We start from the raw sequence: 52,677 nt of genomic DNA, 5'->3' as shown, positions 1-52,677 counted from the left end.
TCTCTTGATGGCGGACGAGTTCACACGTACGCGCTGATAGACCGATTAAGGGAGCAAGCCCCCATCACTCTGGTCTGCTGCGCCTTCGATGTTCCCACCTCCTGTTTTTACGATTATCTGGCTCGCAGGCGGACGATTAACCGTGAGCGCATGCAACAGCGCTGTGAGTTGCGCCGTTTGTTCAAAGAAAGCCGGAACTCAGCGGGCAGCCGCGCCTTGATGTCGATGATGCGGGAGTTGGGGTATCAGATTGGTCGATTCAAAGTACGTAACCTGATGAATGAAGCCGGTCTGGTATCCAAGCAACTGGGCGCTAATCGCTATCAGGTGGCACAGTCTGAACGACCGGACATACCCAATCTGCTGGCTCGCGAATTTGATGTCCAGCAACCCAATCAGGTGTGGTGGGGCGATATCACCTACGTCTGGGCCGGTGGTCGCTGGCATTACCTGGCAGCGGTGCTTGACCTGCACACTCGGCGGGTCGTGGGCTGGGCGATGTCTGATAAACCTGATGCAGAATTGGCAATCAAAGCCCTGGAGATGGCCTATCAGCAGCGGGGTTGCCCATCCGGTGTGCTATTTCACTCTGACCAGGGCAGCCAATATGGCAGTAGGGCATTTCGGCAACGAGTGTGGCGCTATCGCATGACCCAGAGTATGAGTCGGCGTGGCAACTGCTGGGATAACGCCCCGATGGAACGGTTGTTCAGAAGCAGTGGCTCCCGGCTATGGGATATATGAGCTTGCGGGAAGCAAAGCGGGATATCAGTTATTACCTGATGGATCACTACAACTGGCTGCGTCCACATCAACACAATAACGGGATACCGCCAGCAAAAGCCGAAGAACGGCCTAACCAAGTGTCCGGATTTAGTTGACCACTACATTAAAGACCTGTTTGTTACCCTTTCTGCCGCTCTGGCTGGCGTATTTGACTGCCGGGCAATTACTCTGCTGCTGGCCCACGATGCCGGGCCGATATAGGTGGGACGGTTATCTGCATAGCCACGGACTCAGTTGATTTCCTTTGACCACACCAACGATGACAACCGTGTGACATGGCGCAGAACTTGCGGAAATAAACGCGAAACCTGACCTGTTCGGTGCTTTATTTAAAGCTGTTGATCTCTGTTGCGCGTCTTGTTCAACCGACCCATCGTAGCGACCCAAGGATGGCTAGCCCCATGAAGGATGAACCCTTCTCTATCCAGTTACAGCATGAGCTGGATCACCTCAAAGCCATCTTCAACGAGACGGACGCCTACATGTTTACCAAGGATCTGGCGGGCCGTTACACCTATGCCAATCAGGCGGTGCTGGATCTCTTTGGCTGCACCCTCGCCGAGTTGCAGGGGCAGGATGATCGGGCCTTTTTTGATCTCGAATTCTCCGACACCATTCAACGCAACGACCGGTTGGTACTGGAGCAGCAAGTCGCCATCGCCCAGGAGGAGATCAACTACCTCAAATCCACCGGGGAAAAGCGCTGCTACTGGACCGTTAAAAAGCCCATCCATGACAAGGATGGCAACCTGATCGGCCTGTGCGGCATCTCCACCGATATCACCGAACACAAGCTGATTGAGGCCCGCATGGCGGAGCAGCATCAACTGCTGGAAATCATCCTCGCCAACGTGGATGCCCATATCTATATGAAGGACAGCCGGCACCGCTTTCTCTACGTCAACCAAAAGGTCGCCGATCTGCTGGGCCTTCCTGCCGAGCAGATCATCAACCGGCGCGATGATGAGGTGATCCCGGCTGCCAGCGCCTGCCAGCTGTGGCGACTGGACAACCGGGTATTCGAAACCGGCGAGCTGCAAGCCGGGGAAGAGATGCTGACCGATCCCGAGGGAAATCAACACTACTACTGGTCGGTCAAGGTCCCCTTTCTGCTGGGGGATGGCACTCCCACCCTGATCGGTATCTCCTCCGACATTACCGAACTGCACCAGCTCAAGGAGCAGCTGCACCAGCAGTCGGTGCGCGATGGCCTCACCGGTCTCTACAACCGCCGTTTCTTTTTCGAGATGTGCGAGAAGAACCTCAGTCTGGACATGCGCCACCACCTCACCTCGGTGCTGATGGTACTGGATGTGGATCAGTTCAAGTGCATTAACGATCGCTTCGGTCATCCCCTTGGGGATAGCGCGCTGGTGCATCTGGGCAGGGTGATGCAATCGGTGCTGCGCAGCGAAGATGTGCTGGCCCGCATCGGCGGTGACGAGTTTGCCATCTTGCTGCCCAACACCACCCTCTTGGCCGCCGCATCTCTGGCCGAGCGGCTGCGCCTGCAGGTGATGCAAAGCCCGCTGCCCCTGCCCGATGGGGATAAGCTGGTCATCACCATCAGCGCCGGACTGGTGGAAAATGGCGAAGGGGAGCTGATGGAGAGCCTCTACGCCCGCGCCGATCAGATGCTCTATCAAGCCAAACAGAGCGGCCGCAACTGCGTCGCCTGCAAGACCCCCTAGCCATACAATGGGAGGGCCAGCAGCCCTCCATGCTCCCTCGTTTCTCCCTTCTATGAAAGTCTGTGCTGGTTCCTTACGAACAGGCGGCTACCCCAGCTGTTTGCGCAGCACGAATTTTTGCACCTTGCCGGTCGAGGTCTTGGGCAACGGGGTGAAGATGATACGTTTGGGGGCCTTGAAGTGGGCCATCTGCTCCCGGCAAAAGGCGATCAACTCCGCCTGGGTGGTCTCTCGCCCCTCCTTCAGTTTCACGAAGGCGCAGGGCACCTCCCCCCACTTCTCATCGGGCATGGCGATCACCGCCGCTTCATCCACATCGGGATGACGATAGAGCACATCTTCCACCTCCAGACTGGAGATATTCTCCCCGCCGGAGATGATGATGTCCTTGGATCTGTCCTTGATCTCCACATAACCGTCCGGGTGCCATACCGCCAGATCGCCACTGCGAAACCACCCCTCCGCCATCGCATCGGCGCTGGCCGCCGGATTTTTCAGATACCCCTTCATCACCACATTACCGCGCAGCACTATCTCCCCCATGGTTTTGCCATCTTTGGCCACCGGTTCGCCACTGACCGGGTTGATAACCCGCATCTCCCCCTGCAGAGGCGACGCAACACCCTGGCGCGCCTTGAGGCGGGAGAGCGCCGTGGCATCCTGCCCTTGCCAACTTCTTTGCGGCTCGCACAACACGCAGGGGCCATAGGTTTCGGTCAGGCCATAGACGTGGGTCACGGCGATCCCCATCGCTTCCATACCGGCGATCACGGTGGCGGGCGGCGCAGCGCCAGCGGTCATCACCTTGATGGGGTGATCCAGCCCCCGCTTGAGCGCCGGATCGGCATTGTTGAGCATATTGAGCACGATGGGCGCCGCGCAAAAATGGCTCACCCTGTGCTCGTGCAGCGCCTCATAAATAGCGTCTGCCTGCACATGGCGCAGGCAGACGCTCACCCCGGCGGTGGCAGCTAGCGTCCAGGGGAAGCACCAGCCGTTGCAGTGAAACATCGGCAAGGTCCAGAGATAGACGGGATGTTTGGGCAGCTCCCAGGAGAGCACGTTGTTGATGGCGTTGAGGTGGGCGCCGCGATGGTGATAGACCACCCCCTTGGGGTTGCCGGTAGTGCCGGAGGTGTAGTTAAGGGAGATGGCCTGCCACTCATCTTGCGGCAACCAGCCGGGTTCATCACCGTTACCAGTGGCAATAAAGGCCTCATAGGTCAGTTCACTGACAAGCGCCCCCTCCCGGTAGAGGGGATCGTCGATGGCGATGACCAGCGGCTGGCTCTCCAGCAGATCCAGCGCCTTGCGCACCACAGGGCCAAACTCCCTGTCCACCAGCACCACCTTGCTCTGGGCATGCTGGAAGATAAAGGCCATCGACTCGGCATCGAGCCGGGTATTGATGGTGTTGAGCACGGCGCCGCTCATGGGCACCCCGAAGTGCGCTTCAAACATCGCCGGAATATTGGGCGCAACGATGGAGACGGTATCCCCCTCCCCGATGCCGCTAAGCCGCAAGGCCGAGGCCAACTGGCGGCAACGGCGGGCGGTCTCGCCCCAGCTCTGGCGCAGCGGGCCGTGGCTCAGCGCCGGATAGTCGGGATAGACCCGCTCCGCCCGCCCCAGAAAGCTGATGGGGGTCAGGGCCTCGAAATTGGCGGCGGTTTTGGCAAGGTCGCGCTCATAGATGTTCTGCACTGTCATCGGATTCCTTCCTCACATGTGGCACAAAACGGGCTGTTCCGGGATGATTCAGAGGCCAGGAAGCGACATGGGCATCCTGCCCGTCACTGGTCTCTTATGGGGATGACAGCCTAACAGTGAGCCTGCGGCGGCAGGTATTAGCAAAACGTCTTAGAGGAAGAGCGGAAAAGGTATTCGGTGCGAGTACGGGCAAGCGAATAGCCTCCGCCAATGGCGAAGGCTTTACCTCAATCATCGTTAGTGGCGTACCCGCCCCTGCTGGCGGAAGCAGTAGAGCTTGAGGCTGATGTCGGCGATATCGGCGGGAAGCTCCTCTCCCTGCTCGGCCAGGGGCCGGTAGAGGGATGAGAGCAGACGTTCGGCCTGCTGCACCGTGATGATGTTGGCCTGGATGGCCGGGGTGATCCAGCTGGGTAACATTGACATATCTCCCCCTCGTTGATCCGGTGATCTCGGGTGAACATCTTCATATCAGGTCTTACGCAGTTGTCTGCCGACCCGTTCACCCTCTGCTTCACCCAATCAAAGCAAAATGCTTGCCGTAATCTCTTATCGGCCAACATCCGATGGGGCTGGAGCCATTTATCAACCACTTGCGTGGCCATCTCAACAAACAGAGTGCCCGTTCAAGACCTCTCCCTTGACCTGCCCCCGTCCACGCCTTGTCACTCTGGCATGCTGCTCACCGCCCGCCTTGCAAATTGCGACTCGAATTGCTCCTTATCACACTTGCTAAGTTCACCACACGTCGGAAACCGGTCACTTTTAGTCCGTTGTCGCCAAAGCCAGACACTTTTCCATGGTGGCTATTTTTTGACCTTGCCAGCGCCTGTCGCAGGCCCATCCCCCTCGCCTTGTCCGGCCAACCAGTTATGACAAGATGGCGCCAGATTGGAACAGCCCGTATGGGTATGCAGGAGAACCATAAGATGAACAGATCCATGATGGCAGGTATCGGTATTGGCATCGCCTCGGCCCTGGCACTCTCGGCGGCGGCCAGCGGCTCCCTCTTTACACCCCAGCCCACCTTTGCCGAGGTGATCGCCAGCAAGCCGGTCACCGAGAGCATCAAGACTCCCCGACAGGAGTGTCGCAACGTCACCGTGACCCACCGCAAGCCGGTACAGGATGAACACAAGATCCTCGGTACCGTGGTGGGCGCAGCGCTGGGTGGGGTGGTTGGCCACCAGTTTGGCGGCGGCAGCGGCAAGAAGGTGGCCACCGCAGCCGGGGCTGTCGCGGGTGGTTATGCCGGTAATCAGGTGCAGGGCAATATGCAGGCGGGCGATACCTACACCACCACCGAGCAGCGCTGCAAAACCGTGCAGGATACGAGCGTCAACACCATTGGTTATGACGTGACCTATCGCCTGGCCGGTCAGGAGGGGGTGATCCGCATGAAGCAAGCCCCCGGCGCCACCATTCCGGTCAAGGAAGGCAAATTGGTGATCGACCAGCCAAAAGTGTGATTTCTCTTGGCGCTACTCAGCAGCAGGCCCGCCTCTTTCGAGGCGGGCCTGTGTTTTTGGGCGGCTTGATTTCCTTTTTTCAAACAACGGCACGCACCACTCACGGCTCCCGAACTATCACCCTTTGCAGCACTTCTTCACCGCCCGCACCACGTTCTGATACCCGGTGCAGCGGCAGAGGTTGCCCGACAGCCCGCGGCGGATCTCCGCCTCAGTCAGCGGACGGCGCTCGGTCTTGTCGAGCAATGCTGCGCTCGCCATCACGAGGCCCGGGGTGCAAAAACCGCACTGCACCGCCCCCTCGTCGATAAAGGCCTGCTGCACGTCGGAGAGCTCGTTACCTTTGCGTTCCCCCTCCACGGTACGAATGGATTTGCCATCGGCCCACACCGCCAGATAGAGGCAGCTGTCGATGGCAGTGCCATCCACCCGCACGGTACAGGCGCCGCACTCACCGACACTGCACCCCTCTTTCACACTGATCAGCCCCTGCCCGCGCAGGAAGTGGAGCAGCGACATGGTGGGCGGCACTGCATAGGAGTAAGGCTTGCCGTTGATCTCGCACTGGATCTCCACGGCGGGACAGCTTTGCGGTTGCATCATAGGATCTTCCCTCCGGCACGTTCGACTGCGCAGGCGACCACCCGCTGCGCCAGGGTTTTGATGAGGTGCAGGCGAAACTCCTTCTCCGCCCGCCAGGAGGATCGTGGCGCCACATCGGCCACCACCGCCTCGGCAATGGCGGCCAGTGTGGCGCGAGTCAGCGGTTGCCCCTCGGCCGCAGCTTCTGCGTGAGGCGTGCGCACCGGCGTTGGGGCCGCCACCCCATAGGCCAGCCGCAAATTCTTGAAGTGACCATCCTCAATCTGGCAGTAGGCGGCGCAGCCGATGGTGGCGATATCCATGGCATCGCGCATGGCGTATTTGAAGTAGTGGGAGCCCACCTGGGGGTGAGTATCCGGGGCGAAATGAAACGCCACCAGGATCTCCGCAGGTTGCAGCGCCACCTTGCCAGGGCCGGTATGAAAACCGGCGATGGGGATGCGGCGCGTACCATCGGGGCCCGCAATTTCAAGCTCGGCCTCCAGCGCGACGGTAGGCGCCGCCGAGTCGGCACTGGTGGCGCCGTTGCAGATGTTGCCGCCATAGGTGGCGACGTTGCGGATCTGCGGGCCGGCGATGGTAGCGGCCGCCTCGGCCAGCATCGGCAGGCGGCGCTGCACCAGTTCGTTTTCGATGAGCTCGGTAAAGGTGGTGCCAGAGCCGATGCGGATCGTCCCATCAGGCAACTCGCTTACCCCTTTGAGTTCGGGCAAGTCGTGAATATCGACGATATGGCGATAGGCGGCGTTGAGGTGATGCAGCTGGATCATCACATCGGTGCCACCGGCCAGCAGGCGTGCCTCGGGGTCAGCCTGACGCAGGACAACCGCCTCGGCCACGCTGTGCGCCTTGTAGTAACGGGCAATATCAAACATGGTGTTGCTCCTCCCCTGCTCCCTCGCCAATCAGACCCGCAGCGACAAACTCCCGGAACAGGGTCTTGGGGGTGATGGGCAGCTCGTTGATGGCGACGCCGGTCGCCATGCGAATGGCGTTACGGATGGCCGGGCCCGGCGAGATAATGGGTGGTTCACCCAGGGATTTGTGGCCATAGACCGACTGGGGCTCGTAGGTCTGCACGAAGTCGCATTCCAGCTCCGGCAAATCCAACATGGTGGGGAACTTGTAGTCGAGCAGGTTAGGGTTGCGCACCACGCCGGTCTTGGCGTCGATGATCATCTCCTCGAACAGGGACCAGCCGATCCCCATCCCCATGCCGCCATGCACCTGCCCCTCTGCCAGCTGCGGGTTGAGGATCTTGCCCGCATCGTGCAGGTTAATGATGCGATTGATGGTCACCTTGCAGAGATCGATATCGACGCTGAGATCGACAAAGGTGCAGCCGAAACTCGGCGGGTTGGTGGTGGTCTTGTGGGAGACCTCGGAGGTGATCTGACCGCCGATAGTGAGGTGGTAGTAGGCGTTGACCGACACTTCGGCGACGCTGATCAGTACCTTGTCCGGTGCGCCAGCCAGCACCACGTAGCCGTCGATCAGGGTGAGGGATCCTACATCCTGATGACAGAGCTGGGCCGCCAGCGACAAAATGCGGGCCCGCAGTTGCAGCGCCGCCTGATGGATGGCAGGCGCCGCCACATAGCTCTGGCGCGAGGCGAACGAGCCCGGATCATAGGCGGTAATGTCGGTATCCTGGGTCGAAATGACCCGGATCTGCTCAAACGGAATGCCCAACGTCTGGGCTGCCATCTGGGCAAAGACGGTATCCGATCCCTGCCCTATCTCGGTGGCGCCGATCTGCAGATTGACGGTGCCATCCTGATTGAGCAGCATGCGGGCGCCGGCAATTTCGACCCCCACCGGATAGGTGTTGGAGCCGTAGCTGAAACAGGCCACCCCGATGCCACGCCGCACCCGGCTTGCAGGATCCTGCCCCAGACACTCGGCCTTGAGCCGATCCCACTCGAACATCTCGCGACCACGCAGCAGGCAGTCGGGCAACCCGGCGCTGTAGATGGTCTTCTGGTTGACCTGATTGACATCCCCTTCCCGCGCCACGTTGGCGATCCGCACATCGAGCGGGTCTAGCCCGAGTTCGGCGCAGGCGTCATCCAGCATGCACTCGAGGGCAAAAATCACCTGCGGCGCGCCGTAACCGCGCATGGCACCGGCGGTGGGCAGGTTGCTGTAGAAGGTCTTGGCGTCATAACCGAAGGCGCTGCGCGGATAGAGGTAGCTGATCTTGTTGCCACCGGCGCTGGCGATGGAGTGGCCGTGAGAGGCATAGCCGCCGGTGTTGGAGAGCACGTCGAGCTGATAGCCCTTGAGGATGCCATCGCGGTTGAGGCCCATCTTGCCATCAATGGCAAAGCCGTGGCGGGTGCGGGAGGCAAAAAAGCACTCCTCCCGGCTCAGAGTCACCTTGACCGGCACGCCGCCGAGCTTGTAGCTCAAAAACGCCGCCATCGGCTCTTCCAGCACATCCTGCTTGTTGCCAAAACCGCCGCCCATATAGGGCTTGATCACCCGCACGCTGGACCAGGGCAGACCGAGGGATTTGGCCACCCGGCTGCGCACTATCTGGGGGATCTGGGTGCTGCTGACGACGATGATGTGGTCCGGTTGATCCATGTAGGCGTAGCAGGTCACTGTCTCCAGATGGCAGTGCTGCACCACAGGCGTCCGGTAGTGCGCCTGAAACTGCAGATCTGCCGCCGCAATGGCCTGCTCCGGGTCATTGGCGCGAAGCTGACTTTGGCGCAGCAGATTGCCGCTCGGGTGGATGGGATAGGCATCGTCGGCCAGCGCACTTTCGGCATCCGTCATCACCGGCAGCGGTTCGTAGGTCACCTTGACCAGCGCGGCAGCCTTCTCGGCCACCAGCGGATCACGGGCTACGACTATGGCGACCCCATCGCCAAAGTGGCGTACATGGTCGGTGAGCAGGCGGCGGTCTTTCACATCCCGTTTCGCCTCATCGAGGGACCAGGCGTGACCGGCGGTGCGAAAACAGGTGGTAGGGACATCTTCATGGGTAAACACGGCTTCAACCCCGTGCAGGGCCAGCGCCTCGGTCGCATCGATGGCAAGCACCTTGCCATGGGCAATATTGCTTCGCACGTACTTGGCGTGGCGCATCCCGAGCATGATGTTGTCATCGGTATAGCGGGCGCTGCCGGTCACCTTGGCCTCGGCATCCACCCGCTTGAGCGGTAATCCTATGGACATATGCAAGTCCTTTTTCGAAGGGAAAAATCTGGAACCGGCATAAAAAACAGCAAGATATGCGCCTGTTTCCCGCCATCGTCAGGACAATGGGGAGAAGTGTGAAGGGGATCCCATCTAGCCCGCTTTTGTTGGCCCGAAGCGACAAGCCAGGGGCAACCCCTGAGCAAACGGGGCACATCAGCGGTGAAAAAAGCGGCAGAGCGAGGAGAGCAAGGGCGAGAGCCTATCAATCTGGTAGGGGGATTTATCAAAATGGTATCGCGATGCCCCCCCAACTGCGGAGACGGCCGAGACGTGATAGTCAGCATGAGCGGGCTAAAAATAACAGGCATAAAAATGGGGCCGCCAGTGCGGCCCCAAACGGGCGGGTTATCCCTAAATAGCCCACCCCCCAGCATAAAAGAGCACCAGTGCCAGGGCGATGACCACGGTGCCGACGTTGAGTTTGTGCCACTCCTTCGAGCAGATGCGGCCAATCACCAGCGAGCTGAAGCCGAGCATGATGCCGGTGACGATATTGCAGGTGAGCACGATAAAGACCGCGCACACCAGCCCGGACATGGCCCCGACAAAGTCATCGAAATCGAGCTTGGTGACGTTGCTCAGCATCAGGAGTCCCACATACATCAGGGCCGGTGCGGTGGCATAGGCCGGCACCAGATAGGAGAGCGGCGAGAGGAACAGCATCAACAGGAACAGGCCGCCGACCACAGTCGCGGTCAGGCCGGTTTTGCCCCCCGCCGCCGTGCCTGCTGCCGATTCGATATAGACGGCAGCCGGGGCCGCCCCCACCAGACTGGAGAAGATGCTGCTGACCGAGTCGGCACTGAGCGCCTTGCCGCTGTTGATGATGTGACCATCTTTATCGAGCAGGTTGGCCTGCCCCGCGACCGCCCGGATGGTGCCGGTGGCATCAAATACCGCCGTCATCACCAGCGCAAGCACGCTCGGCAACACCAGCGGCGAGAGCGCCCCCATGATATCCAGACTGAAGATGAGGGACTTGCCCTGATCGTCCGAGAGACTCGGCAGGGCGAACAGCCCCTGATATTTCACCGCCGGATCGAAGATAAGGCCGAAGATGGAGATGGCGATAATCACCAGCAGGATCCCCCCCGGTACTCTCAGCTTCTCCAGCCCGAAAATCACCGCAAGGCCTATCAGGGACATGATGACCGGCATGGAGGTGAAGGCCCCCAGCGCTACCGGCAGCCCCTCCAGCGGGTTCTTGATCACCAGCCCCACACCGTTGGCGGCGATAAGCAGCAAGAAGAGACCAATCCCGATGCCGGTACCGTGGGCAATTCCCATCGGCAGGTTGTCGAGGATCCAGCTACGCACCCCGGTCACCGAGATGGCGGTAAACAGCACCCCCATCAGGAAGACGGCCCCCAGCGCTACCGGAATGGGGATCTGCTGCCCTAGCACCAGACTGAAGGCAGTAAACGCCGTGAGGGAAATAGCGCAGCCGATGGCCATCGGCAACTTGGCCCAGAGCCCCATCAAGAGCGAACCGAACCCCGCCACCAGGCAGGTGGCGACAAACACGGCGCCAGGGGGAAAGCCCGCCTTGCCGAGCATGCTCGGCACCACGATCACCGAGTAGACCATGGCAAGGAAGGTGGTGAGGCCCGCCAGCACCTCCTGTCTGACGTTGCTGCCCCGCTCGCTGATCATAAAGTAGCGATCAAGAGCCGTGAGCGGCTGTTGCTTTGTTGCGCTCTGGCTGGCGTCATCATTGGCCAGCTGTTCCACGCTGTTTGTCCTGCTGTTTGCTTGGGTCATACCCAACTCCTTCACACGCGCCTGAATGTTCCATGACGAAATGGCGACAGGATCTGCGGGTCTGCCTCGCGCCAGTCTGATGAGAAACAGGCGATGGTGGCAGAGGATGCGACAGACAGACCAGGGCAGGCAGCCTTGACTCAAACGTTTGCCTTGCTGGTCAAAAAAACCGGGCCATTTCACGTTCTATGCGGGGAGATCCCCTGTCGTGCGGCAAGACTGGCGCTCCTGTGGAGCACGCCAGCCGCCGTATTCGTCGGGGCTGCGCCGCGGCAGCCCACTACAAGCCCTACCCCCGTTCATGCACCAGTTGGCCATCCACATAGGTGCGGTAGATGGATCTGTCATCCCCCAGGGTCAACAGCACAAAGAGCTTGTCCCGCAGGGTGGTGGAGTTGTCATAACGCAGCTGCTGCAGCGGGGTAGCGACCGGGTCGAGCACCACGAAATCCGCCTCCTTGCCCACCGCAAAGCTGCCGATCTTCTCGTCAAGCCCCAGCGAATGGGCGCCGCCCAGGGTCGCCAGATAGAAGGCCTGATAGGCCGAGAGCCGCTCACCCTGCAACTGCATCACCTTGTAGGCCTCGTTGAGGGTCTGCAGCATGTTGAAGGTGGTACCCGCGCCGATGTCGGTGCCCATCCCCACCTTCACCTGCTTGCGCCACGCCTTGTGCAGCTTGAAGAGACCACTGCCGAGATAAAGATTCGAGGTGGGACAAAACGCGATGGTGGAGCCGGTCTCCTTCAGGCAATCCCACTCCTGCTCTTCCAGATGGACGCAGTGGGCAAAGACGCAGTTATGGCCGGTGAGCCCATGCTGGTGATAGACATCGAGATAGCCCTTGTGCGCCGGGAAAAGAGATTTGACCCAAGCGATCTCGTCCTTGTTCTCGCACAGATGGGTGTGCAGATAGGTGGTGGGAAACTCTTCGCGCAGTCGCCGCGCCATCGCCAGCTGCTCGGGTGTCGAGGTGGGTGCAAATCGTGGTGTGATGGCATAGAGCAGTCGACCGTTGCCGTGCCAGCGCTCGATAAGCTGCTTGCTCTGCACATAGCTGCTCTCGGCGGTATCGAGCAAATAATCGGGCGCATTGCGATCCATCATCACCTTGCCGGCGATCATCCGCATATTGATGCGGCTGGCCGCCTCGAACAGGGCATCCACCGACTCGGGGTGCACTGTGCCGAACACCAGCGCCGTGGTGGTGCCGTTTCGCAGCAACTGCTTGATAAAGAAGGTGGACATCTCGCGGGCATACTCGAGATCGTTGTAACGGCGCTCGGCCGGGAAGGTGTGGCGGTTGAGCCACTCCAGCAGCTGCTCGCCATAGGCCCCCACCATCTCGCTCTGGGGATAGTGAATGTGGGTATCGACAAAGCCAGGCACTATCATCTTGCCGCGATAATCCCGCACCCGTACCTCGGCCGGAATGCGATCTTTCCCCTCCTCCCACTCACCGAACCAGTCGATGCAACCGTTGCGAATGATCAGCAGACCATCCTCGATAAGACGGGCGTTGGACTCAATCTCCTCGGGCTGATCCACCACCCGGGTGATATCGAAGAAGCTGCCGCGTACCGCTTTGACAGAGTTGTCGTTTTTCATAACCGTTTCCCTGTTTTTCTTGTTCTGTTGACGTTTTTTGCCGGTTTAACCGTCAGATCCGTTCCACTTGTGGCGCCACCGCCTGCCCGGGCACTGGCTCTGGTGAACCCTCCCCCTTGCTGGCCGATGACAGGCCCGCGCTGCGGGCGGTAAAGATCACATCCGGCTTGTCGCTCAGCTGGATCACCTCCACCGCCTCGGCATCCCTGACGGCCGCCTTGCGTTTGCGGCTTTGCGGCAGCACCAGATTCATGATGATGGCGGTGATGCCGCCAGCGCAGATGGGGTTCTCCACCAGCATGTAGATACCCGCCGGCAGCACCTTGAAGACGTTCGGGTCATAGGAGACGCCGAGCCCAAGACCCAGCGAGGTGGCGACAATCAGGGTCTCCCGCCGATCGAAACCGTGGCTGATGATGATGCGACCACCGGCGATGGCGATCATGGAGAACATGATGACCATGGCGCCCCCCATTACAGGTGACGGGATAGTAGTGAAGAAGCGCCCTACTACGGGGAAAAGCCCCAGCAGCACCAGGATGACGGCGATAAACTTGCCCACATGGCGTGACGCCACTCCGGTCATCTGGATGACGCCGTTGTTCTGGGCAAAGGTGGTGAGTGGCAAAGAGCCGAGGGCCGAGGCGATCACCGATACCAGACCGTCCGCCAGTACGCCGCCGGAGAGCCGTTTTTGAAACTCGGGGCCCTGAATATCCCGGTGGGAAACCATGGCGGTGGCGGTGATGTCCCCCACCGCCTCCAGCACGCTCAACAGATAGATGGTGCCCGCCAGCATAAAGGCGTGAAAATCGAAGGAGAAACCGTACTTGAACGGGATCGGCACCGTAATGAGCGGCAGGTCCTCAAGGGCGGAGAAATCCACCATACCGAGCATCAGGGCCACCGCATAGCCCACCATCAGGCCGATGGCGATGCCGCTCATCCGCAGCAGCGGGCTTTTGCTGCAGTTGAAGGCGACAATGACGCAGAGCACCAAAAGCCCCAGCCCGATGTTCTCGTATTTGCCGAAGGTACCGCTGCTCATGGCGGAGAAGCCGCCGCCAAAGTCGATGATCCCCACCTTGATAAGGCTCAGACCAATCATCAGTACCACCACACCGCTCACGGTCGGGGTGATCACCCGCTTGAGATAGGGCAGCACAAAGGAGGAGCCCATCACCAGAAAGGCGCCGACAAAGGAGACCCCGAGCAGGGTCGAGACGATCAGCTCCTCATGGATGCCATCTTTTTTCATGGCGCCGCCGAGGGCGATCATCACGGTCACGAAGGAGAAGTTGACCGACTGGATGGAGAGCAGCCCCGAACCGATGGGGCCATAACGGTTCACCTGCAACCAGGTGCCGATACCGGAGGCGATCATCGCCATGGAGACCAGATAGGCGGTGATCTCGGTAGATAGGCCCAGGGCGCCGCCGACGATCAGCGCCGGGGTCACCATGGGGACAAAAATCGCCAGCAGATGGGTCACTGCGCCCATCAGGGTTTGATAAAACGGGGGTTTGTCTTCCAGCTCGTAAATGAGATCCGAGTGCTTGCGTGTTGTTTTAGACATCGTGTTTGTCCCATCACACAGAATGTAGGCGGAGTACTCATTCCGCCGTCAGGCGCTGGGGGCGAGCTAGCGCCCGCCCCTCACCTTTTCTTTTGTTATGCCGACACTTTTTGCTCCAGCTTGCCCAGTTCGCGCAGGATCTGCTCCGGCGTGAAGTGCCACTTGCGCAGCCAGACACCGCAAGCGTCGTGGATGGCGGTAGCGATGGCGGGCGCCGCGCCGTTCACCCCGATCTCCGAGATGGACTTGGCGCCGTAAGGGCCGACCTTGTCGTCACTCGGCACCAGGAAGGCCCGGAAGTCGCGGGGAATGTCGCCAATCTTGGGCGCGCCATAGCTCTTCAGATCCCGGGTGAGCGGGATGCCCTTGCTGTCGTAGCAGATCTCTTCGGTCATGGTGTGGCCAATGGCCCGCATGGTCGCCCCGTAGATCTGGCCGAGGGCCAGCTCCGGGTTGATGGGCGTGCCGCAGTCGAGCAGGGCGTAGAACTTGTCGAGGCGGATCTCGCCGGTTCTGACGTTGACCGCCACCTCGGCGAAGTTGGCCCCGTACGGGAAGGCGAGCTCAGAGGTGATATAGCTGGCGGTGCCCACCAGAATACCGAAGCCGGTACCGGTCTCCGCCTTGTGGGCCAGCATGGCGAGGCTCACCTCCCCCAGCTTGCCGCGCACTATGCCCGGATGAACCAGCTCTACGTCTTCGACCGGCTCGCCCAGCATGGCGGCGGCGTGGAACAGGATCTTCGCCTTGAGGTTCTCGGCCGCCATCTTGGCCGCATTGCCGGAGAAGCAGGTGCCGGACGAGGCGTAAGCCCCCTTGTCGAACAGGGCATGGTCGGTGTCGCCAGAGATCACATGCACATCGCTGAGCGGGCAACCGAGCACCTCGGCGGTCAGCTTGGCCACCACGGTATCGAGGCCGGTGCCGATATCGGCGCCACCGGAGTGAACGATAAAGGTGCCGTCCGATTCCAACTTGACCATGCAGTTGGCCTGATCGATATCGGGGATCCCCGATTTTTGCATGATGATGGCGACGCCACGACCGATGCGCCAATCCCCGTCAGCGGGTTTGGGGCTATCCCAGGCAATCAGTTCGCGACCCTGCTTGAGGATGGGTTCGAGGGCACAGCTGGCCGCATGGGGCACAGAAGTCGGCATCTTGCCCTCGCCGATGGCACCGAGCACCTTGAGGATATCCCCTTCGTGCACCCGGTTGTGCTCCACCATGTCGAGCTGATCGATGCCCAGTTTCTCGGCCAGCTCGGCAATGGCCATGGTCAGGGCGAAGTTGCCCTTGGGCGCACCATAACCCTGATAGGCGCCGGTCGGGCAGATGTTGCTGTAGTAGGTGTTGACGGTAAAGCGCACGTTGTCGCACGGATAGAGCGGCAGGGAGAGCGCCGGGCCGTTGCTTGGCACCGTCAATGAGTGGTTGCCGTAAGGGCCGGTGTTGGCACGAAAATCCATATCGATGGCAGTGATGGTGCCATCTTTTTTGGCCCCCACTTTCACCTTCACCTTGGCCACGTGGCGGGAGGTGTTGCTGATGAACTCCTCTTCACGGGTGTAGCGGAAGGTGACCGGACGGCCGGTGACCTTGGTCGCCCAAGCGCACACCTCTTCCAGCAGGATATCCTGCTTGGAGCCAAAGCCGCCCCCTACCCGCTCCTTGATCACGTGCACCTGGTGCTGCTTCATGCCGACAATGCGCGCCACCTGACGGCGCACGTGCCACGGCACCTGAGTAGAAGCGTGAATGACCAGACGCTCCCCATCCATATAGGTGAAGCAGATGTGCGGCTCGGTCGGGCACTGCTGGGCCTGGGTCGATTCGTAGGTGCGCTCGACAATCTCGTCCGCCTCGGCAAAGCCTTTGGCCACGTCACCGATCTGGCCATGGACGCTGGCAGCCAGGTTCTCGTGCGGGCGGGAGCCGATGGGGAAGTTGATGATCATGTGCTCGTCGCCACGGCGTACCGAGCAGGCGTTCTGCTGCTCGAGATCCGCAGGCGCACCGGCCATGTAGACGATGGGCTCGTCGTGCACCAGCGGTGCGTTGGGAGCCATCGCCTCGTCAATGCTCATGACCGCCGGCAGCACTTGATACTCGACCTCGATGAGTTTCAGGGCTGCCAATGCGATGGCTTCACTCTCGGCCACCACGGCGGCGACCCTGTCACCTACGTGGCGCAGCTTGCGGCTGAACATACGGCGATCGAGCGGTGACGGCTCGGGGGCACTCTGGCCACCCGGGGTGTAAAACACATCCGGGCAGTTGAGGTGGGTGATGACATGCACGACGCCCGGCAGCGCCTCGGCGCGGCTCACGTCGAGTTTGGTGATCACCGCATGGGGATGGGGGCTGCGCAGCATCTTGATGATCAGTGCATCCTCGGTAACCCTGTCCTCCACGTAGCAGGGCTTGGCCTGCACCATCTTGGCGGCGTCCACTTTTGGGCAGCTCTTGCCGATGTGGCGCAAATCGTCGCGAAACTCGGGGGCGATCTGGCACAGATAATCGGGATCCTTCATCCGTGAGCAGGCGAGCTCGATGGCCTGATAGAACTGCTGATAACCGCCATCGCGGTGAAACAGGCCCGAGAGGGCATCGTCGATTTGATCACGGGTAGGCTCGGGATGGCGATCAAGCAGGTCGGTGACGATGAGCGCGGCGGCCGGATCGTTGTAGCCGGACTGCACCACCCCCACGTCCACCATCGCCTGCTGTACCAGACTGAGCTGGTTCCAGCTGCCGAGGGACTCGGCGGTGCGCACGTCTGCTCCATCCAGCTGGGCGGCGATCAGCAGGGAGGCGTTGATCACCTTGCCGTTGAAGAGAATGGCGTCGGAGCCGGCGAAGCCAAAGCCGTCGTCGCTGTTGCGCACCGAGTGCATCCGGCACTGGTTGAACAGCACCCGCTGGGCATTCTCGCCAGCCGGGGTGATGACGGTGCGCAGGGCACCGTTCAGTGTGAAGTTGAGTTCCATCATGCCTGTACCTCCTGCTGCTGGCAGTCCACCAGCAGATCCGCCACCACTACCCCGCTGATATAGCGCTTGTAGGTCACGCTGCCGCCGAGATCCTCGCGCGGTGCAACCAGCTCGCTCACGGCCGCCTCCAGCGCGGCATCGTGCAGATCGCGGCGCTCCACATCACGCAGGCGCATCGGCTGCGGCGTAACACCAGCGACGGCGACCCGCATCTCGCCAAGGGCATCGAGGGCCACCGCGGCGGTCATCACCGCCAAGCCATCGGCATTGCGGCTGATGCGGCGAGTGGCGCAGCGCAGTTCAGGCTCCGGCAACACAATCCCCAGCACCAGGGCATTGCGCTGCCCCGCCAGATAGGCGTCGATGGGTTGCAGCAGGTTGTTCTCCAGCACGACCACGGCTTCGAGTACCAACAGTACCGGCAGCAAGGGGGAGTCCTGTTGCTGGCAGGCAAGTTCGCCGCCAAGGGTGGCCTGATTGCGCAGATGGCGGGAGTAGACAAACCCCAGCGCGTCGCACAGGGCGGCCGGGGTACGGGGATCATCTTTCAGGGTCTGCAGGGTGACGGTGGCGCCGATATGGAGCTGGCCGTGCTGCTGCTCAATCTGGTTCAGTCCCAGCTTGTCCAGCGAGATAGCGACCTTCTTGTCGGTGCGGGTCGGAGCGGCGTTAAGCTTGCTGCCGCCTCCCATGTAGACGGCGTCGTTGCCGAAACTGGCCTTGAGTTCCAAAGCCTGACCCAGTTGCTCGGGTCGGAAGAATTGCTCAATCATGTGTCGTCCTTACTCTTGCTGCCCGCCGCCGGGGAAATCCACACGGCGGGCAATCCGGTCCAAAACTGTGGAAGGTGGCCTTAGGCCAGCTGATCCATCCGTTGCCACAGGCGGCTCGCCACCTTGCTGGCCTGTTGATAAATGGGCTCGACGTCAAAGGCGAACTCGCGATCCTGATAGACCATGCGCCCCTCGACCATCACGCTGTTGACCGAGGATGAGCCCATACCGAAGGCGAGATGGCCGCCGAGGTTGCGCGGCGCCAGCGGGGTCGGTGCGTCGTAGTCACAAATGGTGAGGTCGGCCTTGTATCCCGGCTCCAGGCGGCCAAATTTGGCGTCGAAGTTGCGCTCCAGCAGGGTGTTGCCGTTCCAGAGGAAGCGGGCAAAGCTGTCGGGCCAGAGTGCTCCGCCGGCATCCTTGTGCTTGAAGTAGGCAAACTTGAGCTCTTCGAGCATGTCGGAGCCGATGCCGTCGGTGCCAAGCGCCAGATTGCGATACTCCGGCAGGTGCATGTTGTAGCCCACGTGGTTGTTCATGTTGGAGCGGGCGTTATGCACCAGGAAGGCATCGCGGCTGTTGAGCAGCTCGATGTCAGCCGGGCTCAGGTAGATGCCGTGGGCGATCAGGGTCTTGCTGTCGATAAGGCCAAACTCGTCCAACCGGGCGATGGGCTCCTTGCCATAGTGGTGGTGACCGTGGGCCATGTCGTAGCGGTCTTCCGCCACATGGATATGCAGCCCGCGACCGGTGACCTGCACCGCTTCGCGCAGCATGGCGAGCCCCTCGTCGGGCACGGTGAAGGGGGCGTGGGCGCCGATATGGGCCTCCACCAGATAGGGTTCGTTCCCCTTGGCTTTGGTCGCATCGATCTGTTGGGCAAACAGGATGTTCTCCTCTACCCCGGCCTGCAGCTCGGCGAGACCGCCGTTGCGATCCGTGGTCTCGAAGCAGGTCATGCCACGCAGACCCGCCTCCACAAACCCTTTACGCAGCACATTCAGGGAGCCCTTGATGTAGTTGGGCGAGGCGTGGTGGTCGATCACCGCGCTGCAGCCGCTCTTGATCGCTTCCAGCGAGCAGATGAGACCGCTGTAGTAGAGGGACTCTTCATCGAGCGCCCGATCGAGCCGCCACCAGAGGTTTTTCAGGGTGGAGATAAAGTCCGGGCAGGGGGCGATGTTGGCCATGATCCCCCGCGACAGGGCGGAGTAGAAGTGGTTGTGGGCACAGACGATGCCCGGCATCACCAGCTTGCCCCCCATCTCCCGATAGTTGGCTTCCGGGTAGAGGGTCCGCAGATTGGGCCCCACCGCTTTGATAAGCGATCCTTCGATGGCGATATCCACCCCTTCCAGCACCCGGGTCGGCTCCAGCTGGACAGCGGTGACGTTCTTCAGAATAAACATGGTTTGCTCCTTCGCTTATTCGTGGTTCGCTCAGGCCTCGACGGCCCCCAGCAGGTAGTGGTGATGGGCATGGACATGGCTGATGATGCGGCACATGTCGCCAAGGGCCGCTGGCACATCCTTGATCCGGCTCTGGGCATCTATGGTCAGGCGATAGGTCTCGCCATCCTGACGCACCCGCAGCTCACCGCCATCAGCCAGATAGAACCCGGGGTTGCGGCTGTTGTCGAAGTCCTCCGGCAGGCTGAAAATGGTGACCTTGTCCTGATAGGGCTTGCCCTGCCACGGGCAGAACTGGGCGCAGTTGCCGCACTCGTTGCAGTAGGCATCCAGGTGCAGGGTCTGGAACTGATCCTTGAAGCCCGGCACCGCGATGGCAACGTTGGCCCGGTTGGGGCAGACATCCACGCACTTGCTGCAGAGGTAGTTGCACTCGAGGCAACGGTGCGCCTCTTGCGCCACGAAGGCATCCCGCTCGTTTTTGTCAACCATGGTGACGGCGATGCTCCCCTTGCGGCGGTAGATCTCATCCTTGCCCGACGGCTGGATGGTCACTTCACTCTGCTGGCTGGCGACATGCTCGCGAGAGAGCACCAGATCCGCGGCGCGGCGGGCACCACCGATGGCACCGACGATGGAGGACGGGCCACTCTGCACGTCACCGATGAGGAAGACGTTGCGACGGCTGGTTTCGCCGGTCTGGCCATCCACCTCGGGCCAGCCATCGCTGCCAAGGGGAATACCCATCGCTTTCAATACCTCGCAGTCAGGCTGCTCGCCGATGGCGGTGATCAGGGCATCCATCTGCATCACTTCGGTCTGCTCGGTGGGCACCGGACGGCGGCGGCCCTGCTCGTCAGGATCCCCCAGCGCCATCATCCGCACGACAAGCTTGCCATCTTTGTCAAAGCGCTCCGGATTGGTGAGGAAGCAAAAACGCACCCCATCCTCCACCGCTTCCAGATACTCCTCGCGATAGGCGGGCATCTCTTTTTCGCTGCGGCGGTAGATAACGGTCACATCGCTGACACCCGGCACCTTGAGGGCGGCGCGGGCACAGTCCATGGCGGTGTTGCCGGCACCGATCACCGCCACATGGCGGCCCAGCGGCAGCGGTTTGCCCTGATTGAAGCTGCGCAGGAAGTGGAAGGATTTGTAAATCCGCTCGTGTCCCCCCTCGAGGCGCATGCCGCCATTCTTGTCGGCGCCGATGCCGACGAAGACATAGGTAAAGCCCTGGGCGTGCAGCTTGTCGACGGTGAGCGCCGGATCGCAGCCAAACTCGAACTTGACCCCGTGGGCGGCAACAAAGTCGATATCGTGCTGGATCAGTTCGGCCGGAATGCGGAACTCGGGGATGATGTGCTTGACCACGCCACCGGCATCCGCTTCGCGCTCGAACACGGTGACCGGGTGGCCGGCACGGGCCAGGAAGTAACCGGCGGAGAGACCGGCCGGGCCGGCGCCAATGACTGCAACCGGGTGCTTGTCACCACTGCCTGCCGGCTTGTGCCAGCGCGCCTTGTACCCTTCCCAGCCGCGCTCCAGCGCCACTTTTTTCAGCTCGCGGATATTGAGCGCGCTGTCGTAGTCGAGACGGGTGCAGTTGTACTGACACTGGTGATCGCAGATGTGGCTGGTGATGGCGGGCAAGGCGTTGCGCTGATAAATCAGCTCAAGGGCCGCCACATACTCCCCCTCGCCCATCAGGCGAATGTACTCGGGGATATCCTGATGCACGGCGCAGGCAGTGACGCAGGGCGCTACGTAGCAGTCGGTCAGCGGCAGGCCGCCACCCACTTCGATGCGATCGTCGGACTTCCATTCCTTCTGGGTGTAATCCATGGTGAGGGCCTTGGCGGCAAGCGCTTCCAGCTTGGTCACATCCACCTGAGCCATGCCCCAGCTGTCAGAAGCGTCGATCTCTTTGAGGCACTCGATCTGGCGCAGGTAGCCACCCGGCTTGAGCAGGTCGGTGGCCATGGTGATGGGACGAATACCGGTCTCGAAGATCTCGGCGATGTTGAACTTGCTGGCACCACCGGAGTAGGAGATGGGCAGCTTGCCATCGAAGGCGCGAGACAGCACGGCAGCCACGTTGATGGATAGCGGGAACAGCGCGCGGCCGGACATGTACATCTCATCCCCCGGCAGCGCCCCCTTGCGGTTGATGGTGCCAAGGGTGTTGGTCAGCTTGACCCCGAAGGTGAGCCCCTTCTCGGCCCCCAGCGCCATCAAGCGGGTCAGCATCGCCTTGGCCTGATCCAGCTTGAGGTCGTGATCGAACGACTCTTCGCTCAGACCAATGTAATCAAAGCCGCAGGTATCGAGGATCTCGCGCACCCGCGGGTAGCCCAGCAGGGTCGGGTTCAGTTTGACGAAGGTGTTGAGCCCCTTCTCTTCCAGCATGTAGCGGCAGATGGCCTCGATCTCGTTCGGCGGGCAGCCGTGCATGGTGGAGAGGGTGACACCGTGCACCAGATTGGCCGGGATGCGATCCACCAGCTGTTGCAGGCGATCGCGGCGCGCCCCCATTCCCAGCTCAGCGATAAACCGCTCGTCGGCCACCAGCTCGCGCAGCACCTGCTGGTACTCGGCAAACTTCGGACTTTGGCTTGCATCCATCAGGCTGTGGATAAACTGCTGCATCGGTGGCTGTTTGATGCCATCGAGGTTGTAACCCACGCTCATGTTGAAAATGAAGGACTTGGCCTCTCCGTCGAGGCGCGGGTCAAACACCTCCTCCAGCAGGTAGAGGGCAAACCAGGCTTTAAGATACTCGTCAAACGCCTTGGGCAGGGTGAACTCGGTAGACCACTCGGTATTGAAGCACTCATCCTCGGCATCGATACAGGGCTTTTCCAGTTCAAGACGGTCCAGGATCTGCACCGTCTTGAGCTCGATAAAGCGCCCGCCGGTCAGCCAGGAGGTGACGATGTTCTGGGCCAACTGGGTATGGGGGCCGGCTGCCGGGCCAATGGGGGTCTCGCAGGTTTCACCGAACACCTTGATCTTGCGCTCGTCCTGCTTGCGATAGAATTGCGCGGCGGGAATACCGAAAATGCTCTGACTCTCTTTATATTCCGCAAAAATACGGGTCAGCAGGTTCTTGAACGGAACGGGTCGCATAATATCGCCCATGGCTATCTCCTTGCAGCTGTTCTGCCCATTGGCAGCATGAATAAATGGAGTATCCCGCACGGGTGTTCCCCCTTGGCAAGGAGAGGAGCAACTATCAGGCCACTACAGTTACAAAACGAGCTACAAAACTATTTTTTAGGGTGAAAGCGTGAGACAGCTCCAATTAATGATGAGAAATTACGATGTCACCATTATGGGTATTGCGAGTAGTTATCAATCACTCTGAAATTTACTTAATGAGCTGATTAAAAAGAGCTCGCCCTATCAGATCAAGTGCGAGAAATATCACTTTGATACGCCATTTATCTCCCCGTTATCTTTTTAAACAGGGTTATTTCGTGGGCTAACTCTCATTTTCAAGAATGCGCCCCAGCAGCGCCTGATAGCGCTCCGGGGTATCCACATCAAACAGGATGGCGGGGCTGTCGACTGGCACCATACGATGGGGATGCCCTTGCAACCAGCGTCGTACCGACGATTGCACCGGGGCTGCAGCCAGCTCGCGGGCAAGGGATTTTGGCAGCAACACCGGATGGCCCGCCTCCCCCTGCCAGGTGGGAAAGAGAGCCTCACAACCCCGTGCCTGCCAGAGCTGTTGATAGACCTCGCGCGGGATACAGGGGAGATCCCCGTGGCTGATAAAGAGGTAGTCAGCGTCACTGGCCGCCAGGGCGCAGCGGATGGAGCTGCCCAGCCCCTGCCGATAGTCGGGATTGTGGACGACAACAATATCCGGCCGTGATCCGTAGCGGGCTTGAAGCTCCTCGCCACGATGGCCCACCACCAGAATAACGCGCTGACAAAAAGCCAGGGCATTTTTGAGACTTGCATCAAGCATTGTCCCCTGGCAATAAGGTAGCATCATTTTCCAGGTACCCATTCGGGAAGATAAACCCGCCGCCGTTATTATACAGTCACACTGCACTTGTTCTTGGCAACGTTGTTTCCCACTTCCTTCGATATTTATTTTGGTCGTCATTATGTCGCACCCACACGCTGTTGCTGTCGCATTTCCAGATATAGAGCCGCTATTAAACTCGCTCACCAAAAATATTGATAGCCATACCACCTTAATTAGCCTCTGCGGGGCCGGTGGAAAAACCAGCACCCTGTTCTGGCTGGCGGAATATTTTTATCAACAGGGTAAAAGGGTGCTAATTACCACCACCACCCGGATGTTTCTGCCTGCCCCGTCACACTATCGGGAATTGATTATCGAGACGGATCCCGTTCGTCAACTTACCCGCTGTCAGGCGCTACCGGATGGCCCGGCGCTGGTTGCCCTGTTCAGCCATCTCGACGAGCGCACCGGAAAGGTGGCGGGCCCCACGCCCCAGCAGATTGATCTCATCAAGGGGCAGCAGCGCTTCGATCTCATCCTGGTCGAAGCGGATGGCGCCCATCACAAGTTATTGAAAGTGCCCGCTTTGCACGAACCTTGCATTCCTCAGCACAGTGATTGGGTGATCGCCCTGACGGGCGGCGCCATGGTGGGGGCCAAGGCCGACCCGCAGCAGATCCACCGCTGGGCAGAGCTTCAGGCCCTGTGCGGGATAGAGGCCGGTGACCCCCTCGACTGGGCCCTGTTTCACCAGCTGCTCTCCCACCCCGAGGGGCTGTTCAAGGGCACCCCGGCCAGGGCGCGCCGGATCTGGTTTATCAATGGGGATTATCAAAATGAGGCGTCGTGGCTCGATGAATTGATAAAGCTGCATACCCGCCACCCCGAGATCCACGCCATCTGGCAGGGGGCGGTTCGCGAACCACAACCCATTCGCCTCGCACTCGGTTACTTCGCTCAGGATGAGGCACAGCCGCCTCGCCCATGATGGTTTAAGGATAAGAAGAGGTACCTTATGAATCTGTTTGCACACGCAGCCCGACTGGAACAGGAGAACACGCCGTTTGCCATGGCCCAGATCATCGAGAGCCGGGGCTCCACCCCCCGCCATCAGGCCCAGATGCTGGTAATGGCCGATGGCCAGATCCTCGGCACCATCGGCGGCGGCATGATCGAGCGGCTGGTGATCGAGGAAGCGATGGCCGCCATTGCCGAGCGCAAGCCGCGCATCTTCCACGGCCGGATGGCCCGCAACGGCGAACATGCGGTAGGGGCGGACTGTGGTGGCGCCATGTCGGTCTATATCGATGTCTATGGTCTGCGGCCACGGCTGGTGCTCATTGGTGCCGGTCACGTCAACCGGGCGCTGGCCCATGCCGCCGCTCCACTCGGTTTTGATATCCATGTTGGCGACTGTTTTGAAGGGAGCCTCAATCCCGATCACTTCCCCGTCGGCACTCACCTCAAAGAGGCTGATACCATCAGCGCTGTGATTGAGGCGCTGGCCATCGAGCCAGACAACTTCGTTATCATCGCCACCAACCATCAGGACAAGGAGGCGCTGGAGCGGCTGATAAGCCGTCCCCTCGCCTATCTGGGACTGCTCGCCAGCAAGCGCAAGGTGCAGACCTTCACCCAGGCGCTGCGCCAGCAAGGGGTGAGTCAGGAGCAATTGCAGCGGCTGCACGCCCCTATCGGCTATAACATAGGTGCCGAGACCCCCGAGGAGATCGCCATCAGCATCCTCGCCGAGCTGCTTCAAGTGAAAAACGGCAAATCGGGTGGTCTGATGCAGGATGACGTGCGCCTCAAGCGGGATCAGCTGGTGGTGATGCGTGGCTCCGGCGACATCGCTACCGGCGTGGCGCTGCGGCTGCACAATGCCGGTTTCAAGGTGGTGATGCTGGATCTCGACAAGCCCACGGTGATCCGCCGTACCGTCGCCTTCGCGCAGGGGATGTTCGACGGCGAAACAAGGGTCGAGGGAGTGCGTGCCAAGCGGGTCGAGAGCGTCGAACAGGCGTTCGAGCAGCTGGATCGGGGCGTCATTCCGCTACTGGTTGACCCTGACTGTGCCACCCTCGCCGAGCTCAAGCCCCGCTATCTGGTGGATGCCATCCTCGCCAAGCAGAATCTCGGCACCCACAAGGAGATGGCCCCCATTACGGTGGCCCTTGGCCCGGGGTTTGAGGCGGGACGCGACTGCGATGCGGTGATCGAGACCAACCGCGGTCATCATCTGGGGCGGGTCATCTATCAGGGCCCTGCCCAACCCAATACCGGCATTCCCGGGGTGATCGAGGGGCACTCCGCCCGCCGGGTGGTGCGCGCCCCCGCCCCCGGGGTGATGAAGAGCCTTATCAAGCTCGGCGATCTGGTGCAGGAGGGGGATGTGATCGCCCATGTAGGGGATGCCCCCATTATCGCGCCGCTCTCTGGCATGGTGCGGGGGCTGCTCAGCGATGGCATCGAAGTGCCTATCGGCTTCAAGATTGGCGATATCGACCCGCGCGGCGAGCGCGCCGATGCCACCACCGTCTCTGACAAGGCCCGCGCCATCGGCGGCGCCGTGCTGGAAGCCATGATGCATCTGGCCCAGCGCAGATAAGAGAGTGTTCTTAAAACCAGAAGGGCCCGCCATGATGGCGGGCCCTCTTTATCTCTTCGCGGGCAATCGGCTCAGCCGTGCTTGATACGGGTCTCCCCCGCCACCGATACCACTGAGCGCTTGCCCTTGCGGCTAATCACCAACAGCGCCAGTACGATAAGGGCGATGCCGCTCCCCTCCACCGGCCCCGGGTTTTCCCCCAGCAGCCACCAGGAGAGCAGCACACCGGTCACCGGCACCGCCAGAGTACTGAGGCTGGCAATCCCCGCAGGCAGCTTTTTCAGCACAAACAGCCAGAGACTCCAGGCGATGGCGGTGGCGAAGATGGCGCTATAGGCCAGCGCCCCCATCACGTAGGGCTGCCAGTCGATGGGGCGCTCCGGCACCAGCGCCGCCACCAGCGCCATCACTATGGTGGCGTAGATCATCTGCCAGGTGGTGAGGGACATCAGATCCACCCCGGGATGGCGGGCATACATCCGCTTGGCGATGATGGCGCTGATCCCCCAGCAGATGCCGGAGGTAATCCCCAGCAGCGCACTCTTCATGGAATCCAGGTGCAGTTGCCAGGGCTCGATCACCAGCAGTAGGCCGCAGGCAGCCACCCCGACCGCCAGATAATGTAGCTTGCGCATCCGCTCGCCGAGAAAGAGCGCCGCGAAGATCACCACCCAGAACGGCATGGTGTAACTCAAAATGGCCACCTTGCCCGCCCCGCCGCTGATCAGCGCCCACTGGGCCAACCCCACCATGCCGCAGGTCTGGAACAGGGCGATGGCCAGGGTATAGCGAAACGGAGTGGGTTTGAGATAACGGCGGCCGCGCAGGGCCAATACCAGCAACAACACCAATGAACCGCACAGGCAGCGCAGGGCAGTGAACTCGAAGGCCCCCGCGTAGAGCATCACCTGCTTCATCACGATCCAGCTGTAACTCCAGATGGCGGTGAGCAGGACCAGTCCCCCCAGCGCCGCCATATTGATCTTTGTGCTCATTACTCTGCCTTTTTGGCGCCTGTGCGCCTGCATGCCGGGCTAACCAGCCCCGAAATGAACCATCTTACTCTTGTGGGGGCCGACAGCCCAAACCTACCCTCCCCCCCTGAAGAGCGGCGTTGGCGAAGAACCTTGCCAAGGTGGGCCTCGAACAACCAACACGCTATATACCTCCCTTATGTGACCCCTGGTAAAATCGATTGCCATCATTAAACGCAAATGCTAATGCTTCTCACCCCAAAATCCGTTCAAGGTTTTCACAAGATGTTTCGTCACCCCCTGGCAAAGTTGCTGCTGCTCGGTCAGCTCGCCCTGATGAGCTGGATGGCGCAGGCAAATCCCCCGGTTGAAGTAGAAGATGTGATGGGCCGCAAGGTCTCCCTCAGCCTGCCGGCCAGCCGTATCGTGCTCGGTTTCTATCCCGAGGATTATCTGGCCGTGGCCGGTGAAGGCGGCGCCGATCGGCTGGTGGGCATGTCCCGTGGCTGGTTCGTCAAGTCCCGCCCCGCCATCTGGTCGCTCTATGTGGCCAGCCTGCCGCAACTGGCCAAGGTGCCTGACCTTGGCAATGTGCAGGATCAGAGCTTCTCCATCGAGAAGACCCTGGCGGTCAAGCCCGATTTGCTGATCCTGGCGAAGTGGCAATATGAGGCCCTCGTCCCGGATCTGCCACGCTTCGAACAGGCCGGGATCCCGGTGGTGGTCATCGACTACAACGCCCAGACCCTGGAGCGCCACATGGCGAGCACCTTGCTGCTGGGCAAGGTGACAGGTCAGGAAGCTCGTGCCCAACAGATGGCCGACGAATACAAGGCCAAGATTGACATCATCACCTCCCGCGTTGCCAACGCGAAGCGCCAGCCCCCTCGGGTCTATATCGAGCTCGGGGACAAGGGACCTGCAGAATACAGCTACACCTATGGCAAGGACATGTGGGGCGCGATGGCTCTGCTGGCCGGGGGTGACAACGTCGCGGCTCCCTTCGTCGAGCGCTGGGGCCCCATCCATCCTGAGCAACTGCTGGCGAGCAAACCCGAGGTCATCCTGATGGCGGGCTACGAGAGCGTGAGCAGCGCAGAGGCGATGCAGGTCGGCCAGGATGTGTCGGCAGAGACAGTGCGCCAGCGTCTGCAAGGCTTTGCCGCCCGTCCGGGCTGGAGCGAGCTGCCCGCGGTGCAGCAGGGTCGCCTCTATGCGGTCTATCACGGCGCCACCCGCAGTATCATGGATGCTGCGCTCATCGAGTTCATGGCCAAGGCCCTCTACCCGGATCTGTTCCAGGATCTCGATCCCCTGGCCACCTATCAGGGCTTCTACCAGCGCTATCTGCCCATCCGTCCCCAAGGCACCTTTATGCTGGGCATCAAGCAGGGTGACGCAAACTGAATCCGGTCGTTCGGGCTTTGCCTGTCTAGGCAGAGCCCTCTTCATCCCTCTTTCACCCTTGTGGGCGCCTCTCATGGCGCCCGTTTCAGGATTGTCATCATGAATGATTTGGCTGCCCTGCAGCAGACCCTCGCCCGCCAGCGGCAACGGGAGCGCCGTCGCGGGCACTGGCTCCTGCTGCTCACCCTGGTGCTGTGCATTACCCTGGTGCTCGACATCGCCACCGGCCCCTCCCTGCTGCCCCTTGGCGAAGTGGTCGATGCCCTGCTCGCCCCCGCCCAGACCGATCCCATGACCCGCACCATAGTCCATGACATGCGCCTGCCCATCGCCCTGATGGCGCTGGTAGTCGGTGCGGCACTCGGCCTTGGCGGCGTCCAGATGCAGACCCTGCTGGATAACCCCCTCGCCAGCCCTTACACCCTGGGGCTCGCTGCCGCAGCGGGGCTCGGCGCCGCACTGGCGCTCTATACCGGCGGTCTCGGACTCCCTCCCCTGGTGGCCATTCCGGCCGGCGCCTTCATCCTCTGCATGTTTGCCGCGAGCCTTTTATTTGGCCTGGCCATGATGCGCCATGTCAGCAGCCAGACCCTGATCCTGGCGGGTATCGCCCTGCTGTTCCTGTTCCAGTCCCTGCTCTCCCTGCTGCAGTTTCTCTCCTCCCCCGAGCTCAACCAGCAGATCCTGTTCTGGCTGTTTGGCAGCCTGATGCGCACCACCTGGGACTCCCTGATCATCACGGCCGCAGTCACCCTGATCTGCACCCTGCTTATCTACCGGGATGCCTGGGCCCTCACCAGCCTGCGCCTCGGGGAGGCCCGCGCCCGCAGCCTCGGGGTCAACGTGGACAGGCTGCGCATGAAGACCCTAGTACTGGTCGCCCTGCTCACCGCCACCGCCACCAGTTTCGTCGGTGTCATCGGCTTCGTTGGCCTGGTGGCTCCCCATATCGCTCGCATGCTGGTGGGGGAAGATCAGCGCTTTCTGATCCCGCTCTCGGCCCTGTGCGGCGCCTGCATGCTCTCGGCGGCCTCGGTGCTCTCCAAGTCCATTATTCCGGGGGCCCTCTTTCCCATCGGCATCGTCACCGCTCTGATTGGCGTGCCCTTCTTCATCTGGTTGATCCTCGGCAGGGGGCGTAAACGTGCTTGAAATATCCCGACTCTCCCTCTCCCTCGGCCAGCAGACCCTGCTGCGAGAGCTCAACCTCACCCTGCATCCGGGTCAAGTCCACGTGATCATCGGCCCGAACGGGACCGGCAAGACCTCCTTGATGCGCACCCTGTTTGGTGAACTGACCCCGGATGGCGGCGATATCCGGCTGGGGGGCCAGAGTGCCCGCCAGATGACGCAGGCCAAGTGGCGCCAGCAGTTTGGCTACATGCCCCAGAACATCCAGCTGGAGCTGGACTTGAGCGTCATCGAAGTGGTGGTGCTGGGGCGCCTCGACAGCCTCTCCATGCGTCTGGCGGACGAGGACATCCTGGCGGCGGGTCGCGCCCTGCAGGCGCTCGGCATCGCCCATCTGGCTGATCGCCCCCTCTACTCCTTAAGCGGCGGCCAGCGGCAGATGGTACTGTTCGCCCAGGTGCTGCTGCGCGATCCCAGCATCATGATGCTGGACGAGCCAGTCAGCGCCCTGGATCTGCACCACCAGATGCAACTGATGGAGCACCTGTGTCAGCAGACCCGCGAGCAGCAGTGGATCACCCTGGTGGTGTTGCACGATCTCAACCTCGCTGCCCAGTTTGCCGATCAGCTGATCGTGCTGGCAGACGGCGATCTGCAGGCCTTCGGCCCCCCCGCCCGGGTGCTCGACGCGGCCCTCATCGAGCGCCTCTACCATGTGCCGGTGGAGATAAGCCACGATCAGCGCGGCATCCCCTTCCTCAGAACCGTGCGAAAGGCCTCATGACTGAGCGCAACACAACCCCGGCGGCCCCCTCCCGACATGCTAGTGGGTGGCGAAGATGAACAGCGCCTCTTACTGGCAGGACTGGCAGGGCATGAGCCCGGCAGCCCGCCTGCTTATCACCAACGGGCTGGCCTTCAACCTCGGCTTCTACATGATGATGCCCTTCCTCGCCCAGCACATGGGTAGCGGGCTGGGTCTGGCCGGTTGGGCATGTGGCCTGGTCATGGGGATGCGGGTCTTCAGCCAGCAGGGGCTCTTTCTCTTGGGAGGCACCCTTGGGGATCGCATCGGCTATCACCCCGCCATCGTCTGGGGTTGCCTGGTGCGATCCATAGGCTTCGTGTTGCTCGGCTGGGCCGAGTCCCTGCCCATCCTGCTGCTGGCCGCCGCCCTCACCGGCTTTGCGGGGGCGCTGTTCACCCCTTGCGCCCAGGCGTATCTTGCCAGCGAATGCCACAACCCGAGCCAGCGTCAGCGCGCCTTTGCCCTGCACAATCTCGCCAGCGAGGCGGGCATGCTGCTCGGGCCCCTGGTCGGACTGACACTGACCCAGCAGAGCTATACCCTGACCGGCTTGTTGGCGGCGAGTCTGTTCGCCCTGCTCGGCGTGCTGCAATACCGGGTGCTGCCCAAACGCCCGGTGAGCCACCAGAGTCCGCGTGGCGCCATTTTGCGCCAATGGAGAGAGATAATGCGCCAGCGCCCTTTTATCGTGTTTACCCTGCTGGCGGGCAGCTACCAGATCCTGTTCCACCAACTCTATCTCGCCCTGCCCGCTCATATCCAGAGCCTGCCGGACGCCACCCACCTGCTCGGCGGGGTCTTTACCCTCTCGGCGGTGATCGGCGTCCTGCTCCAGCTACCTGCCTCCCGTCTGGTAGAGAGTCGCCTGGGTGTGCCGCTCGCCATGGGGTTGGGTATCGGGATGATGGGCTTGAGCTACCTGGCTCTACCGCTGCTGGCACCTTGGCCGACGGCAGGCGTGTTGACGCAGGTGGCTCTGCTTTCCTTGGGTTCCATCCTCTGCTTCCCGCTCTTTGCCGCCCAACTGCCCCGCTACGCCCCTCCCGAGCAGCTCGGCAGCTACTACGGCTTTTATGCCAGCGCTGGCGGCTGCATGGCGCTCTTTGGCAACCTGCTCATCGGTTTTATGTTGGGGGATGCGGGCAGCCGCCCCGCCACAGTCATCTGGCTGCTGCTGGCGATGATTGGTTTGCTCGCCGGTATCGGCCTCTACAGGTTTCTGCCATCCACAAAACCCGGCTGCCACTCCAACTAGCCCCATTGCCACTCCCACAGAGCGGTTCATCTGGCCTGCAGAACACGTTCGACAGTGATGATCCGTCACCGCCATCCCAATAAAACTGAGTGTGGAGCCAAGGCTCCACACTCTATCAGGGGGCCGGATGCCCCTGCGGGTCAGTACGCATGATTACAGGCTGATCACGGTACCGGTCTTGCCAGCGATCCCCTCGGCTGCCTTTTCCAGCAGGGTGATCAGGGATTTTCGCCCCGGCAGGGAGGTGGCAAACGAGAGTGCCGCCTCCACCTTGGGCAGCATGGAGCCCTTGGCAAACTGCCCCTGGGCGATAAAGCTGTTGGCATCGGCCACGCTCAGCTGATCGAGCCACTGCACATCGGGCTTGCCGAAGTTGATGGCGACCTTCTCCACCGCGGTAAGGATGATCAACATGTCGGCGTCAATCAGTTCCGCCAGCTTGGCACTGGCCCAATCCTTGTCGATCACCGCGCTGGCACCGCGCAGGTGATTGCCCTCCCGCAGCACCGGAATGCCGCCGCCACCGACGGTGATCACCACCTGACCGGCGGCCAGCATGGCAGAGACAGTCTCTTTCTCGATGATGTCGACGGGTTTGGGGGATGCCACCACCCGGCGATAGCCGCGACCGGCGTCCTCTTTGAGTAGCTCGCCCTTGGCCATCAATGCCTCGGCCTCCTCCTTGCTGAAGAAACCGCCGATGGGCTTGCTCGGGTCAAGGAAGGCGGGATCGTTTTTATCCACCTCCACCTGGGTCACCAGGGTAGCAACCGGCTTGTGGATGCCGCGTTCCAGCAGGGCTTCGCGCAGGGCGTTTTGCAGGTCATAACCGATGTAACCCTGACTCAAGGCCACACAGACCGACATGGGCAGATGGGGGGACTTGGGCTCGTGGCGGGCCGCCACCTCGAACGCCTGCTGGATCATCCCCACCTGCGGCCCGTTGCCGTGGGTGACCACCACCTCGTGCCCTTGGGCGATCAGGTCGGCGATGGTGTGCGCCGTGCTCTGCACCGCCTTCATCTGCTCGGGCAGGTTGTTGCCCAGAGCGTTGCCCCCCAGGGCCAGTACGATTCTCTGTTTCATCTTGTTATCTCCAGTGATGGGACAAGCCGGCGCAATACCGGCCCACCTTTCGTTGTTCACATAACCTTGCTGCTCTGTCTGTTTCGAACGGATTGTCAGCCAGCAACCGCGGGGCAAGGCGAGTGCAGATCAGGCGCCAACGCCGGATCAAAGGGCGCTCTGGCCAGAAAGCGGCCATGCCCCCGTTGTCCGGTAAATTCGCCGTCGCAGGCCACGATCTCGCCGCGACTGAGGGTCATCCTGATCTGGCCGGGACAACGCATCCCCTCGTAGGGGCTGTAGTCACCGTTGTCGTGCAGGGCGGCGTGACGGATCAGGGTCTCGCCACGGGGATCCATCAGTACCAGATCGGCGTCGGCCCCCGGCTGCAAGTTGCCCTTGCACGGCCAGAGACCGAACAACTTGGCCGAATTGGCGCTGGTGAGGGCCACGAACCGCGATGGCGAGATGCGCCCGCCCAACACCCCGTGGGCAAACAGCAGCAGCATCCGGTTTTCGACCCCGGGCAAGCCGTTGGGACAGCGGCTGAAATCGCCGTCCGAGAGGGTCATGCGCTGGGCGTGGGAGAAGTTGCAGTGATCGGTCGCCACCGTGTCGATGTCACCAGCAGCGATACCGACCCACAGCTTGTCCTGCTCGCGGCGCGAGCGCAGCGGCGGGCTGAGCAGATAGTCGACCCCGTTCTCCCGGTAGTAACAGGAATCATCCAAAAGCAGATATTGCGGGCAGGTCTCTACCCAGACCGGCTGACCCTGACGGCGCGCCAGTTTCAGATACTCCAGCCCCAAGCCGTTGGAGAGGTGGACGATATAGAGCGGCGCATTGCCCGCCAGCCCCGCCAGATTGATCATCCGGGCGATCGCCTCCGCCTCGCACTCCAGCGGACGGCTCTGCGGGTGATACCAGGGTTCATGGTGACCGGCGGCCAGCAGGGCCGCCCGGCGCGCCGCGATGGCGGCATCGTTCTCGGGATGGACGGTGGCGAGCGCCCCCACCTCCTTGAGGCGGGCCAGGGCGCGCAGCACGTCGTGATCCCCCAGCTTGTACTGGTAGGTGAGATAGAGCTTGAAGCTGCTGATCCCCTCCTCCTGCACCATGGCGGCCATCTCATTAAGGATGGCGTCATCCACATGCTGGATCACGCCGTGAAAGCTGTAGTCGATCACCGCCTGATCGGCGGCGTAGTCGTGATAGCGGGCCAGCTGGTGATGCAGATTGCACCCCGCCGGGCCAAATCCCATGTGGTCGATGATGGTGGTGGTGCCACCACAGGCGGCGGCACGGGTACCGCTGAAAAAGTCATCGCAACTGCGGGCAATCCCGACATCGATGTTGAAGTGGGTGTGGACATCGATGCCACCCGGCATCACATAGCAGCCGCTGGCATCGATCACCTCGGTTTCGCCATCGGGCTGGATATCGGCGGCACGGGCGCGGATCACCCCGTTTTCGATCAACAGATCCTGACGATATTCACCCTGCGCATCGACCAGCACGCCGTTCTTGATCAGCCGTTTCATCCCCACCACCTCGAATGCTTTTTGCCTTCAAACAGCAAGGCCCCGCCTCAATGGAGACGGGGCACTTTCAACAGCTGGGCGGCGATGGCAGTCACCACCCGGCAGACCCCTTACTTGTCCAGCTCGGCCAGATAGAGCATGGGGATCACGGCGTACATGGCGGCGCACTTAACCAGATGCTCTTTCCAGGTCTTCTCGTTCGGCGCGTGGGCTTCCGGCTCTTTACCCGGGCCAAAACCGATGACCGGAATACCGTGACGACCCATGATGGAGACCCCGTTGGTAGAGAAGGTCCACTTGTCTACCACCGGCTCCTTGTTGAACAGCTCGCGATAAGCCTTGGAGAGGGTTTTGACGGTGATGTGATCCTCTTCCACCTTCCAGGTCGGGAAGTAGCACTCGGTCGGGTAGACCAGACCGGTGTAGGCCGGACGGTCGTACTGATACATGGAGACCTCGGCACCGGCGGCTTGCACCGCAGGCAGGGCGCGGATCTCATCGAGCGCCCCTTGCCAGGTCTCGCCCCAGGTCAGACGACGGTCGATGGAGACGGCGCAGCTGTCCGCCACGGCACAGCGACTCGGCGAAGTGAAGAAGATCTCTGAGACGGTCAGGGTGCCCTTGCCGAGGAAGTCTTCATGACCGAGGTTGTGGCTGAGCTCCTTCAATTCGCCAAGGATGGGGCCCATCTTGAAGATGGCGTTGTCACCGCGCTCCGGTGCGGAGCCGTGGCAGCTGACCCCCTGCACCTCGACGCGGATCTCCATGCGGCCGCGCTGGCCACGGTAGATCTGGCAGTCGGTGGGCTCGGTACTGACCACGAACTCGGGGCGGATCTTGCTCTGCTCGATGATGTACTGCCAGCAAAGACCGTCGCAGTCCTCCTCCTGTACGGTACCGGTCACCAGCAGGGTGTACTGATCTTCCAACCCCAGATCCTTGATGATCTTGCCCGCATAGACCATGGAGGCCATGCCGCCTTCTTGGTCAGATGCACCACGACCACCGATGATCTCGTGATCTTCCATCCCCTCATAGGGGTCGAACTTCCAGTTGGCCATGTTGCCGACGCCCACGGTATCGATGTGGGCATCCATGGCGATCAGGTGCGGGCCGTGGCCGATATAGCCCAGCACGTTGCCCATGGGGTCGATCTCGACCTTGTCAAAGCCAACCTTCTCCATCTCCTGCTTGATGCGCAGCACGACGCGCTCTTCATCGCAGCTCTCGCTCGGGATGGCGATCATGTCGCGCAGGAACTGACTCATCTCGGCCTTGTACTGGTAGGCCTTCTCCAACACCATTTCAAACGGAATTTGCTTGCTCATTGTGATCCTCCATAACAACTGAGAGTGCGCGGCCTGTTCGTCGGCAGCGCCCTGTGCCCGTTACCGCACCCCATTTGCGAGGCGCGATCAATGCTTCAATTCGTGTCTCTGCTCTGGCGGGAGAGTTAGTCGCAGGCAGGATGCTTGCCTTCCCACACCACTTCCCGGTAGTGCTTCACATCGGTGTCCCCTTCGGTGTTGATGATCAGCACGACCGAGTTGCTATCCAGCCCGAGGCGCGCCATCAGCGCCGCGCGATCCGGGTGGTGACGCACCGCCGCCAACACGCCGGTGCCGACCGAGCCGGATTCGCCGGAGATGATGCGGGGGTCATTACCAAGGGGGTTGCCCAGCACCCGCATGCCCAGCGCCGACACCTTGTCGTGGCAGGAGATAAACTGGGTGGTGCAGCTTCTAAGCAATGGCCAACCGAGGGGGGTGGGTTCGCCACAGGCGAGACCGGCCATGATGGTGCGCATGTCGCCCCCCACGTTGACCATCTCCCCCGCCACGCCGGATCGATAGATGCAGTCGGCCTGATCCGGCTCGACCACGATACTGTGCAGGTTTTTCGCCCCGAAGCAGTCCACCAGATAACCGAGCACCCCGCCCGCCAGCGCCCCGACCCCGGCCTGCAGCAGCACGTGGGTCGGCTGCTTGATGCCCATATCCTGCATCTGCTCGACCGCTTCGTCGGCCAGAGTGGAGTAACCCTGCATGATCCAGGTCGGGATCTTGGTGTACCCCTCCCAGGCGGTGTCCTGCACTATGTGCCAGCCGCGCTCTTCGGCCATCTTCATGGTGAGACGCACGGTGTCATCGTAGTTCATGTCGGTGACGATGCACTCGGCACCGAGGTTGAGGATGTGGTCCACCCGCTCCTGGGCCGAGCCCTTGGGCATGTAGACCACCGCATGCTGACCCACCTGTTTGGCGGCCCAGGCAACGCCACGACCGTGGTTGCCATCTGTGGTGGTGGCGAAAGTCATCGGCTCCTTGATGGTGCGTTTGATGAGATCGAAGGAGAAATCCTCGATGGCCACCCCGTACTTTTCACAGAGCAGGTTGGCGATGGCATAAACGCCACCCAGCATCTTGAAGGCGTTGAGGCCAAAGCGCTTTGACTCGTCCTTGACCAATATATTTTTCACCCCGATATAGGCGGCCAGATCTTTCAGGTCGCACAATGGGGTCGGCTCATAACCGGCCAGTTTTTTATGAAAAGCGCGAGCCTTTTGTGCTTCGGCGCGAGAAAACAGCGGAGATAGCTCGGCGGTAAAAAAGCGGTTATCGGCAATATCCATCTTCAAAGAAAATTGGGACATGCTTACCTCACTAGGCGTTACCTGACAAAGAGCTGCCTCGCCGGGAGATCCGTTATTCAGATGCCACGGGGAGAAAACTCGAAATAATGAATTCGACAGCGTGGGCAGGATGAATATTCACCCTGCCCTGCCGTTATTTATTTCACCCGCTTTTGCGCTTCTTTAATCAGATTTTCCAGGGTTTCTGCCGGGGCGGAGAATTTACGGGCCATGATCATGGCGGCGATAATATAGGGCTTCCAGCTCGCCTCTTTGTAAGTGGCGATACGGTATTTCTCGAATACCCCTTCGGTTACTTCGCCCTCTTTGCAGGAAACGCCGGAAATATCGGCCGGCAGGCAGTGCATATAGAGCGCTTCGCCCCCCTTGGTGAGCTTCATCATCTCCTCGGTGCAGTGCCAATCCTTGTGCTTGGCGTTCTGCTCAAGGCAATGTTTCTCCAGATCTTTCAGGCCGGCGTGGTCATTGGCACGCAGCAACTCAGTGCGCTGCTCCATCACCTTGTAGGGGGCCCAGGACTTGGGATAGACGATATCGGCATCCTTGAACGCCTCTTCCATGGAGGTGACCTGACGGAAGCTGCCGCCAGATGCCTTGGCATTCTCTTTGGCTACTTCGATCACGTCCGGGATCAGGTCATACCCTTCCGGATGGGCCAGGGTCACGTCCATACCGAAACGGGTCATCAAGCCGATGATGCCCTGCGGCACGGAGAGCGGCTTGCCGTAGCTCGGGGAGTAAGCCCAGGTCATGGCAATCTTCTTGCCCTTGAGGCTATCCAGGCTGCCGAAGTGCTCCTGCAACCAGGCGAGATCAGCCATGGACTGGGTCGGGTGATCAATGTCGCACTGCAGGTTGACCAGCGCCGGACGCTGGGGCAGCACTCCCTTCTCGAACCCTTCATCCAGTGCGGCGCCCACTTCGCGCATATAGGCGTTACCGGCACCGAGGAACATGTCGTCACGGATCCCGATGGCATCGGCGCAGAAGGAAATCATATTGGCGGTTTCACGGACGGTTTCGCCATGGGCGATCTGGGATTTGCCCTCGTCCAGATCCTGCTGGGCCAGACCGAGCAGGTTCAGCGCAGAGGCGTAAGAGAAGCGGGTTCGGGTGGAGTTATCGCGGAAAACCGAGATACCGAGCCCGCTGTTAAACAGTTTGGTGCAGATATTTTCGGCGCGCAGGGTCTTGAGGGATTCGGCCAGTTTCAATACCAGCTCCAGCTCCTGAGGGGTTTGCTCCCAGGTCAGCAGAAAATCTTTTTCATGCAGGTTGGATTTGAGTGCTCTGATCTCTTTGATTAATTCGTTAACTGCTTTCATCGTTCGCCCCAATCATTGGATGAGATATGGATAGCTCCCCTTTCACTCACGATGTCACCAGCATCCCGGTTGTGGGTGAGCGCGTCGGTTAGCGTCGATATGAGGCAATCAATAACCATGCCAAACCAATAAAATGCAGGAAGATATTAATAAATGACGAAAGTGTGTGATACCACCCACAAAATCAGTGGCTATTTCAGCGGTTTATTCCATAAAAGGATGGATAGGGTGGCCAAGCGATAAAATAGCCGGGTGATAATAATCAGAGGCGATGTCTCGGCATCGGTGAGAATTATCATCAAAGGTCAGTTTCAGGGGCTGAAATGATATCAGCGGGGCTGTCGTTATCATTATGATAATGCCCGCAACACCTTTTCTCTTGGAATGATCTCTCCAGCGTTGACACTGCTGCTATCTCGCCTCCCCTGCGCTCCCCGCCCGAATCACCTCTCACCATATCTTCCGGCCACATCGCTGGGCACGGTTGGCCCAAGGTGCTAACGTGAATACGCCAGCTGCGCATCTGTCTCGGATGCTCAGGAGAGGCCGACGTTCACTGCCGCAACTGCGCGGATGAACCTGCATGACTTAATCTTTGAGGGATTATCTATGTCCAGGAATGCTGCACTGCTCATCACCCTGACCCTGCTTGGGATCGCCCCTGCCCACGCCATCAGTGCCAAATATGCCGAGCAACTGGAGCGATCCGGCTGCACCCAGGTCACCGAGGCGCAGGGCTGTGACATTCACAAAACCAAAGCGGAAAATGCCAAGGCGGGATTTGGCGCGGCCGCCCCGGCCGCGGAGGGCGGTCTGGATCTGAGCTATGAGCAGAAGCTGGAGCGCTCGGGCTGCACTCAGGTGAGCGAGCTCAATGGCTGCGATATCAACAAAACCAAGGCTGAGAACGCAGCCGCCGGTGTTGGCAATGCTCCGGCCGCGGCAACCAGCAGCAGCCCCTATGCGGGCAACTGGATCGCCACCTTCCCCCAAACCGGCGCAACCGTGGCCAATATCCGCATCGATGGCAAGGATCAGGTGTGGGTCAACGACAAGAAGGTCAATGCCAAGAAATCTGATGGCGCGCTGGTGTTCAAGGATGGCATGGTCATCTACACCATTCAGGGGGATCGCCGCATCAAGGGTGAAGATGGCTGGGTCGATAATGATGCCGGCACCAAGGGGCCCATCAACGCCAAGTAAACAGCTGACCACGAAATGACGGGGAGCGCGGACTCCCCGTTTCACCCCTGATTGCCCATCGCGTCCAATGACCAGCTCCGCCAATGAGGGGCCAGAATCAATACCTCCTGCTCCAGCCAAGTCCCGTCTGTGATCAGTTTATCGAGCCAGGGAACGCCTACCGGCGTGCCATGACCATCAACCTGATCAGCCTGCGTCGTCACACGCCAGGGCACCTTGCCACTGTCCGTCGCAAAGGTGCGCACCGGACGGGCATAGTGCTCCAGATAAGGCCGCAGCTCACAGGGAAGCCAGAGCATGGCAGGACGCTGTAGCTCACGCGCCAGCTCGATGGCAATATCGATACCCCGTTGATCGAGATCGCCAAAATGGGCCCACTGCACGCCCGCAGGCAGCAGCGGGATCAGCTGTTTGGCCAGGGTGGTATTGCGACCGGGAGCAAAGAGCAGCAGTTGCCCGGGTTGCAACGGGTAGTCGACAAAAGCCCCCTTGTTCTCCACCGTAATGACCCGCTCCCCCTGCCAGCCGATGGCCGCCAGCGTGCCCAGAGTCCGCTCCGGCAACGCCAACTCCCCCAGCAGTGCCATCATTGCCGTCATATCGTGCTGCTGACCCTGCCGATCGACCAGCGAGAGCGGTTCGAGGGTGCGGATGCGGATCACCTCATCCTGCGTGAGCGACAATTCCGCAAGCTGTGGCGCGGCAAGGGATGCTGACCGCGAATGCTTGCTGTCCCCATGCCAGAGGGCATAAAAGCAGGCCTGATTGAGTCGTGCAGGTAAACTCACTCCCATTCGTTGCAACTGCTCACGCTTGTCCGGTTCAGGGGGAACTACCTGCGCCAGCTGTCTGATCAGATAAGCCCGTCCCGCCTCGGTTAATACATGACGAGCGCTTCGCCCAAAAGGTCTTAACCCACAATTCGTCTGCAACAACTCTTTCAACTTGCGGCCATGCCGACTCTCAAGGGAGCACCCCTTCTCGTTCTGGCTATCGAGCAACCGTGCACACAAATCCTGTATCCGCACCTCATCAAACAGCGACATCCTTACCTCTCCATGTGGCTTCATATGACGAAGTAGAGGTGATTTTCCCTGTCATTACCGTGACCGGCTTCGCAAGCGGTTCTTATCAGCCCCGCCATGCATGGCCCGTTACTGGTAAACCCGCCACAAAGGGAGCAAGCTGGTTTGATATAGAGATACGCTGCGCTCTTCGCGGCACGACAACGCGATACCCGCTTCCACAAGGGCTTGCCATGACCGACGCCACAGACCCATCGCCATCCTCTTCCTGGCATCTTTCGGATATCCGCGAACTGGCGCACCTGCTGACTCTGGCGCTGCCCGCCGCGGTAGAGATCACCGAAGCAGTGCATCAGGCGGTACTGAGCGGTATGGGGCTCAAGGGACGGGATGAGGGAAAGACAGCCGGGATAACCGGGCTGGTCTACAAGGGGGTACATGGTGCCGCCAACACCCTGGGCAGCGGTATCAACCATCTGCTCAGCCGCCTGCCAGCCACTCCGCCGCCCCACCAGATCCCCGAAACCCCGAAACGTGCAGCCCTGATCGCCACGCTCAACGGCGTATTGGGGGACAAGCTGGTCGAGCACCACAATGCTCTCGCCACCCCCATGACCCTGCGCTATCAGGGCCAGCTCCTCGATTGGCAGGCGATGCCAAAGGATCTACCCCGCGAGGGACGGGTGCTGCTGATGATCCATGGCCTCTGCATGAACGATCTGCAGTGGCAGACCGAGCATCAAGGCAAGCCGGTCAATCACGGGGAGCAACTTGCCAACGCGCTTGGCTATCAGCCTCTTTACCTGCGCTACAACTCGGGCCTGCCCATTGCACAAAACGGACAGACGCTGGCCCTGCTGCTGGAGCAGTTGCTCGCCCACTGGCCGGGAGAGCTCAAAGAGATAACGATAATGGGCTACAGCATGGGGGGACTGGTTGCCCGCAGCGCCTGCCACCATGCCGGCGTGGCCGGGCTCACCTGGCCTGCGCACCTTGCCAACCTGATATTTCTCGGCACACCACACCACGGCGCGCCGCTCGAACATGCCGGTCACTGGCTGGAACAGTTGCTGCCCGCTACCGCCTACAGCGAACCCTTCGTCAGGCTGGCACAGCTGCGCAGTGCTGGCATCAAGGATCTGCGCCATGGCAAGGTGATCGATGAAGTGGCCCAACCCGACCCCGCCGCGCCCTTGCGCGATCCCCGCGTCCCACTCCCCTTGCCCTTCAGCGTCAACTGTTATGCCATCGCCGCGACCACTGCCGCCAAGCGCAGCCTGCTGGCCGACCGGCTGATTGGCGATGGACTGGTGCCCCTTCGTAGCGCCCTCGGTCAGCACAACGAAGCGCGCCATCAGCTGGCCTTTCTGCCCGCCCATACCCTGATTATCTATCGCACCAGTCATATGGCCCTGCTCTCCAACCCGCAGGTTGGCCAGCAACTGCTGCGCTGGCTCAGCCCCTTGCAGTTATAGCGAGCTGGCTATTAAAGCAACAGAGTGCTGGTTCACAAAGGAGCCCTGTGGCACTCTGGGACGTCAAAGGAATGAATCGTCCCCAGTTCCCTAGACACCTCACAGCCTTAAAATGAGGCTCCTATTGGCTGTCTCTTGATCACTGAGGTGTCCTGGCAAGATCGGACAGTCCCGGATCAAGCAGCCTGAGCAGTTCTCCAATACCTCTTGTTAAACTCCGCCGGGCTGACATTGCCAAGTCGTGAATGCCGACGCTGGCGGTTGTAAAAAATCTCTATGTATTCCTGAATCGCTGCCTTGGCCTCCGCTCTCGTCTTGAATCTATGGTGGTGAACCAGTTCATTTTTAAGAGACCCCCAGAAGCTTTCTATCGGGGCATTGTCGAAGCAGTTCCCCTTGCGTGACATGGAGGTCTGCATGCCAAATTGTACCTGGAGAGCCCGATAAGCCTTGGCACAGTACTGACTGCCCCGGTCTGTGTGATGAATAAGCCCAACGGGTGGCCTCTTCTGCTGCACAGCCCGAAACAGCGCCTGACTGACCAACCCGGTGGTCATTCGCTCTCCCATCGCATAACCCACTATCTCACAGGTAAACACATCCTTGAGACCAGCCAGATAAAGCCAGCCTTCGTCGGTGGCGATATAGGTGATATCACCGGTCCAGACTTCGTTGGGCTTCGTCGGCGCAAAGACCTGACCAAGGAGATTCTCCGCCACAGGCAGGGAATGAGCAGAATGGGTTGTCGCCTTGAATTTGCGCTTTTGTTTGCAAGACAACCCCATTTCACGGCGCAATCGCCCAATCCGGTCCCGTCCGGCGTAAAATCCTTCGGCGGCCAACTCAGCTTGTAAACGCGCTGCGCCATAGGTCTGGCGCGTCTTGCTGTGAGCAGCCCGAATGGCGAGCTTGAGTCGTTCATCTTCTTGTTGGCGCTGTGACGGTGGACGCTGGCGCCAGTGGTAGAAGCCCGCACGAGAGACCTCCAGCACACGACAGATAACGGAAATGGGATAGAGATCCTGCTGGTTGGCTATCCACGCGTACTTGGCAGTGACTCCTGAGCAAAGTACGCGGCGGCCTAATGGGATGGTCTGCTCCATCCACCCCGCTATGCTGGAGCCAGCATCAAGGAGGCTCAACCATGAAGCAAGCGCAGATTTACATTTACGGGATCGATTTAGGCAAAAATTGGTTTCACCTGGTGGCGATGGATCGCATGGGGCATGTATTGGCCAAGCAAAAGCTCACTCGTTCACAACTGAAACAGTTCATTAGCACGACCCCACCCTGTCGGGTCGCCTTCGAGGCATGTCCTGGTTCGCAATACTGGGGTCGCCTGTTTCAACAGGCGGGGTTCGAACCCAAGATTATCCCTGCCCAATTTGTGAAGCCCTACCTCAAATCAAACAAGAATGACTTCAATGATGCTACCGCCATTGCCGAGGCTGGTAGCAGAGGCACCATGCGCTGTGTCCCGTTGAAATCTCATGAGCAACTGGCATTGCAGGCGACTCATCGCGTCCGTCAGCGTTTCATCGTCGAACGTACCGCCACTGTCAATCAGATGCGAGCGTTGCTGCTGGAATGTGGGCTCACCGTGCCAGTCGGCAGAAAAGTCTTCGAGCGCGCCCTACCGGCGATCCTTGAAGATGCCGAGAATGGCTTGCCTGACTTTATCCGTGCCCTGGTATTACGCCTGAGAGAACGGTGGCAACAGCTGGATATTCAGATTGATGACATGAGTCTCATGCTCGGACAAACCTCAAGCGCATCAGGTTTGTGCCAAAAAATCAGTGCCGTCCCCGGCATTGGACCGATTGTCTCAACCGCGTTGATTGCCGCGATTGGCAATGGCTCACAATTCAAGAAAGCCCGCGACCTGTCAGCCTGGTTGGGGCTGGTCCCCAGGCAATATTCAACGGGCGGCAAATCTTCGCTCGGCGGGACCAGTAAGCGTGGCAATAGCTATTTAAGGCAAATAGTTATTCAGGGCGCCAAAGCGCTGAAAATTCACATGAAGCGTGACAAATCATCGTTAGGCGAATGGGTCGCCAGGCTAGAGGTCGGCCATCACCACCATATGGTACTTATCGCCTTGGCCAACAAGATAATGCGAATTTGCTGGAAAGTGCTGACATCCGGCAGGGATTACCAACCGTATCCCAACACAAGTTCAGCCGTTTAACTGATAGAACTCATACCCGGTTTTACGAGCCAAAAACAGATGACAGAAGCGTTCACCCCACGACGTTGCAGCCTGGCTAAAAAAGCAGTCTCTCATGACTGGTAGCTTTATTAGGACGACGACATGCGGATCTCATCAAGGCCAGAGCCGGAAAACGGCTCACAGACAGGCCGGATACATTGACGCAAACGACTTCTGGAAATCAGTTCAAGCTTGCAGATAAGGAGCAGACCATACATTTTTTATGATGTCGCGCTCCATGTTGGCTTGTGCGAGAGCGTTGCGTAGCCGGGCCACTTCAGCCTCCAGCTCGGCGACAGAACGCGCTCCGGGAATGACCGGTGTATCCTTTCCTCCTTTGGCTGCGACCACCCAGTTGCTGACAATGTGGACAACCATTGCATGCCGGTAACTGACTATTGAGCGAGGTAATGGTGTGGGGTGCAGTGAGCTCCTGCTGAGCAACACGGCGCTGGCGCAGGGTTAACTGGGGAAAGAGGGACAACAGGTGTTGAAAGGCTGGGGTATCCATGATGGTAGACCTAATGGTGATGGCCTACTTCAAGATTAGCCTTTCAACACGTAATAGGGACAGAGCCAATAAAAAGGGCCCGCAGGCCCTTAAAAAATAACGATATTATCCACCAAACAGATGGTGGCTGACGATGAACAGGCCACCGGAGAGCAGCATGGTCAACGGCAGGGTCAACACCCAGGCCATCAGGATGGTCTTGATGGTCTGGCTCTGCAGGCCGGATTTGTTGGCTACCATGGTACCCGCCACCGCAGAAGAGAGGATGTGGGTGGTGGACACCGGCATACCGGTCAGACTGGCAACCCCGATGGAGGTAGCAGCAGTGATCTGGGCCGCAATGCCCTGGCTGTAGGTCATGCCGGTGGTGCCGATCTTCTCGCCCACGGTATGGACGATACGACGCCAGCCCACCATGGTGCCGCAACCGAGCGCCAGCGCGATGGAGACGATCACCCAGGTCGGTGCGTATTCAGCGGTCGCGGTCAGATCCTTGCGCCATTTGGCCAGATCGGTCAGCTCCTTGGCTGGCAGCGGCAGCTTGGCAGCCTTGCGGGCGGTGTCATCGATACAGAGCAGCAGACGACGCACTTCGCGGCGGTCAGTCAGGCTCATCTGATCATAAGTACGCACGGCACCCAGACGGGCATCCAGGGTGGCCATCGCCTGCAGCACGCCATCGGCGGAGCAGTGGGTCATCAGCTCTTCCTGAGCCGTTGCCGGTGCAGAGAAGTTGATGACACCAGAGAGGGCGGACTGGTTGCGCTGGTAGATCTCCATGATGCGCTGGTTGGCATCCTGGGTCCGGTCCAGATCATAGGCGCGGCTGTTCATGTCCAGTGCGAAATAGGCAGGCGCCATACAGATCAGCACCAGCATCACCAGACCGATGCCCTTCTGGCCATCGTTGGAGCCGTGTACGAAGCTGACGCCCATGGCCGAGGCCACCAGGGTTAGACGCGCCCAGAATGGCGGGTGCTTCTTGCCATCCACCAGCTGACGCTCTTCCGGTGTTTTGTGGATCTTGTTGCTGGTCCAGATGCGCTTCATCGCCAGCAGCAGCAGCGCCGCGATGATGAAGCCGATGGTGGGAGAGATGATGAGGGAAAGCATGATGTCGATCGCTTTGCCCACGTTGATCCCTTCTGTCACCGGTTTATGGGTGATCCAGGCATAGGCGCCGCCTACCCCCAAAATGGAACCGATCAAGGTATGTGAACTGGAAGCCGGGATCCCGAAGAACCAGGTGCCCAGGTTCCACACGATGGCAGAAAACAGCAAGGAGAAGACCATGATCAACCCTTGGGTGGAGTCCATCCCAAGCAGCAGGTCGATGGGCAGCAGATGGACAATGGCATAGGCCACACCCAGACCGCCGAACATGACGCCAAAAAAGTTGAAGATCCCCGATGCAACGACCGCCAGGTGAGCTGGCATCGCCTTGGTATAGATAACCGTTGCTACCGCGTTGGCGGTATCGTGAAAGCCGTTGATAAATTCATAGGCAAGCACAAAAAAAACGGCCAATACCAAACCGATTGACCACCACAAACCCAAACCACTAAACATTTCAAACATAAAAAAAAAGCCTGTTTATGAGTTGCGGCGGATTATGCCAGATGGCGGCCAACACCATAGCCACCATTGAAATATTTCAGCCATAAAAAAAAAGAGCTTTTTGGAAAAAAATATCCTAGAGCCAGTCCTCATGCGGCTTGCCATCGATTAATTAAAGCCGCTAATGATTGCGGGAAAGGGCAAAAATAGCTGACAATTAAGCCAATAATTTCATTTTTATGACGTTTTTATGACAGAAAAACGGGCGAAAGTGGTGATAAAATGTCCCTGCCCCACCAATCTCATCCGACCAGCACCATCAACCCCATATCCGTTTGATTCCAGATGCAAAAAGGGAGCACCTTGTGCTCCCTTGAATCGTTGCCGTGTTGCCAGTTATCAGTCCTGATTGATGCGACTGGCAACGGCGCCCTGCTGGCTCTTGTACTTGGCATTTTCCCGCTTGTTGTAGGGACGGGCCGCGACGCCGGAGAGCATCTCGAAGTTCAAGGCGCCGATCTTCATCTTCGGGCGCAGTGCCAGCGGCAGTTTGCCGCCGTTGTAGAACTCCAGCACGATGCGACCGGACCAACCCGGATCGATCCGGTGCGCCGTCACGTGCACCATCAGACCCAGGCGCGCCAATGAAGAGCGGCCATCCAGCCAGCCGACGATATCGGCAGGCAGGGTGACGGATTCGTAGGTCACCGCCAGCGCCAGCTGACCCGGGTGCAGGTAGAAGGCTTCGCCATCGGGGATGTGGATCTCGTCACTCATCACCCGATCGATGGCATCGGCCATCTCGCTGCTCGGGCCGCTCAGGTCGATATAGGGCGCGGTATGATCGCGAAACACCCGAAACTCGTTACCTAGCAGCACATCGACACTGACACCACTGATCCGCTCTACCCCGGGCCGTGGCTCAATGACGATCTTGCCTTCATCCAGATGGCGTTCAATATCGGTATCACACAGACGCATTGGGCGACTCTCCTGACAAATTGTGCTTTTAAAAAAGCCGGGCATCACCCGGCTTGTTTCATCTTAACCAATCAACATGTGGCGGATACGCGCCTTGAGCATGTCGATGGCGATGCGGTTCTTGCCACCACGGGGCACGATCACATCGGCATACTGTTTGGACGGCTCGATAAACTGCAGGAACATCGGACGCACTGTCTTCTGGTACTGCTTGAGCACGGAGTCCATGGTACGGCCACGCTCCTGCACATCACGCACCAGACGGCGCAACAGGCAGATGTCGAGCGGGGTATCCATAAAGATGGAGGCGTCCATCAGATCCCGCAGACGGCTGTCGGTCAGCAGCAGGATCCCTTCCAGAATGATCACCCGGCGCGGCGCAAACGGGGTCACTTCGCTCATCCGGGTGTGTTCGGTGTAGGAGTACTGGGGAATGGCAACTGCGTCACCTTTGACCAGCTGGCTCAGGTGCTGTACCAGCAAGTCGTGATCCAGCGCGTTAGGGTGGTCATAGTTGGTCTTGACCCGCTCTTCCATGGTCAGGTGGGTCTGATCACGGTAGTAGCAATCTTCGGTGATCACACCAATCTGACCTGCGCCCAGTTCGGCCACCAGCTCTTCATAAATGGTCTGGGCTATAAGACTTTTGCCAGACGCAGATGCGCCCGCAATACCGATGATCACACACGAATGTTGAGTATCAGACATGACAAATACCTAAAAGAGAAGAGCAGTGGGGATGGTTTAAACCGATCCATTATATAAAAAAGGGTGGGTCATGCCCACCCTCAATTCCCTTTCAAGTGACCGACCGCCGATTATTCATCCAGCGCCATGGCATAGAGGGGGGTCGCAATCGGTTTTGCGCTGAAAAAGAGTTCAGCCCCTACCCTGCGCGCCAGCTTCAAATAGGCCTGAGCCAGGCTTCCTTCCGGTGCGCCGAACACCGTCGGACAGCCATCATCCATGTGTTGGCGGATATCGATGTGCAGCGGTAATTGACCAAGCAGTGCCACTTGATACTGCTCTGCCATCTTCTGGCCGCCACCGGTACCAAACAGCGGCTCATGGTGACCACAGGCGCTGCAGACGTGGTAGCTCATGTTCTCGATGATGCCGAGCACCGGCACATTGACCTTGTTGAACATGGCGATCCCCTTGCGGGCATCGGCCAGCGCCACATCTTGCGGGGTTGTGACGATCACCGCCGCCGACGTCGGCACCTGTTGGGCCATGGTGAGCTGGATATCGCCAGTGCCCGGCGGCATGTCTACCACCAGATAATCCACCTCGCCCCAGCGGGTCTCATGGAGGATCTGCGCCAGCGCCTTGCTCGCCATTGGGCCACGCCAGATGGTGGCATCCTGCTCGGAGACCAGATAGCCGATGCTGTTGCTCTTGAGGCCGCAGGCCATCACCGGCTCCATCAGCTTGCCGTCATGGCTGACCGGGCGCTCCTTGAGGGTGCCCATCATGGTGGGAATGGAAGGGCCATAGATATCGGCATCGAGAATAGCGACCCGCGCACCCTCTTTTTGCAGCGCCAGCGCCAAGTTGACCGCAGTGGTAGATTTGCCCACCCCCCCCTTGCCGGAAGCAACCACGATGATGTTGCGAATGCCCTGCACGGCATTGAGGCCCTGCGCCCGCGGCATGCTGGCGACGTCAATCTCCAGTGCCCAGTCGATGCGGGCGGCGCCGGTGGCGCTGCGCAGCCTGGCATCGTAGTTCTCTTTGAGCTGATCGAGCAGCGAGAGACCGGCAAACGGCAAGACCAGCCGGATAGTGAGCCCCTGACCCTGATTGATGATCTCGCGAACGAATCCGGCATCCACCAGATCCTTGTGCCAGCCAGCTGGCTTAAATTCGGCGAGGATCTGTTTTACTGAATCAATCACCATTAACTCCTCATTATCTTGTCATTATCTTGAGGTGAACGGTTACCGCACACAAATCAGTGGCTTGCCTGCCATCGTAACAGCAGGTGCTGCCAAGGTTGGCATAGCCACAACCCTAGGCAGGCTACCCCCAATTCGGGTAACATGCACGGCACTCTATCATCCCAACAAGCACATCAAGAACGTAATATGGCAACTGATCCTCGTAAAATGCTGGTAACCTGCGCCCTCCCCTATGCCAATGGCTCCATCCATCTTGGCCACATGCTGGAACATATCCAGGCCGATATCTGGGTTCGTTATCAGCGAATGCGCGGTCATCAGGTGCACTTCATCTGTGCCGATGATGCCCACGGCACCCCGATCATGCTCAAGGCACAGCAGATGGGGATCACTCCGAAAGAGATGATTGCCGCTGTCTCCAAGGAGCACCAGGCCGATTTCGCCGGGTTCAACATCAGCTTTGACAACTATCACTCTACCCACAGCGACGAGAACCGCGAGCTGGCGGAGTTGATCTATGGCCGCCTGAAAAATGGTGGTTTTATCAAGAGCCGCACTATCTCCCAGCTGTTCGATCCGGAAAAATCCATGTTCCTGCCGGATCGTTTCGTCAAGGGTACCTGCCCCAAGTGCAAGTCCCCGGAGCAGTATGGCGACAACTGTGACAGCTGCGGCGCCACCTACAGCCCGACCGAGCTTATCGATCCGAAATCTGCCGTCTCCGGCGCCACTCCGGTCATGAAGGACTCCGAGCACTTCTTCTTCGACCTGCCGCAGTTTGAAAAATGGCTCTCTGAGTGGGTACGCGGCTCCGGCGCCATTCAGGAAGAGATGGCCAACAAGATGCAGGAGTGGTTCGAAAGCGGCCTGCAGCAGTGGGACATCACTCGTGACGCCCCCTACTTCGGTTTCGAAATCCCCGGCGCCCCGGGCAAGTACTTCTACGTCTGGCTGGATGCGCCCATCGGTTACATGGCTTCCTTCAAGAACCTATGCAACAAGCGTGGCGACATCGACTTTGACAGCTACTGGAAAGCGGACTCCGACGCCGAGCTCTACCACTTCATCGGCAAGGACATCGCCTACTTCCACTGCCTGTTCTGGCCGTCCATGCTGGAAGGTGCCAACTTCCGCAAGCCGACCAAGGTCAACGTACACGGTTATGTGACCGTCAACGGCGCCAAGATGTCCAAGTCCAAGGGCACCTTCATCAAGGCATCTACCTACCTGAACCACCTGGATCCGGAGTGCCTGCGTTACTACTACGCAGCCAAGCTCAACAGCCGCATCGACGATCTGGACTTGAACCTCGAAGATTTCGTGCAGCGCGTCAACGCTGACGTGGTCAACAAGCTGGTTAACCTCGCCTCCCGCAACGCCGGCTTTATCGCCAAGCGTTTTGGCGGCAAGCTGGCGGCAACCTGCGCCGAACCCGAGCTCTACGCCGAATTCGCCAATGCCCGTACCGCCATTGCCGAAGCGTATGAGAGCCGCGAGTTCAGCCGCGCCATCCGTGAAATCATGGCGTTGGCCGACAAGGCCAACCGCTACGTGGATGACAAGGCTCCCTGGGTCATCGCCAAGCAGGAAGGCGCTGACGCCGAGCTGCAAGCGGTCTGCTCCGTCGGTATCAACCTGTTCCGCGTACTGATGGCCTACCTCAAGCCCGTCATGCCGCTCTTGGCCGAGCGTGCCGAAGCCTTCCTGGCCGAAACCCTCAGCTGGGATGGCATCGAGATGCCGCTGGTCGATCACACCGTTGCACCGTTCAAGGCCCTCTTCTCCCGCATCGAGCCTGCGAAGATTGAAGCCATGATCGAGGCATCCAAGGAAGACCTGGCCAAAGAGCAGGCACCGAAAGTGAGCGGCCCGCTGGCTGATGACCCCATCAGCGAAACCATCACCTATGACGACTTTGCCAAGATTGACCTGCGCGTAGCGCTGATCAAGAAGGCCGAAGCGGTACCGGAAGCCGAGAAGCTGCTCAAGCTGCAACTGGATATCGGCGGTGAAACCCGTCAGGTGTTTGCCGGTATCAAGTCCGCCTACAACCCGGAAGATCTGGAAGGCAAGCTGACCGTGATGGTGGCCAACCTGGCTCCGCGCAAGATGCGTTTCGGCATGTCCGAAGGGATGGTGCTGGCCGCAGGCCCGGGCGGCAAGGATCTCTGGATCCTGGAACCACAGGAAGGCGCCCAGCCAGGGATGCGCGTCAAGTAAGCACATCGCTGACTGCGATCACAGCCAGATAGAGAAGAGAGGCCAAACGGCCTAATGCCAGTCAGTTAAGCCTGACTGGCATTGTTTTTATTGGCTTTTGGCACCTGTCCCGTCCTGAATATGGTTTACACCTTTCCCCCCAATAAATGGAGAATCCGATGGGACAAGGTGTGAAACGGACACAGCGCGATTACTCGCTGACTTTTAAATTGGCACTAGGGTGTGTTCTCAAAATGCTGGTTTTCTGTCCACCAATAGCTCCCGTAAGTAACGAAGGCAGAAAGCCAGCTTGATAAAAGCAGCAAAACTTCCCGCCAGCTTTTCATATCTCGTTGAGAATCGGCGAAACTTCTTCAGCCATCCGAAGCACCGCTCGACCACATTTCGCCTGCGATAACGAGCTTTGTCTAATACCAGAGGACGTCCCTTATGGTGCCGCTGCTGGTCGCTGCGCTGCGGGATGACTGCTTTTATCCTTCTGCGCCGGAGTTCGGCCCGCAAAGCCCTGCTGCTATAGGCCTTATCTGCGGCAAGATGCGCTGGACGCGTGCGATAACAGCCTGATGAGGTCGGTATCCTTGCCATGGCCAGCGCACTTGTCGCATATCTGATTTCCGCTGATTGCCCCGGTGAAAGGCAGAACCCCAGCGGTAAACCATTACCATCAGTGACCAAGTCAATTTTGCTGCCAAAACCTCCACGCGAGCGACCAAGCGCTTGATTCACAAGAGTGTTTTTTTACGCGCTCCGGCAGCATCTTTGGATGCCCTGACATTGGAACCGTCAATGCACCACAGGTCGAAGTCGATAAGCCCTTCTTCATTGAGATGTAGTTGCAGCGCTTCAAGGATGGCATCGATGTGACCTGTACTCTGCCAACGTCGAAAGGTGTTGTAGACCGAACTCCATGGGCCGAAACGTTCTGGCAGATCTCGCCAAGGCGCACCGGTGTGGAGTATCCAGAGAATGCCATCGAGCACTTGGCGTGGCTCGCGAGTAGGACGTCCGCTTATGCGGTGGTATGGAAAAAGGGGCTCGATAAGTCCCCATTGTGCATCGGTCAACTGGTAACGACGGGACACTGCATAGGTCTTAAGCTGTTGAGAAGATGTGAGATTATATCTTAATCACTTTAAGAACACAGCCTAGTCGAGCAGATTGAAAAAGGCGAGCTCACCTACAAACAGGCTCAGGTGCGTTATGGCATTCAGGGCCGCTCCACCGTTCTGGTATGGTTGCGTAAACATGGTCGGCAAGAT

General features: G+C 59.8%; 37 protein-coding genes and 4 pseudogenes. 13 read left to right on the top strand and 28 right to left on the bottom strand.

The window, feature by feature from the left end; genetic code table 11:
• Positions 1–881, top strand: a pseudogene (locus ACB040_RS18235) (IS3 family transposase); the annotation flags it as partial.
• Positions 882–1,187: 306 nt separating this feature from the next.
• On the top strand, positions 1,188–2,477 hold the full coding sequence (locus ACB040_RS18230) for a diguanylate cyclase (RefSeq protein WP_371155882.1): 1,290 nt from the start codon (positions 1,188–1,190) through the stop codon (positions 2,475–2,477).
• 87 nt (positions 2,478–2,564) lie between these two features.
• On the opposite strand, the gene ACB040_RS18225 is transcribed toward ACB040_RS18230, so the two are convergent.
• Entirely contained in the window at positions 2,565–4,187 is a 1,623-nt protein-coding gene (locus ACB040_RS18225; protein ID WP_371155884.1) for an acyl-CoA synthetase, read from the bottom strand.
• Between the two features lie 237 nt (positions 4,188–4,424).
• Complete coding sequence (locus tag ACB040_RS18220; protein ID WP_005345660.1) at positions 4,425–4,613, bottom strand: hypothetical protein; 189 nt, start codon at positions 4,611–4,613, stop codon at positions 4,425–4,427.
• Between the two features lie 503 nt (positions 4,614–5,116).
• Between ACB040_RS18220 and ACB040_RS18215 the strand changes: the two genes are divergently transcribed.
• Entirely contained in the window at positions 5,117–5,656 is a 540-nt protein-coding gene (locus tag ACB040_RS18215; RefSeq protein ID WP_371155887.1) for a glycine zipper 2TM domain-containing protein, read from the top strand.
• A gap of 117 nt (positions 5,657–5,773) precedes the next feature.
• On the opposite strand, the gene xdhC is transcribed toward ACB040_RS18215, so the two are convergent.
• The 11 genes from xdhC to mocA all read right to left on the bottom strand — a co-directional run bounded on the left by xdhC (position 5,774) and on the right by mocA (position 23,707).
• Positions 5,774–6,259 carry a xanthine dehydrogenase iron sulfur-binding subunit XdhC gene (xdhC, locus tag ACB040_RS18210; protein WP_069527525.1) on the bottom strand — a complete coding sequence of 162 codons (486 nt, stop codon included), beginning with the start codon at positions 6,257–6,259 and terminating at the stop codon, positions 5,774–5,776.
• On the bottom strand, positions 6,256–7,134 hold the full coding sequence (gene xdhB, locus ACB040_RS18205; protein WP_371155889.1) for a xanthine dehydrogenase FAD-binding subunit XdhB: 879 nt from the start codon (positions 7,132–7,134) through the stop codon (positions 6,256–6,258). Before xdhB ends, xdhC begins: the two co-directional genes overlap by 4 nt.
• Positions 7,127–9,445, bottom strand: a complete 2,319-nt coding sequence (xdhA, locus tag ACB040_RS18200) for a xanthine dehydrogenase molybdenum-binding subunit XdhA (RefSeq protein WP_371155891.1) — start codon at positions 9,443–9,445, stop codon at positions 7,127–7,129. Before xdhA ends, xdhB begins: the two co-directional genes overlap by 8 nt.
• A 375-nt stretch (positions 9,446–9,820) precedes the next feature.
• Complete coding sequence (locus ACB040_RS18195; RefSeq protein ID WP_180343373.1) at positions 9,821–11,122, bottom strand: NCS2 family permease; 1,302 nt, start codon at positions 11,120–11,122, stop codon at positions 9,821–9,823.
• A 397-nt stretch (positions 11,123–11,519) separates the two neighbouring features.
• Positions 11,520–12,836: a guanine deaminase gene (gene guaD, locus ACB040_RS18190; protein WP_005336781.1), complete on the bottom strand. Its 1,317-nt coding sequence runs from the start codon at positions 12,834–12,836 to the stop codon at positions 11,520–11,522.
• A gap of 52 nt (positions 12,837–12,888) precedes the next feature.
• A complete protein-coding gene (locus tag ACB040_RS18185) occupies positions 12,889–14,412 on the bottom strand; it encodes a nucleobase:cation symporter-2 family protein (RefSeq protein WP_371155894.1) in 1,524 nt (507 codons plus the stop codon).
• A gap of 95 nt (positions 14,413–14,507) precedes the next feature.
• Positions 14,508–17,405, bottom strand: a complete 2,898-nt coding sequence (locus ACB040_RS18180; protein WP_371155896.1) for a molybdopterin-dependent oxidoreductase Mo/Fe-S-binding subunit — start codon at positions 17,403–17,405, stop codon at positions 14,508–14,510.
• On the bottom strand, positions 17,402–18,178 hold the full coding sequence (gene ygfM, locus ACB040_RS18175) for a molybdopterin-dependent oxidoreductase FAD-binding subunit (protein ID WP_371155898.1): 777 nt from the start codon (positions 18,176–18,178) through the stop codon (positions 17,402–17,404). Before ygfM ends, ACB040_RS18180 begins: the two co-directional genes overlap by 4 nt.
• An 80-nt stretch (positions 18,179–18,258) precedes the next feature.
• Positions 18,259–19,587, bottom strand: coding sequence for a putative aminohydrolase SsnA (gene ssnA / locus ACB040_RS18170; RefSeq protein ID WP_371155900.1), 1,329 nt, complete (start codon positions 19,585–19,587; stop codon positions 18,259–18,261).
• Between the two features lie 30 nt (positions 19,588–19,617).
• On the bottom strand, positions 19,618–22,728 hold the full coding sequence (gene ygfK, locus ACB040_RS18165) for a putative selenate reductase subunit YgfK (protein ID WP_371155902.1): 3,111 nt from the start codon (positions 22,726–22,728) through the stop codon (positions 19,618–19,620).
• Between the two features lie 343 nt (positions 22,729–23,071).
• Positions 23,072–23,707, bottom strand: coding sequence for a molybdenum cofactor cytidylyltransferase (gene mocA, locus ACB040_RS18160; RefSeq protein WP_338774892.1), 636 nt, complete (start codon positions 23,705–23,707; stop codon positions 23,072–23,074).
• Position 23,708: 1 nt separating this feature from the next.
• Here mocA and yqeC point away from each other — a divergent pair, with 1 nt between their 5' ends.
• Both yqeC and yqeB read left to right on the top strand, forming a co-directional pair.
• On the top strand, positions 23,709–24,557 hold the full coding sequence (yqeC, locus tag ACB040_RS18155) for a selenium cofactor biosynthesis protein YqeC (protein WP_338774891.1): 849 nt from the start codon (positions 23,709–23,711) through the stop codon (positions 24,555–24,557).
• 27 nt (positions 24,558–24,584) lie between these two features.
• Positions 24,585–26,177: a selenium-dependent molybdenum cofactor biosynthesis protein YqeB gene (yqeB, locus tag ACB040_RS18150; RefSeq protein WP_371155905.1), complete on the top strand. Its 1,593-nt coding sequence runs from the start codon at positions 24,585–24,587 to the stop codon at positions 26,175–26,177.
• A gap of 71 nt (positions 26,178–26,248) precedes the next feature.
• Here yqeB and ACB040_RS18145 read toward each other — a convergent pair whose 3' ends face one another.
• The gene (locus ACB040_RS18145) at positions 26,249–27,172 is read right to left on the bottom strand and encodes a DMT family transporter (RefSeq protein ID WP_279485583.1); all 924 of its coding nucleotides are present in this window, start codon (positions 27,170–27,172) and stop codon (positions 26,249–26,251) included.
• Positions 27,173–27,436: 264 nt separating this feature from the next.
• Between ACB040_RS18145 and ACB040_RS18140 the strand changes: the two genes are divergently transcribed.
• From ACB040_RS18140 to ACB040_RS18125, 4 genes are all read left to right on the top strand, one after another.
• Positions 27,437–28,558, top strand: a complete 1,122-nt coding sequence (locus ACB040_RS18140; protein ID WP_371155907.1) for an ABC transporter substrate-binding protein — start codon at positions 27,437–27,439, stop codon at positions 28,556–28,558.
• Between the two features lie 99 nt (positions 28,559–28,657).
• Positions 28,658–29,710, top strand: coding sequence for an iron ABC transporter permease (locus ACB040_RS18135; protein ID WP_279462652.1), 1,053 nt, complete (start codon positions 28,658–28,660; stop codon positions 29,708–29,710).
• A complete protein-coding gene (locus ACB040_RS18130; RefSeq protein ID WP_144713340.1) occupies positions 29,703–30,473 on the top strand; it encodes an ABC transporter ATP-binding protein in 771 nt (256 codons plus the stop codon). Before ACB040_RS18135 ends, ACB040_RS18130 begins: the two co-directional genes overlap by 8 nt.
• A 55-nt stretch (positions 30,474–30,528) precedes the next feature.
• Complete coding sequence (locus tag ACB040_RS18125) at positions 30,529–31,752, top strand: MFS transporter (RefSeq protein ID WP_279462650.1); 1,224 nt, start codon at positions 30,529–30,531, stop codon at positions 31,750–31,752.
• A gap of 153 nt (positions 31,753–31,905) precedes the next feature.
• Here the strand turns inward: ACB040_RS18125 and arcC are convergent, their stop codons facing one another.
• The 5 genes from arcC to ygeW all read right to left on the bottom strand — a co-directional run bounded on the left by arcC (position 31,906) and on the right by ygeW (position 38,336).
• Positions 31,906–32,838, bottom strand: a complete 933-nt coding sequence (gene arcC, locus ACB040_RS18120; protein WP_371155910.1) for a carbamate kinase — start codon at positions 32,836–32,838, stop codon at positions 31,906–31,908.
• A 95-nt stretch (positions 32,839–32,933) separates the two neighbouring features.
• Positions 32,934–34,358, bottom strand: coding sequence for a dihydropyrimidinase (gene hydA / locus ACB040_RS18115; protein ID WP_371155912.1), 1,425 nt, complete (start codon positions 34,356–34,358; stop codon positions 32,934–32,936).
• A 110-nt stretch (positions 34,359–34,468) separates the two neighbouring features.
• Positions 34,469–35,686 (bottom strand): YgeY family selenium metabolism-linked hydrolase, encoded by a 1,218-nt coding sequence (locus tag ACB040_RS18110; RefSeq protein ID WP_371155914.1) that lies wholly within the window; start codon positions 35,684–35,686, stop codon positions 34,469–34,471.
• 125 nt (positions 35,687–35,811) lie between these two features.
• On the bottom strand, positions 35,812–37,011 hold the full coding sequence (gene dpaL / locus ACB040_RS18105) for a diaminopropionate ammonia-lyase (RefSeq protein ID WP_371155916.1): 1,200 nt from the start codon (positions 37,009–37,011) through the stop codon (positions 35,812–35,814).
• A 137-nt stretch (positions 37,012–37,148) separates the two neighbouring features.
• The gene (gene ygeW / locus ACB040_RS18100) at positions 37,149–38,336 is read right to left on the bottom strand and encodes a knotted carbamoyltransferase YgeW (protein WP_231720826.1); all 1,188 of its coding nucleotides are present in this window, start codon (positions 38,334–38,336) and stop codon (positions 37,149–37,151) included.
• A gap of 609 nt (positions 38,337–38,945) precedes the next feature.
• On the opposite strand from ygeW, the gene ACB040_RS18095 reads away from it, so the two are divergent.
• Complete coding sequence (locus ACB040_RS18095) at positions 38,946–39,539, top strand: hypothetical protein (protein WP_371155919.1); 594 nt, start codon at positions 38,946–38,948, stop codon at positions 39,537–39,539.
• A gap of 41 nt (positions 39,540–39,580) precedes the next feature.
• Here ACB040_RS18095 and ACB040_RS18090 read toward each other — a convergent pair whose 3' ends face one another.
• On the bottom strand, positions 39,581–40,585 hold the full coding sequence (locus ACB040_RS18090; protein WP_371155921.1) for a Wadjet anti-phage system protein JetD domain-containing protein: 1,005 nt from the start codon (positions 40,583–40,585) through the stop codon (positions 39,581–39,583).
• Positions 40,586–40,797: 212 nt separating this feature from the next.
• Between ACB040_RS18090 and ACB040_RS18085 the strand changes: the two genes are divergently transcribed.
• Positions 40,798–42,039 carry an esterase/lipase family protein gene (locus ACB040_RS18085; RefSeq protein ID WP_371155923.1) on the top strand — a complete coding sequence of 414 codons (1,242 nt, stop codon included), beginning with the start codon at positions 40,798–40,800 and terminating at the stop codon, positions 42,037–42,039.
• Positions 42,040–42,215: 176 nt separating this feature from the next.
• Here ACB040_RS18085 and ACB040_RS18080 read toward each other — a convergent pair.
• Positions 42,216–43,121 (bottom strand): annotated as a pseudogene (locus ACB040_RS18080) (IS3-like element ISAeme20 family transposase); the annotation flags it as partial.
• Positions 43,122–43,183: 62 nt separating this feature from the next.
• On the opposite strand from ACB040_RS18080, the gene ACB040_RS18075 reads away from it, so the two are divergent.
• Complete coding sequence (locus ACB040_RS18075; RefSeq protein ID WP_338774882.1) at positions 43,184–44,227, top strand: IS110 family transposase; 1,044 nt, start codon at positions 43,184–43,186, stop codon at positions 44,225–44,227.
• A gap of 240 nt (positions 44,228–44,467) precedes the next feature.
• On the opposite strand, the pseudogene ACB040_RS18070 reads toward ACB040_RS18075, so the two are convergent.
• The 6 genes and pseudogenes from ACB040_RS18070 to apbC form a co-directional block, all read right to left on the bottom strand.
• Positions 44,468–44,611 (bottom strand): annotated as a pseudogene (locus ACB040_RS18070) (IS3 family transposase); the annotation flags it as partial.
• A pseudogene (locus ACB040_RS18065) lies at positions 44,607–44,759 on the bottom strand (IS1595 family transposase); the annotation flags it as partial. The pseudogenes ACB040_RS18065 and ACB040_RS18070, both read right to left, overlap by 5 nt.
• A gap of 105 nt (positions 44,760–44,864) precedes the next feature.
• Positions 44,865–46,337, bottom strand: coding sequence for an inorganic phosphate transporter (locus ACB040_RS18060; RefSeq protein WP_047439689.1), 1,473 nt, complete (start codon positions 46,335–46,337; stop codon positions 44,865–44,867).
• A 378-nt stretch (positions 46,338–46,715) separates the two neighbouring features.
• Positions 46,716–47,297, bottom strand: coding sequence for a dCTP deaminase (dcd, locus tag ACB040_RS18055; RefSeq protein WP_005336719.1), 582 nt, complete (start codon positions 47,295–47,297; stop codon positions 46,716–46,718).
• 63 nt (positions 47,298–47,360) lie between these two features.
• The gene (gene udk, locus ACB040_RS18050) at positions 47,361–48,005 is read right to left on the bottom strand and encodes a uridine kinase (RefSeq protein WP_005345570.1); all 645 of its coding nucleotides are present in this window, start codon (positions 48,003–48,005) and stop codon (positions 47,361–47,363) included.
• Between the two features lie 110 nt (positions 48,006–48,115).
• Positions 48,116–49,198 (bottom strand): iron-sulfur cluster carrier protein ApbC, encoded by a 1,083-nt coding sequence (gene apbC / locus ACB040_RS18045; protein WP_005345574.1) that lies wholly within the window; start codon positions 49,196–49,198, stop codon positions 48,116–48,118.
• Between the two features lie 186 nt (positions 49,199–49,384).
• On the opposite strand from apbC, the gene metG reads away from it, so the two are divergent.
• Entirely contained in the window at positions 49,385–51,418 is a 2,034-nt protein-coding gene (metG, locus tag ACB040_RS18040) for a methionine--tRNA ligase (protein WP_371155927.1), read from the top strand.
• Positions 51,419–51,646: 228 nt separating this feature from the next.
• Here metG and ACB040_RS18035 read toward each other — a convergent pair.
• A protein-coding gene (locus ACB040_RS18035; protein WP_338774880.1) for an IS5-like element ISAs34 family transposase occupies positions 51,647–52,500 on the bottom strand; the annotation gives its coding sequence in 2 pieces (ribosomal slippage) (positions 51,647–52,158 and positions 52,158–52,500; 855 coding nt in all).
• Positions 52,501–52,677 lie beyond the last annotated feature (177 nt).

This window comes from Aeromonas sp. S11(2024) (genome assembly GCF_041402345.1).
GTDB classification, from domain to species: Bacteria; Pseudomonadota; Gammaproteobacteria; order Enterobacterales; family Aeromonadaceae; genus Aeromonas; species Aeromonas veronii.
Note: the sequence above shows the minus strand (reverse complement) of the source record. Positions and strands in the feature narration are given on the sequence as shown.

What these genes read in the sequence shown, in the direction of transcription:
- ygfK (WP_371155902.1), bottom strand. Translation starts at nt 22,728, where the DNA reads ATGGGCGATATTATGCGACCCGTTCCGTTCAAGAACCTGCTGACCCGT.
- xdhA (WP_371155891.1), bottom strand. Translation starts at nt 9,445, where the DNA reads ATGTCCATAGGATTACCGCTCAAGCGGGTGGATGCCGAGGCCAAGGTG.
- ACB040_RS18230 (WP_371155882.1), top strand. Translation starts at nt 1,188, where the DNA reads ATGAAGGATGAACCCTTCTCTATCCAGTTACAGCATGAGCTGGATCAC.
- mocA (WP_338774892.1), bottom strand. Translation starts at nt 23,707, where the DNA reads ATGACGACCAAAATAAATATCGAAGGAAGTGGGAAACAACGTTGCCAA.
- dpaL (WP_371155916.1), bottom strand. Translation starts at nt 37,011, where the DNA reads ATGTCCCAATTTTCTTTGAAGATGGATATTGCCGATAACCGCTTTTTT.
- ygeW (WP_231720826.1), bottom strand. Translation starts at nt 38,336, where the DNA reads ATGAAAGCAGTTAACGAATTAATCAAAGAGATCAGAGCACTCAAATCC.
- hydA (WP_371155912.1), bottom strand. Translation starts at nt 34,358, where the DNA reads ATGAAACGGCTGATCAAGAACGGCGTGCTGGTCGATGCGCAGGGTGAA.
- ACB040_RS18060 (WP_047439689.1), bottom strand. Translation starts at nt 46,337, where the DNA reads ATGTTTGAAATGTTTAGTGGTTTGGGTTTGTGGTGGTCAATCGGTTTG.
- ACB040_RS18195 (WP_180343373.1), bottom strand. Translation starts at nt 11,122, where the DNA reads ATGATCAGCGAGCGGGGCAGCAACGTCAGACAGGAGGTGCTGGCGGGC.
- ACB040_RS18085 (WP_371155923.1), top strand. Translation starts at nt 40,798, where the DNA reads ATGACCGACGCCACAGACCCATCGCCATCCTCTTCCTGGCATCTTTCG.
- xdhC (WP_069527525.1), bottom strand. Translation starts at nt 6,259, where the DNA reads ATGATGCAACCGCAAAGCTGTCCCGCCGTGGAGATCCAGTGCGAGATC.
- guaD (WP_005336781.1), bottom strand. Translation starts at nt 12,836, where the DNA reads ATGAAAAACGACAACTCTGTCAAAGCGGTACGCGGCAGCTTCTTCGAT.
- apbC (WP_005345574.1), bottom strand. Translation starts at nt 49,198, where the DNA reads ATGGTGATTGATTCAGTAAAACAGATCCTCGCCGAATTTAAGCCAGCT.
- ACB040_RS18220 (WP_005345660.1), bottom strand. Translation starts at nt 4,613, where the DNA reads ATGTCAATGTTACCCAGCTGGATCACCCCGGCCATCCAGGCCAACATC.
- ACB040_RS18225 (WP_371155884.1), bottom strand. Translation starts at nt 4,187, where the DNA reads ATGACAGTGCAGAACATCTATGAGCGCGACCTTGCCAAAACCGCCGCC.
- ACB040_RS18140 (WP_371155907.1), top strand. Translation starts at nt 27,437, where the DNA reads ATGTTTCGTCACCCCCTGGCAAAGTTGCTGCTGCTCGGTCAGCTCGCC.
- ACB040_RS18125 (WP_279462650.1), top strand. Translation starts at nt 30,529, where the DNA reads ATGAACAGCGCCTCTTACTGGCAGGACTGGCAGGGCATGAGCCCGGCA.
- xdhB (WP_371155889.1), bottom strand. Translation starts at nt 7,134, where the DNA reads ATGTTTGATATTGCCCGTTACTACAAGGCGCACAGCGTGGCCGAGGCG.
- ACB040_RS18135 (WP_279462652.1), top strand. Translation starts at nt 28,658, where the DNA reads ATGAATGATTTGGCTGCCCTGCAGCAGACCCTCGCCCGCCAGCGGCAA.
- ACB040_RS18090 (WP_371155921.1), bottom strand. Translation starts at nt 40,585, where the DNA reads ATGTCGCTGTTTGATGAGGTGCGGATACAGGATTTGTGTGCACGGTTG.
- ACB040_RS18145 (WP_279485583.1), bottom strand. Translation starts at nt 27,172, where the DNA reads ATGAGCACAAAGATCAATATGGCGGCGCTGGGGGGACTGGTCCTGCTC.
- yqeB (WP_371155905.1), top strand. Translation starts at nt 24,585, where the DNA reads ATGAATCTGTTTGCACACGCAGCCCGACTGGAACAGGAGAACACGCCG.
- ygfM (WP_371155898.1), bottom strand. Translation starts at nt 18,178, where the DNA reads ATGATTGAGCAATTCTTCCGACCCGAGCAACTGGGTCAGGCTTTGGAA.
- ACB040_RS18110 (WP_371155914.1), bottom strand. Translation starts at nt 35,686, where the DNA reads ATGAGCAAGCAAATTCCGTTTGAAATGGTGTTGGAGAAGGCCTACCAG.
- ssnA (WP_371155900.1), bottom strand. Translation starts at nt 19,587, where the DNA reads ATGTTTATTCTGAAGAACGTCACCGCTGTCCAGCTGGAGCCGACCCGG.
- dcd (WP_005336719.1), bottom strand. Translation starts at nt 47,297, where the DNA reads ATGCGTCTGTGTGATACCGATATTGAACGCCATCTGGATGAAGGCAAG.
- ACB040_RS18215 (WP_371155887.1), top strand. Translation starts at nt 5,117, where the DNA reads ATGAACAGATCCATGATGGCAGGTATCGGTATTGGCATCGCCTCGGCC.
- ACB040_RS18180 (WP_371155896.1), bottom strand. Translation starts at nt 17,405, where the DNA reads ATGATGGAACTCAACTTCACACTGAACGGTGCCCTGCGCACCGTCATC.
- ACB040_RS18075 (WP_338774882.1), top strand. Translation starts at nt 43,184, where the DNA reads ATGAAGCAAGCGCAGATTTACATTTACGGGATCGATTTAGGCAAAAAT.
- yqeC (WP_338774891.1), top strand. Translation starts at nt 23,709, where the DNA reads ATGTCGCACCCACACGCTGTTGCTGTCGCATTTCCAGATATAGAGCCG.
- udk (WP_005345570.1), bottom strand. Translation starts at nt 48,005, where the DNA reads ATGTCTGATACTCAACATTCGTGTGTGATCATCGGTATTGCGGGCGCA.
- arcC (WP_371155910.1), bottom strand. Translation starts at nt 32,838, where the DNA reads ATGAAACAGAGAATCGTACTGGCCCTGGGGGGCAACGCTCTGGGCAAC.
- ACB040_RS18185 (WP_371155894.1), bottom strand. Translation starts at nt 14,412, where the DNA reads ATGTCTAAAACAACACGCAAGCACTCGGATCTCATTTACGAGCTGGAA.
- ACB040_RS18095 (WP_371155919.1), top strand. Translation starts at nt 38,946, where the DNA reads ATGTCCAGGAATGCTGCACTGCTCATCACCCTGACCCTGCTTGGGATC.
- metG (WP_371155927.1), top strand. Translation starts at nt 49,385, where the DNA reads ATGGCAACTGATCCTCGTAAAATGCTGGTAACCTGCGCCCTCCCCTAT.